This is a genomic window from Paenibacillus silvae (genome assembly GCF_014639235.1).
GTDB classification, from domain to species: domain Bacteria; phylum Bacillota; class Bacilli; order Paenibacillales; family Paenibacillaceae; genus Paenibacillus; species Paenibacillus silvae.
Genome location: NZ_BMFU01000002.1, coordinates 461,374 through 519,044 on the forward strand (window position 1 = coordinate 461,374; position 57,671 = coordinate 519,044).

Annotated in this window: 58 protein-coding genes and 1 pseudogene (2 of these 59 only partly in view); 13 read left to right on the top strand and 46 right to left on the bottom strand. The window is 44.4% G+C overall.

Annotated elements, in window-relative coordinates; all coding sequences use genetic code 11:
• From IEW26_RS08065 to IEW26_RS08075, 3 genes are all read right to left on the bottom strand, one after another.
• Window positions 1–648, bottom strand: the 5' portion of a protein-coding gene (locus tag IEW26_RS08065; protein ID WP_188592000.1) for a GNAT family N-acetyltransferase. Its footprint begins 174 nt before the window's first position; only the first 648 of its 822 coding nucleotides appear in the window; its start codon is at window positions 646–648; its stop codon lies off the left edge, out of view.
• A gap of 265 nt (window positions 649–913) precedes the next feature.
• The gene (locus tag IEW26_RS08070) at window positions 914–1,543 is read right to left on the bottom strand and encodes a histidine phosphatase family protein (RefSeq protein ID WP_188592001.1); all 630 of its coding nucleotides are present in this window, start codon (window positions 1,541–1,543) and stop codon (window positions 914–916) included.
• Window positions 1,544–1,610: 67 nt separating this feature from the next.
• Window positions 1,611–2,261 (bottom strand): GntR family transcriptional regulator, encoded by a 651-nt coding sequence (locus IEW26_RS08075; protein WP_188592002.1) that lies wholly within the window; start codon window positions 2,259–2,261, stop codon window positions 1,611–1,613.
• A gap of 214 nt (window positions 2,262–2,475) precedes the next feature.
• Between IEW26_RS08075 and garR the strand changes: the two genes are divergently transcribed.
• The 3 genes from garR (at window position 2,476) to IEW26_RS08090 (ending at window position 6,253) form a co-directional block, all read left to right on the top strand.
• On the top strand, window positions 2,476–3,384 hold the full coding sequence (garR, locus tag IEW26_RS08080) for a 2-hydroxy-3-oxopropionate reductase (protein ID WP_111270940.1): 909 nt from the start codon (window positions 2,476–2,478) through the stop codon (window positions 3,382–3,384).
• Window positions 3,371–4,807: a four-carbon acid sugar kinase family protein gene (locus IEW26_RS08085; protein WP_188592003.1), complete on the top strand. Its 1,437-nt coding sequence runs from the start codon at window positions 3,371–3,373 to the stop codon at window positions 4,805–4,807. Before garR ends, IEW26_RS08085 begins: the two co-directional genes overlap by 14 nt.
• A 126-nt stretch (window positions 4,808–4,933) precedes the next feature.
• Window positions 4,934–6,253: a gluconate:H+ symporter gene (locus tag IEW26_RS08090; RefSeq protein ID WP_111270942.1), complete on the top strand. Its 1,320-nt coding sequence runs from the start codon at window positions 4,934–4,936 to the stop codon at window positions 6,251–6,253.
• A 111-nt stretch (window positions 6,254–6,364) separates the two neighbouring features.
• Here the strand turns inward: IEW26_RS08090 and IEW26_RS08095 are convergent, their stop codons facing one another.
• The 4 genes from IEW26_RS08095 to IEW26_RS08110 form a co-directional block, all read right to left on the bottom strand.
• On the bottom strand, window positions 6,365–7,456 hold the full coding sequence (locus IEW26_RS08095; protein ID WP_188592004.1) for a nucleotidyltransferase domain-containing protein: 1,092 nt from the start codon (window positions 7,454–7,456) through the stop codon (window positions 6,365–6,367).
• Between the two features lie 158 nt (window positions 7,457–7,614).
• On the bottom strand, window positions 7,615–7,881 hold the full coding sequence (locus IEW26_RS08100) for a CD3324 family protein (protein ID WP_188592005.1): 267 nt from the start codon (window positions 7,879–7,881) through the stop codon (window positions 7,615–7,617).
• A 753-nt stretch (window positions 7,882–8,634) separates the two neighbouring features.
• Window positions 8,635–8,796 carry a hypothetical protein gene (locus IEW26_RS08105; RefSeq protein WP_167433811.1) on the bottom strand — a complete coding sequence of 54 codons (162 nt, stop codon included), beginning with the start codon at window positions 8,794–8,796 and terminating at the stop codon, window positions 8,635–8,637.
• A 234-nt stretch (window positions 8,797–9,030) separates the two neighbouring features.
• On the bottom strand, window positions 9,031–9,927 hold the full coding sequence (locus tag IEW26_RS08110) for a LysR family transcriptional regulator (RefSeq protein ID WP_110898801.1): 897 nt from the start codon (window positions 9,925–9,927) through the stop codon (window positions 9,031–9,033).
• Window positions 9,928–10,107: 180 nt separating this feature from the next.
• On the opposite strand from IEW26_RS08110, the gene IEW26_RS08115 reads away from it, so the two are divergent.
• On the top strand, window positions 10,108–11,163 hold the full coding sequence (locus IEW26_RS08115) for a YeiH family protein (protein WP_188592006.1): 1,056 nt from the start codon (window positions 10,108–10,110) through the stop codon (window positions 11,161–11,163).
• Between the two features lie 98 nt (window positions 11,164–11,261).
• Here IEW26_RS08115 and IEW26_RS08120 read toward each other — a convergent pair whose 3' ends face one another.
• The 9 genes from IEW26_RS08120 to IEW26_RS08160 all read right to left on the bottom strand — a co-directional run bounded on the left by IEW26_RS08120 (window position 11,262) and on the right by IEW26_RS08160 (window position 17,957).
• The gene (locus tag IEW26_RS08120) at window positions 11,262–12,872 is read right to left on the bottom strand and encodes a hypothetical protein (RefSeq protein ID WP_188592007.1); all 1,611 of its coding nucleotides are present in this window, start codon (window positions 12,870–12,872) and stop codon (window positions 11,262–11,264) included.
• Complete coding sequence (locus tag IEW26_RS08125) at window positions 12,856–13,602, bottom strand: ABC transporter ATP-binding protein (protein ID WP_188592008.1); 747 nt, start codon at window positions 13,600–13,602, stop codon at window positions 12,856–12,858. Before IEW26_RS08125 ends, IEW26_RS08120 begins: the two co-directional genes overlap by 17 nt.
• 322 nt (window positions 13,603–13,924) lie before the next feature.
• On the bottom strand, window positions 13,925–14,464 hold the full coding sequence (locus IEW26_RS08130; RefSeq protein ID WP_188592009.1) for a GNAT family N-acetyltransferase: 540 nt from the start codon (window positions 14,462–14,464) through the stop codon (window positions 13,925–13,927).
• Between the two features lie 18 nt (window positions 14,465–14,482).
• Window positions 14,483–14,710 (bottom strand): hypothetical protein, encoded by a 228-nt coding sequence (locus IEW26_RS30315; RefSeq protein ID WP_229729735.1) that lies wholly within the window; start codon window positions 14,708–14,710, stop codon window positions 14,483–14,485.
• Between the two features lie 391 nt (window positions 14,711–15,101).
• Window positions 15,102–15,527 (bottom strand): MarR family winged helix-turn-helix transcriptional regulator, encoded by a 426-nt coding sequence (locus IEW26_RS08140; RefSeq protein ID WP_110898796.1) that lies wholly within the window; start codon window positions 15,525–15,527, stop codon window positions 15,102–15,104.
• Between the two features lie 102 nt (window positions 15,528–15,629).
• Window positions 15,630–15,980, bottom strand: a complete 351-nt coding sequence (locus IEW26_RS08145; RefSeq protein ID WP_229729790.1) for a DoxX family protein — start codon at window positions 15,978–15,980, stop codon at window positions 15,630–15,632.
• A gap of 217 nt (window positions 15,981–16,197) precedes the next feature.
• On the bottom strand, window positions 16,198–16,680 hold the full coding sequence (locus IEW26_RS08150; protein WP_188592010.1) for a phosphotransferase: 483 nt from the start codon (window positions 16,678–16,680) through the stop codon (window positions 16,198–16,200).
• Window positions 16,681–16,684: 4 nt separating this feature from the next.
• Window positions 16,685–17,155 carry a hypothetical protein gene (locus IEW26_RS08155; RefSeq protein ID WP_188592011.1) on the bottom strand — a complete coding sequence of 157 codons (471 nt, stop codon included), beginning with the start codon at window positions 17,153–17,155 and terminating at the stop codon, window positions 16,685–16,687.
• Between the two features lie 64 nt (window positions 17,156–17,219).
• The gene (locus tag IEW26_RS08160; protein ID WP_308423448.1) at window positions 17,220–17,957 is read right to left on the bottom strand and encodes a DUF421 domain-containing protein; all 738 of its coding nucleotides are present in this window, start codon (window positions 17,955–17,957) and stop codon (window positions 17,220–17,222) included.
• A gap of 325 nt (window positions 17,958–18,282) precedes the next feature.
• Here IEW26_RS08160 and IEW26_RS08165 point away from each other — a divergent pair.
• Window positions 18,283–18,903 (top strand): annotated as a pseudogene (locus IEW26_RS08165) (MFS transporter); the annotation flags it as partial.
• A 258-nt stretch (window positions 18,904–19,161) separates the two neighbouring features.
• On the top strand, window positions 19,162–19,974 hold the full coding sequence (locus tag IEW26_RS08170) for a DsbA family protein (RefSeq protein ID WP_308423449.1): 813 nt from the start codon (window positions 19,162–19,164) through the stop codon (window positions 19,972–19,974).
• Between the two features lie 72 nt (window positions 19,975–20,046).
• On the opposite strand, the gene IEW26_RS08175 is transcribed toward IEW26_RS08170, so the two are convergent.
• From IEW26_RS08175 to IEW26_RS08255, 17 genes are all read right to left on the bottom strand, one after another.
• The gene (locus tag IEW26_RS08175) at window positions 20,047–21,027 is read right to left on the bottom strand and encodes a patatin-like phospholipase family protein (RefSeq protein WP_188592012.1); all 981 of its coding nucleotides are present in this window, start codon (window positions 21,025–21,027) and stop codon (window positions 20,047–20,049) included.
• A 228-nt stretch (window positions 21,028–21,255) separates the two neighbouring features.
• Window positions 21,256–22,149 (bottom strand): alpha/beta fold hydrolase, encoded by an 894-nt coding sequence (locus IEW26_RS08180; RefSeq protein ID WP_188592013.1) that lies wholly within the window; start codon window positions 22,147–22,149, stop codon window positions 21,256–21,258.
• 16 nt (window positions 22,150–22,165) lie between these two features.
• The gene (locus IEW26_RS08185) at window positions 22,166–22,600 is read right to left on the bottom strand and encodes a DUF1330 domain-containing protein (RefSeq protein WP_229729736.1); all 435 of its coding nucleotides are present in this window, start codon (window positions 22,598–22,600) and stop codon (window positions 22,166–22,168) included.
• A 61-nt stretch (window positions 22,601–22,661) separates the two neighbouring features.
• Window positions 22,662–23,285 carry a DUF2239 family protein gene (locus IEW26_RS08190; RefSeq protein ID WP_188592014.1) on the bottom strand — a complete coding sequence of 208 codons (624 nt, stop codon included), beginning with the start codon at window positions 23,283–23,285 and terminating at the stop codon, window positions 22,662–22,664.
• A 276-nt stretch (window positions 23,286–23,561) separates the two neighbouring features.
• Window positions 23,562–23,960, bottom strand: a complete 399-nt coding sequence (locus IEW26_RS08195) for a rhodanese-like domain-containing protein (protein ID WP_145402200.1) — start codon at window positions 23,958–23,960, stop codon at window positions 23,562–23,564.
• A gap of 50 nt (window positions 23,961–24,010) precedes the next feature.
• Window positions 24,011–24,331 (bottom strand): rhodanese-like domain-containing protein, encoded by a 321-nt coding sequence (locus IEW26_RS08200; RefSeq protein WP_111272879.1) that lies wholly within the window; start codon window positions 24,329–24,331, stop codon window positions 24,011–24,013.
• A gap of 123 nt (window positions 24,332–24,454) precedes the next feature.
• The gene (locus IEW26_RS08205; RefSeq protein ID WP_111272880.1) at window positions 24,455–24,724 is read right to left on the bottom strand and encodes a metal-sensitive transcriptional regulator; all 270 of its coding nucleotides are present in this window, start codon (window positions 24,722–24,724) and stop codon (window positions 24,455–24,457) included.
• Between the two features lie 118 nt (window positions 24,725–24,842).
• Entirely contained in the window at window positions 24,843–26,510 is a 1,668-nt protein-coding gene (locus IEW26_RS08210) for a glycoside hydrolase family 13 protein (RefSeq protein ID WP_188592015.1), read from the bottom strand.
• 46 nt (window positions 26,511–26,556) lie between these two features.
• Window positions 26,557–28,185: a glycoside hydrolase family 13 protein gene (locus IEW26_RS08215; RefSeq protein WP_188592392.1), complete on the bottom strand. Its 1,629-nt coding sequence runs from the start codon at window positions 28,183–28,185 to the stop codon at window positions 26,557–26,559.
• A gap of 116 nt (window positions 28,186–28,301) precedes the next feature.
• On the bottom strand, window positions 28,302–29,195 hold the full coding sequence (locus tag IEW26_RS08220; RefSeq protein ID WP_188592016.1) for a carbohydrate ABC transporter permease: 894 nt from the start codon (window positions 29,193–29,195) through the stop codon (window positions 28,302–28,304).
• Between the two features lie 13 nt (window positions 29,196–29,208).
• The gene (locus IEW26_RS08225) at window positions 29,209–30,075 is read right to left on the bottom strand and encodes an ABC transporter permease (protein ID WP_110898807.1); all 867 of its coding nucleotides are present in this window, start codon (window positions 30,073–30,075) and stop codon (window positions 29,209–29,211) included.
• A gap of 125 nt (window positions 30,076–30,200) precedes the next feature.
• Window positions 30,201–31,937, bottom strand: a complete 1,737-nt coding sequence (locus IEW26_RS08230; protein WP_188592017.1) for a type 2 periplasmic-binding domain-containing protein — start codon at window positions 31,935–31,937, stop codon at window positions 30,201–30,203.
• 215 nt (window positions 31,938–32,152) lie between these two features.
• The gene (locus IEW26_RS08235) at window positions 32,153–33,547 is read right to left on the bottom strand and encodes a response regulator transcription factor (RefSeq protein ID WP_188592018.1); all 1,395 of its coding nucleotides are present in this window, start codon (window positions 33,545–33,547) and stop codon (window positions 32,153–32,155) included.
• Window positions 33,525–35,258 carry a sensor histidine kinase gene (locus tag IEW26_RS08240; protein ID WP_188592019.1) on the bottom strand — a complete coding sequence of 578 codons (1,734 nt, stop codon included), beginning with the start codon at window positions 35,256–35,258 and terminating at the stop codon, window positions 33,525–33,527. The genes IEW26_RS08235 and IEW26_RS08240 overlap by 23 nt, the downstream gene beginning before the upstream one ends.
• 105 nt (window positions 35,259–35,363) lie before the next feature.
• Entirely contained in the window at window positions 35,364–36,380 is a 1,017-nt protein-coding gene (locus tag IEW26_RS08245) for a phosphotransferase enzyme family protein (protein ID WP_229729737.1), read from the bottom strand.
• A gap of 340 nt (window positions 36,381–36,720) precedes the next feature.
• A complete protein-coding gene (locus IEW26_RS08250) occupies window positions 36,721–37,572 on the bottom strand; it encodes a DegV family protein (RefSeq protein WP_188592021.1) in 852 nt (283 codons plus the stop codon).
• Window positions 37,573–37,725: 153 nt separating this feature from the next.
• Window positions 37,726–38,640: a LysR family transcriptional regulator gene (locus IEW26_RS08255; protein ID WP_188592022.1), complete on the bottom strand. Its 915-nt coding sequence runs from the start codon at window positions 38,638–38,640 to the stop codon at window positions 37,726–37,728.
• 102 nt (window positions 38,641–38,742) lie between these two features.
• On the opposite strand from IEW26_RS08255, the gene IEW26_RS08260 reads away from it, so the two are divergent.
• Window positions 38,743–39,624 (top strand): alpha/beta hydrolase fold domain-containing protein, encoded by an 882-nt coding sequence (locus IEW26_RS08260; RefSeq protein WP_188592023.1) that lies wholly within the window; start codon window positions 38,743–38,745, stop codon window positions 39,622–39,624.
• 78 nt (window positions 39,625–39,702) lie between these two features.
• Here the strand turns inward: IEW26_RS08260 and IEW26_RS08265 are convergent, their stop codons facing one another.
• From IEW26_RS08265 to IEW26_RS08295, 7 genes are all read right to left on the bottom strand, one after another.
• Complete coding sequence (locus IEW26_RS08265) at window positions 39,703–40,149, bottom strand: DoxX family protein (RefSeq protein WP_188592024.1); 447 nt, start codon at window positions 40,147–40,149, stop codon at window positions 39,703–39,705.
• A gap of 36 nt (window positions 40,150–40,185) precedes the next feature.
• Complete coding sequence (locus tag IEW26_RS08270) at window positions 40,186–40,791, bottom strand: TetR/AcrR family transcriptional regulator (protein ID WP_188592025.1); 606 nt, start codon at window positions 40,789–40,791, stop codon at window positions 40,186–40,188.
• Window positions 40,792–40,949: 158 nt separating this feature from the next.
• Complete coding sequence (locus IEW26_RS08275) at window positions 40,950–41,210, bottom strand: hypothetical protein (protein ID WP_188592026.1); 261 nt, start codon at window positions 41,208–41,210, stop codon at window positions 40,950–40,952.
• A 6-nt stretch (window positions 41,211–41,216) separates the two neighbouring features.
• Window positions 41,217–42,821: a xylulokinase gene (locus IEW26_RS08280; RefSeq protein ID WP_188592027.1), complete on the bottom strand. Its 1,605-nt coding sequence runs from the start codon at window positions 42,819–42,821 to the stop codon at window positions 41,217–41,219.
• 229 nt (window positions 42,822–43,050) lie between these two features.
• Complete coding sequence (locus tag IEW26_RS08285; RefSeq protein ID WP_145402213.1) at window positions 43,051–43,419, bottom strand: DUF4180 domain-containing protein; 369 nt, start codon at window positions 43,417–43,419, stop codon at window positions 43,051–43,053.
• Window positions 43,420–43,429: 10 nt separating this feature from the next.
• Window positions 43,430–43,852: a GNAT family N-acetyltransferase gene (locus IEW26_RS08290; RefSeq protein ID WP_188592028.1), complete on the bottom strand. Its 423-nt coding sequence runs from the start codon at window positions 43,850–43,852 to the stop codon at window positions 43,430–43,432.
• A gap of 4 nt (window positions 43,853–43,856) precedes the next feature.
• Window positions 43,857–44,471 carry a TetR/AcrR family transcriptional regulator gene (locus tag IEW26_RS08295; protein ID WP_188592029.1) on the bottom strand — a complete coding sequence of 205 codons (615 nt, stop codon included), beginning with the start codon at window positions 44,469–44,471 and terminating at the stop codon, window positions 43,857–43,859.
• 197 nt (window positions 44,472–44,668) lie between these two features.
• Between IEW26_RS08295 and lpdA the strand changes: the two genes are divergently transcribed.
• The 3 genes from lpdA to IEW26_RS08310 are packed head-to-tail and all read left to right on the top strand — an operon-like array spanning window position 44,669 to window position 47,630.
• Window positions 44,669–46,054: a dihydrolipoyl dehydrogenase gene (gene lpdA, locus IEW26_RS08300; protein ID WP_188592030.1), complete on the top strand. Its 1,386-nt coding sequence runs from the start codon at window positions 44,669–44,671 to the stop codon at window positions 46,052–46,054.
• Between the two features lie 18 nt (window positions 46,055–46,072).
• The gene (locus tag IEW26_RS08305) at window positions 46,073–46,495 is read left to right on the top strand and encodes an HlyD family secretion protein (RefSeq protein WP_188592031.1); all 423 of its coding nucleotides are present in this window, start codon (window positions 46,073–46,075) and stop codon (window positions 46,493–46,495) included.
• The gene (locus IEW26_RS08310; RefSeq protein ID WP_188592032.1) at window positions 46,479–47,630 is read left to right on the top strand and encodes an ABC transporter permease; all 1,152 of its coding nucleotides are present in this window, start codon (window positions 46,479–46,481) and stop codon (window positions 47,628–47,630) included. The genes IEW26_RS08305 and IEW26_RS08310 overlap by 17 nt, the downstream gene beginning before the upstream one ends.
• 135 nt (window positions 47,631–47,765) lie before the next feature.
• Here the strand turns inward: IEW26_RS08310 and IEW26_RS08315 are convergent, their stop codons facing one another.
• Window positions 47,766–48,929, bottom strand: coding sequence for an MFS transporter (locus IEW26_RS08315; RefSeq protein ID WP_188592033.1), 1,164 nt, complete (start codon window positions 48,927–48,929; stop codon window positions 47,766–47,768).
• A gap of 123 nt (window positions 48,930–49,052) precedes the next feature.
• On the opposite strand from IEW26_RS08315, the gene IEW26_RS08320 reads away from it, so the two are divergent.
• Together IEW26_RS08320 and IEW26_RS08325 are read left to right on the top strand one after the other, a co-directional pair.
• Entirely contained in the window at window positions 49,053–49,943 is an 891-nt protein-coding gene (locus tag IEW26_RS08320) for a LysR family transcriptional regulator (RefSeq protein ID WP_188592393.1), read from the top strand.
• A gap of 70 nt (window positions 49,944–50,013) precedes the next feature.
• Window positions 50,014–50,574, top strand: coding sequence for a GNAT family N-acetyltransferase (locus tag IEW26_RS08325; protein ID WP_188592034.1), 561 nt, complete (start codon window positions 50,014–50,016; stop codon window positions 50,572–50,574).
• Window positions 50,575–50,577: 3 nt separating this feature from the next.
• On the opposite strand, the gene IEW26_RS08330 is transcribed toward IEW26_RS08325, so the two are convergent.
• Both IEW26_RS08330 and IEW26_RS08335 read right to left on the bottom strand, forming a co-directional pair.
• Complete coding sequence (locus IEW26_RS08330) at window positions 50,578–50,931, bottom strand: SH3 domain-containing protein (protein WP_188592035.1); 354 nt, start codon at window positions 50,929–50,931, stop codon at window positions 50,578–50,580.
• Window positions 50,932–50,949: 18 nt separating this feature from the next.
• Window positions 50,950–51,585 (bottom strand): TetR/AcrR family transcriptional regulator, encoded by a 636-nt coding sequence (locus tag IEW26_RS08335; protein ID WP_111272906.1) that lies wholly within the window; start codon window positions 51,583–51,585, stop codon window positions 50,950–50,952.
• Between the two features lie 119 nt (window positions 51,586–51,704).
• On the opposite strand from IEW26_RS08335, the gene IEW26_RS08340 reads away from it, so the two are divergent.
• Window positions 51,705–53,297, top strand: a complete 1,593-nt coding sequence (locus tag IEW26_RS08340) for an FAD-dependent monooxygenase (protein ID WP_188592036.1) — start codon at window positions 51,705–51,707, stop codon at window positions 53,295–53,297.
• Between the two features lie 114 nt (window positions 53,298–53,411).
• Here IEW26_RS08340 and IEW26_RS08345 read toward each other — a convergent pair whose 3' ends face one another.
• The 3 genes from IEW26_RS08345 to gucD all read right to left on the bottom strand — a co-directional run.
• Window positions 53,412–55,001 (bottom strand): glycoside hydrolase family 43 protein, encoded by a 1,590-nt coding sequence (locus IEW26_RS08345; RefSeq protein ID WP_188592037.1) that lies wholly within the window; start codon window positions 54,999–55,001, stop codon window positions 53,412–53,414.
• A gap of 99 nt (window positions 55,002–55,100) precedes the next feature.
• Window positions 55,101–57,044, bottom strand: a complete 1,944-nt coding sequence (locus IEW26_RS08350) for a YjhG/YagF family D-xylonate dehydratase (protein WP_188592394.1) — start codon at window positions 57,042–57,044, stop codon at window positions 55,101–55,103.
• A 134-nt stretch (window positions 57,045–57,178) separates the two neighbouring features.
• Window positions 57,179–57,671, bottom strand: partial view of an alpha-ketoglutaric semialdehyde dehydrogenase GucD gene (gene gucD, locus IEW26_RS08355; protein ID WP_188592038.1) — the 3' portion only. Its footprint extends 971 nt past the window's final position; 493 of the gene's 1,464 nt are visible here — the last part of the coding sequence; the start codon falls outside the window, past its right edge; its stop codon occupies window positions 57,179–57,181.

A 57,671-nucleotide genomic window follows, 5' to 3' on the forward strand; every position in this document is an offset into this window, starting at 1 on the left:
ATACTCAGGAGCGGTTGCGGCTAAAGTGAGAGAGGCAATATTGCTGCCGCTGCCAATATGCATCACAGCAACAGCAGCTGGTACGTTATCCCATGAAGCTAAAAATAATTTCCAACCGGGGCGATGAAGCAAACCGATATTGTTATTTACAAAATGATGTTTATGTATGATATCCATCCCGGACCCGACACAATGTATGCCTGCAAAGAGATCAAAATCCGCCTTATCTTCAATTGCACGAATGGTTATATTGGAAGCCAGGTTCGGTAATTCACCTCTTGGCAGACCATACAGAACAGAATGAAAGCTGTCTTGATATAGTCCTTTTTCCGTTAATCCTCTAAACATTGCAGGATTAGTACCCGCAGGATTGACATCTAGCTGAAATGCTCTATTTCTTTGATCATAGAATTCAATGATTTCTTCCAGCTTGTCAATGTCGTCCTGCGTGAAGCCCTTTACTGAATTGAATAAACCCCAAGGCATCGATTCGATATAAAAAGCAGTCGTATCTCCGAGCTGCTTAATCTCCACTCCTTCCGGATTGCCGCTTCGTTCGCCAATGGATCTGATCCTTGAGGTCAAGTAATCGGTTTCACAATTCACAATACGTTTTGCGAGTTGTTCGTTAATTATTGGCAATTTCACTATCAGCCCACATCCTCTTCATCTTTTAATTTCAGCATAAAATGATTAGCACTATGCTCAATAGGCATTTTGGCTATCTCTACCAATGTCATATTACTATTAAAGTGAAACGACTGTCCAAATATTCTTCATGGTGTTCCGATGATTGGGAAGCATATGTTCATATTGAAGTCAAAAAGAGGCAGCTTTTGTAATAAAGCTGCCTCTCCTTTTCATCCATTCAACATATATCAAGTGTTCTCCTGAATGTAGAAACTCTATAGGACTACCGCATTCCGGCGAGCTGCAAAACATCCTCTAGCTTCAATGTTCCAACAACTTGATATCCTTTATGATCTCCCAGTGGTTTAATAATGACTGTCTCCATACTCGCAAGTTCTCCTAAACCTACGCCTGATGGAAAAGAGTGAGCTACAATCAACCGGTTAGAACCCGCTGGGGGTGTTTGTTCAACTTCATTTGCAAATGCTTGAAGTGTACTGTTTACACTTTCAGTGTTTTGCGTCTGACTGAGTTTATATATATTTAACCAGAGTGTATTTACCTTTACGTTTTGTGTGCCAAAAGCAGTCTGGGCAGTTTGGATCGTTCTACACAGAGGGCTTGCCTCTACGGGAAAAAGGACGGAGATATTCAGTTTTCGAATAGCATTACCATACTTCTCTGCCTGTTCCCTTCCAAGTGCACTTAAATTCCGTTGTGTGGAGCAATCTGCCAGACTGAAATTTTGCTGATCTTCCCCTACGGTTGCATCCCCATGTCGAACATAAAGGATATAACCACCTTTTTGTAGATCATTTATGAGAGAAGCTCCGGAAATTTCGGAGGCATCGGCTTTATAAGATGATCCAACGATCAGAAAAAGACTTATGAACAAAACGCATAAACGGTACATGGAATTCCACCTTTTTTCTTCCTACGTTCCCTGTTATTATCCATTTTTATTCCAACATTCCGATTCCTTATTGATTGCTCATCACGTGCAAATAAAAGTTCAGATCGTTTTCTAAATGTTTTTTCATCAATACTTCTGCTTTCTCTCCATCTCTGGACTTTATTGCACTATAAATTTCCTCGTGTTCATCAATAAGATGAGGACGATTATAAATGACAACTGTTTTACGGAATAGATAAATAATAGCCTGCATCCGATCTATAATATCAATCATGAGTGGATTATTACTCGCTTTTACAATATCGTTATGGAAACTTTCGTTGGCAGACATGATCTCGTCCTTAGTCCCCGATCTTCCGATTTCCACATACTTGTACAGTTCCTCAATCTCATTGTCTTTCAGGAAATTCGCCGCGCATTTGGCTGAGTAACCTTCTAACAGGATACGAACATTAAATAAATTACGTAAATCCTTCTCGGTAGGCTTGACTACTTTCTTCTGAACAATTAAGCCCTCGTTCTCAAGCTTACGTATCGAATCCCTGATGGGTGTTCTACTCACTCCGAGCTCGGCAGCCAGTTTCTCTTCAACGATCTTCGTACCGCTAGGAAGATCACCATTCAAAATCTTGTCTCGAAGAATTTCGTAACACTGGTGATACGCCGGTCGCGAACTATTATTTTCATGCACTAACTTCACCTCAGTTTCATTTCTCATATCAACATAGTACCAAATTATGTTCATAAAAGCATTCCAATATACGAGACTCCGCATTAAAAATATACGAAAATTCAAAATTTGTATACAAAATAAGATTTTAATGTATACAATTTTAAATTTTTAGTATACAATGAAAACGCAAACAGCGATGTAAGCGGTTGCTGACAAGGTTTCAGGCTCTAGTTTAGAAAAGGTTTAGGAGGACAACATTATGGCTAAAAAAGTAGGTTTTATCGGACTGGGGATCATGGGCAAACCAATGGCTCTGAATCTTAGAAAAAAAGGACATGAATTAACCGTCAACGATCTTAATCAGGAAGCGGTTCAGATATTAATAGACTCCGGTGCTGCTGCAGCTTCCTCGCCAAGAGAAGTCGCTGAGAACTGTGAAATTATTATTACGATGCTGCCTGCTTCTCAGCATGTGCAGGCTGTTGTTTTGGGTGAACATGGCATTTTATCGGGAGCAAAAGAAGGCTCTATTATTATCGACATGAGCTCCATCACTCCTGCTGTATCCATCGCTCTGGCAGAAGAAGCGGCCAAAAAAGGAGTTGGCTTTCTGGATGCTCCAGTTAGCGGCGGGGAACCTAAAGCTATTGATGGAACTTTGGCAATTATGGTGGGCGGTAAAGAAAGCGTATTCGAGCAAGCCAAGTCAGTATTGTTTGATATGGGGACGGCAGTCACTCTCGTTGGGGATAGCGGATGCGGAGTTACAGCGAAGCTCGCAAACCAGATCATCGTTAACTTGAACATTGCTGCCATGTCCGAAGCGCTCGTCCTTGCAGCGAAAGCGGGTATAGATATCGAGAAAATGTACCAGGCCATCCGAGGCGGTTTAGCAGGCAGTGCAGTTCTGGATGCCAAAGTTCCGCTGATTCTGGAAAGAAACTTTGCTCCAGGGGGTACGATCGCGATTAACATGAAGGATATCACTAATGTGATGGAGACAGCACACGAGATTGGTGTACCTCTCCCCCTATCCAGCCATCTGTTAGAGATGTTCCATGCACTGAAGGTTGACGGGAAATTGATGCATGACCACGGCGGGATCGTGCAGTATTATGAAAAATTAGCGAATGTTGAAGTAAGGGGTCTTGATCATGCAAACCAATAATCGATCTGTTGAGGAAGTGTTCAATAACATACCTTCTGTAGATACCTCCCTTGTTCAGCAAATGATTGAAAAGGAACTTCAACGATTCGATCACAAAATTATCGTGCTTGATGATGATCCAACGGGTGTGCAAACGGTGCATGGTGTATCGGTCTATACGGATTGGTCACTGGAAAGCATCGACAGAGGTTTTAAGGAAGATCATCCCATGTTCTTCATTCTTACCAACTCACGCGGATTTACAGCTGCCGAGACAACAAAGGCACACCAGGAGATTGGTGCAAATATCGTTGAAGCTGCAATGAGAAATAATCGCAAGTTTACGATTATTAGTCGTGGAGATTCCACATTAAGAGGTCACTACCCGTTAGAGACGGAAGTGCTGAAGGATACAGTTGAAGCCAAGTCAGATATGCAATTTGACGGTGAGATCATTCTTCCCTTTTTCAAAGAAGGCGGACGCTTCACCATTGATAATGTTCATTATGTTCAATATGGTACGGAATTGGTGCCTGCTGGAGAAACCGAGTTTGCTAAAGATCGCACCTTTGGTTACTCCCGATCACACTTAGGCGAATGGGCTGAAGAAAAGTCGAATGGCCAGTATTCAGCAAAACATATGACTTACATCTCTCTCGAAAGTCTGCGCAGCATGAACATTGACATGATCGAAAATCAGTTGTTGAGTGTTGAGAATTTTAATAAGGTCATTGTCAATGCGGTTGATTATATCGACGTACAGCTCTTTACCATCGCTTTGATTCGAGCGATCCATAAAGGTAAACATTTTATGTTTAGAAGTGCTGCTGCACTGACCAAGGTCATTGGAGGCATTAGTGACCGAAGTCTGCTAACGCGTGCAGAGATGATGAGTGATGGCACTGATCATGGCGGATTAGTTATTATTGGGTCACACGTCCAAAAAACAACAGAACAGTTCGAAGAGCTGAAGAAGTCGAATGCAGTTGAGTTTGTTGAGTTTAACGTACATCTTGTTCTGGAGCCTGATCAATTTGAGAACGAACTGAACAGAGTTGTTGAAACGACGAATAAATGGATTCTTGAGGGTAAAAATGTCGCTGTTTACACCAAACGGGAGCGATTGGATCTTGGAGAGGACAGAAAAGAAGATGAATTAAAGCTGTCCGTTCAAATTTCCGATGCCGTTACGAGTATTGTGAAACGTTTGGAAGTTCGACCAGCCTACATCATTGCTAAAGGCGGCATTACTTCAAGCGATATTGGAACCAACGGTCTTGAAGTCAAAAGAGCTACCGTTGCAGGGCAAATTCGTCCAGGGATTCCCGTGTGGACCACAGGTAATGAAAGCAAGTTCCCGGGCATCTCCTATGTCATCTTCCCTGGTAACGTGGGTACCAAAACGGATTTAAGAGAAGTTGTTGAAATGTTAAGTGCCAAATGATTCAAGACAGGTTTTAATATGACCCTTATGTATGGAGCAGCACTGGACTGTCTATTAATAATGGAAACAGTGCCCTCCCTGCATGCGGTCTTTTGGATCAAGACCAATCAGAAAAGAGGAAAACATATGCCAATTATCTCCGTTACCATTGGAGTTGTTCTACTGCTCATTTTAATGATGGCCTTTAAGTTAAACGCTTTCATATCATTGATTATTGTCTCTCTGGCTGTTGGAGTGCTGGAAGGAATGACACCGATTCAGGCGGTTGAGTCCATCGAATCCGGTTTAGGTGGAACACTTGGTCATTTAACGATGATTATCATCTTTGGAGGTATTCTCGGTAAATTAATGACCGATTCCGGCGGCGCACAGCGAATTGCAACAACGATGATCAGCGCTTTTGGTCAGAAGCGAACGCAGCTGGCAGCCGTTATTACAGCAGCTATTGTTGGAATCGCTTTATTTTTCGAAACTGGAGTGGTGGTATTGATCCCGTTGGTATTTACCATCGCCAGAGCTGCACGTGTGCCTGTTCTGTATCTTGGAATGCCTGTCATTGCAGCCCTTATAACGATGCACGGATTTGTGCCTCCACACCCTGGTCCAACAGCTGTTGCTAATGTTTTTGGAGCCAATATCGGATTAACGATGATCCTGGGTATCCTGATTGCAATCCCTGCATTTATCCTTGCAGGTCCTGTGTATACCAAGTTGTTTAAAAAAGAAGCCTTGCAGATTGACATCCCCAAAGGATTATTTGATCCAAAGGAATTCAAGGAAGAAGAGCTGCCTAAATTCGGAATCAGCCTTTTCACGGCACTTCTGCCCGTCATTTTGATTGCGCTGCAAACGATTGTGCATATTTTTGCACCTGGATCGGTAATCTCACCCGTGACTGATTTTATCGGTAATGCAAATGTGGCTTTGTTGATCTCCGTCATTTTTGCCATCTTCACGTTTGGATTGAATCTGGGCAAAAAAATGCCGGAAATCATGAAATCGCTGAGTGAGTCCGTAAGCGGCATCGGTATGATTCTTCTCATCATTGCCGGTGGCGGTGCGTTTAAGCAAGTGTTGATTGACAGTCATATTGACCAATATATTTCTGATCTTATGGCAGGCTCTACTCTTTCTCCCCTCGTACTGACATGGTTGATTGCAGCCATCTTGAGAATTGCTGTTGGTTCTGCAACGGTAGCTGGTATGACAGCAGCTGGTATTGCCGCACCGCTAGTTGCCGCAACCGGGGTCAGTCCGGAACTGATGGTTCTGGCGGCTGGTGCAGGTAGTGTGACGTTCTCCCATGTAAATGATGCAGGCTTCTGGATTTACAAAGAATATTTTAATCTGAGTATAGGCAAAACGATAAAAACCTGGTCCGTCATGGTAACGATTATATCCTTGGTAGGACTTGCGGGTGTTCTGATTTTGGACATGTTTATGTGAGGTATTAGCTTAACTAGAAGTGCAGAAAGAGTCGAAGCAGCAGGTCAGCTCGCTTCGGCTCTTTCGTGTTTTCGGTCATGCCCGCTCGTATTTTCGCTTGTCAGGAGCAGGTTACTCTTCATGGCCCTTCATATAATCGTCATATAACTCCTCAAAGGTTGCAAAACCTTTGACTTTTCTGCCGACCTTATGATACTCATCCAGATATTGATCCATTACTTCAAGGAATCGCTCTTTCATGACAGGAAGATTACTTGCATTAAAGTATTGCATCAGATCAAATTCCTTCGTGCCTTTTGTCATAGCCATTTCATCGAGATACTCTTGTGCTCCAAAAGCAGAGAAAAAGACATAAGCGGCATCGTTTGTAGCAACACTATTCTCGATTTTATGGCGATAGTTGCACCATAATTCCTCGTACGTTCCTCCCAGATTATCAAAGCTTGGAGCGGGTTTTACGATAAACATATCACACAGCGTACGATGTAACATCTCAACGCTTTTCAACATATTAAAGGATGCCTTGCGGATCTCTTCAATAGTGTGAGCTTCGATAATTGACATGTATAAGGATTCAAGATCATTCGGTACATAACGAAGCGATTGGATTTCCTCCAGATACCGCTTGATACCTCGTTGGATGCATGTATTATTCATGTTAACCAGGGCATGAACCAGATTGTACAGAACATTGGCAGATGCCTGTCGCACTGAACCGATATTTTCGCCCAGCATGGTGTCGCTGTATGCTTGCTTGGCCTGATCGATCCATTCCTTTGCCCGGTTAAGACATGCTTCTCCAATCGGGGCCGCAAGTGCATCAAGAGCTTTTTGCCGGAAATCGTTCAATCTCTCCAAATCCTCCGGCGCTGCATAATAGAGAATTTTTAAGTTGGTCAAGCTCGATACCGCGGGACTTTCCAAGGTGGATTGCGCTCGTATTCTTGTATCCCATGGCGTGCAATAGATGTCATATCCAACGTCCTCCAGGATGAAGCAATCGGATATTCCCCAACCCCGATCTGTATGATTAATAATAATCAGATCAAGATCACTCTTCTCATGAAAATCCCCTGTGCTAAATGAACCGGTAAGCCCAATAATGGCGATATCATCGGGGAAATCTCTTTTTGCGCGTTCAATAACCATGTTAATCAGCTGTTCATTTTTGTTCTGCAGCTTCTTCTTAATCATTTCGTTCATTCGTTACACCCCTTTTGTAAAAGCAGTCCGTTTCTCTTCCCGGCCACCTTACCTTGAGTCTAACGATGCAGCAGTGCGGTGACTATGTATAAGTTGATTTAATCCATCTTTGCACAAAAAACCGCTAAACCGTCGATACGACCATTTAGCGGATGACATTAGTTCTTTTTATAAACAATTTTCTTAATGCTTTCGTAGGACAAAAAATACTGACTCGCCAATTCTTCTATGCTGAGCCCACTGCGAAATAACGATTGAATCTCCGCATTTCGAGCAGATACCCTGCTCTTGCTATGTGTTTTCTCGCCCCATTTCAGATGGGCCTCCTTGGGTTTCGGGATATAAATAAGTTCGCCTTGAACGTATTCTTGAATAGTTCTCAGCAGTTCTTCAGGAAGAATAGATTCGGCATTGGAATATTTCATGGGCCTCACTCCTTATTTAATGGATCAATAAGGTGCAAAGCCAGTTATTTGAATACTAGGATTCAACGTTGGCAATTTGGGTACTTACTCAGCTCTACACAAAGCATTGCCATATCGTTCACTGGCTTTGCATAGAGCCAAGCATGTAAGAACCCCACTCCGATTTTTTTCAACAGATTCACCTCCCAGATTAATGAAAACTTCTTGCTATATAAGTTGAACTAAAAATTTTACACCATCCACTCCAATTTGCTCATCAATCCAGACACATTAGTCAGATATCGTCTATCGCTCACGGCAAGTGGCAAGTGCAAGTCTGCCACCCTCTGCTGCGAGCGCTAACGATCAGGAGAAGCCTTATTTCGGCATATTTGGGCTTTGGAAAATTTTAACGATCCCCAGAGACGCTATTGTGCTGAAACCAGCTTGATCAGGCTCATTTTTCAGGATTTCGAATGAGATAAGCTTCCTGGAGATCGTTAGAATTCAAATGTCCCCGATTCAGGGAAAATAAGCTCTATGGGGATCGTTAGCCTTCCCTCTTCGACTTAAACAGCCTGCCAAGGCTGGTATTCTTACCCCAGTACAACGCTCTTTGACGATCATGAACCGTTAATAGGTATAATGTCGTTTCTTTAGTTCAACTTATATAGCAAAATGAAAAACCTCAGCTTGGTTAACCCAGCTGAGGTAGTTAGATAACCTTCTTCAGCACTGCAACTGAGGTAGCGTTCTGATTTCGTGAATAACGCATCAGGCGCTTTGAATACCTTTAATCACTTCAACCTTTTTATCCCCTGCTGATTTCGCTACCTCTAATGTTGGATTATCCTGGATAAACACGATCGCACCAGCAGTCAGCATGGATACGGCTAAGACTGCGCTGAGGGCTTTGGACATTTTCTTTTTGACCATAACGATTACCTCCAATGTAGATAGGATTTTCATTTTCCGGTTCAATAACATGAATCCGCAAGCAAGTTTCTTACACTAAATAACAGCATTTCTCTTTTATTGTTGGATAATGCACTTGTTTACTGCATTATATCGTAATACCAATGATTGTAAAAGTATTTTTATTCCTGCGGGATCAATTGAGAACAAGCCATGCATTGCAGTGTGTATTTCCATTAAATCTTACTTGAGAATTCACCATATAAAGTGGTTGTCCAGCTTCAGTAGTTTTTCAGAAAAAACTTCGTTGGCTCGGGTAGGTATTTGATCCTTTCGTCGAACGAGAGAAAAATTTCTCTCCATCAGAATACCCGGAATAGAAATTTCCTTGAGCACTCCTGCGGACAGCTCCCTTTTTACAACCCAGCGAGACAACATCGCGATGCCTAGACCAGAGAACACGGCTTCCTTCACGCTCTGACTGCTGTTAAACACATATGAACGGCTTATGCGGAGCCCCGTCTGAGCTAGAAATCGATCACTAACAGATCGGGTTCCTGAGCCAGTCTCGCGAAGCACCCATATTTGATGCTGTAGCTGCTCCAGATCTATATTCATAGAAAGGCTTAGCGGATGCCCTTCCGCAGCCACAATAATCAATTCATCCCGCATAAAGGTTGTCACATTCAAGTCAGGAGCCTCAATGTCTTCCTCAACCAAACCAAAATCGATATCACTACGTCGAACAGCTTCAATAACCTGAGACGAATTTCGGATGAATACTTCCATGGACACGTCGGGGTACTGCTTGGCAAAGGATGAGAACAAGCGAGGAAGCACATATTCTCCAATCGTAAAGCTTGCTCCAATCTGTAGTGACCCACTTACGTTATCTTGTAATCTGGCTATATCCAATTTCACCGATTCATACAGATTCAGCATTTCCTTGGCACGCACATAGAGCAGCTCCCCTGCTTCCGTCAATTTGACCCACTTGGGCGAACGATGCATTAATTTCACATTAAATTCCTTCTCCAAATTCCGGATTTGCGAACTAACACCAGGCTGTGACATGTGCAATATTTCTGCTGCTTTTGAAAAATTTCGCTGTTCGACCACAGTGACGTATAACTTCAAGCTTTCAACAATCATGGTGAAGGTCTCCTTTTCCCGTTTAGCGAGCTCTATTTCATTTTTATTTCTTACGGCTTCAATTCATTTTAATAATTAGTTTTAATTATGATATGCATTTCATTCCTGTATTTCTCTTCTGAATCATAACTAATTATAGTTATATATGAGCACGAAATAAAGGAATCGGATGTGATCTGCATGAGTCAAATTTACGTTTTACAGCAGGAGAACCACAAGGAAAAACGAGGCTTCCTGTCAGGCCTTGCCTTAACACTCATCCTGGCGCTGACTGCCAAATATGCAGCCAGCTTCCCATTGCTAAACATGATGGGTCAGCTCGTGCTTGCGATCCTGCTTGGCATGATCTGGCGGGCCATTCGCAATGTGCCTGAGCATATGGCCAGCGGCATTTCTTTTTCATCCAAAAAGCTTCTACGATATGGAATTATTCTACTTGGCATGCGATTGAACTTACGTGATATCCTCCATACAGGTCCTAAGGTTGCTGTAATCTCCATTCTAAATGTTGCGATAACAATATTTGTTGTGTACGGCATTGCAAGATGGTTCAAGGTTGAAAAAAAACTGGGGCTGTTAACGGCGTGTGGAACAGGCATCTGCGGCGCGGCAGCCGTTGTTGCCATTGCCCCGCAAATTAAAGCCAAGGATGAAGAAGCAGTAATCGGTGCGGCTACCGTAGCCATTCTCGGAACGATTTTTACAATCGCCTATACGCTTCTATATCCCTTTCTGCACTTGTCTTCATCAGGATATGGCATGTTTGCAGGAGCAACGCTGCACGAAATCGCTCATGTCATTGCAGCAGCGGAACCTGTGAATAAAGAGGCTGTGGATCTGGCAGTCATGGTAAAATTAACACGGGTTGCCCTTCTGGTTCCGGTTGCAATGTTGTTGGGATTCTGGTCCAATCGTCAGTTTCATTCTAACGATCCGGGTAACAGCAGGTTGAATACGAGAAGAAGTTGGAAAGCTCTGCCGATCCCTTGGTTTATATTGGGTTTCCTCATAATGAGTGCAGTCAATACGTTGCATATTATCCCACATGATCTAACCAATCTCATCATTGTTAGTGCTTATTTGCTTATTGCCATGGCGATGGCGGGTCTGGGTCTTACTGTAGATACGGCCTCATTTCGACAGAAGGGTTTAAAGGCTTTTGCGGCAGGTTTTATCGGCTCAGTGATTCTTTCCCTTACGGGATATGCATTGATCCGAATGTTTGGGCTCGGCTGATATGGCGAATAAGCTCTCTCATTTTTAATCCCTCAATGCTAATAAACCGATGATCCCAAAGGGATCATCGGTTTTAACACAACGAATTGCTTCTCCATCTATTTTAATCTAAAACGGTTATGCGCATATTTTTTCACGAGAAGAATAGCGCTAAACGGATAGGCCGCAGTCAGGACCGTCAAAACAACGGTTAATGCCCATAGTGGAGGTGCCAAATACATCGTCACAATAAAACCCAAAGTAATGAAGCCGTTTGCCAATGAGAATAAAGGACTGTTAGTCTCTAACTCCAATGTATAAGGTTGAAACACATAATATAACAAAAGATGGTGTACTGAGAAAAATGCAGCAAGTGCAGCGGTTATAACCCAAATGGGAAGTAGTGCACTTATGGTTGCCCCGTCAGGTAGTATGAGTATAGGTATACTTAGCACAGCTGCTAAACATAAACCTAATTTTAGATTTAACTTTAATAAACTTCTCAATCTTAACAGAAAATGCTGCTGCGCATGCTCACGGTAAAATGGATAACGCATCAAGGTTCTATCACAATGGTAGAAGAAAGCCCTGCAAATCTGGCTTCCTACAGTAAGATGCAGCATAACTACAATGAGTAAAGGAGAAAATCTTGCAATGATTTCAACAGAAATATGATCTCTGAAGATCAGTGCCAGGAAAGATAATATGAAACCAATGACCATAATTGCGATTAAACGTCTGCGGAACGGTGCCCGAAAGAGATTAGCGTGCCTATTAACAAAGAGTACATGCATCTGCTCGTATCCCTTGTTGCTTAGGGTGCTCTGTTCACCGGCATGAAGGTTGGCCAGATCATTGTCTTTGGACTGAACCATTCTTTGCTGAAGATCGGCTATCATAATTTCTGTGTTCAACAATGGATCAGCATAATTGGTTACTGCGCGGACTGCTGATGCATAATCCGTATGTTTTAACAGCATATACCCAGCGACAGCCCCTGACAGCGATATCAATATAACAAGCCATTGTTGATCAAATACTACAGATCCAAATGAAGGAATGCTCCATTGCGTTAAGGGAAGATAAGCAGCAGTCAGTGTAAGTAACATGGTCAAACTCATAAGCCATGTTTTCCGAACAAGAACGATGCCGTTCCATTGAAACAGCTTCAAATGAAAAAATTCACACAGCACCCGCCAAAATGTCATGATTCCTACGGCTATCCATGCGTGAATGATTGAAAAGTTAAAAATTACCGAAGCAAGGGTAAATGCAATGCCTTGATACAAGAAAAATGTTGTATACCTGTTAAGAAGCACAGCCCGTATAAACCGGTTTGGATTCATTCGCATAAGCCGGACAGCAGTATACTTCATCTTGTTGGATTCCAACACTTTTGCACCAGTTACCCCACCCATTATGCCACTGATGCATAAATACATATGAATAAGAAGTGTAAACCGCTGCGTATCTGGTCCTTCCGTCCATAACAGTATGGGCCATACCAGTAATACCCCGAAGTAGAGTATACTTTCGAACAAACCAGCACCCAGTCTTAAAATTACGGCGATTGCACCTAATATACGTTTCGTGCGAAAAGCAGCATACGATTGATCACGGATTAACGAGCCTATAACCGGTAAGCTTTGCATGAAATATATTAAACGGTTGACTAGCGAAATCACCTGCAGCTGCCACATGCGAGAAATCGTACTAAAGATTCCCTGCATCGGCATTCTCCTTCTGGGCATCCTGCCCGTTGTCATCTCGCAATAACTCAATAATTTGTTCTTCAAAGTCGGGTTGCGTAAGGATTTCAGGTGAAATTGGAGTCAAACTGCCATGATTTAAAATAATTAATTCATCACACAGATCCGTTGCTAATTGTAAGATGTGCGTGGAGAAGATGAGAATATGATCCTTTTTCATATCACGCAGCAATTGTTTCATCTCGCTTGCAACGATGACATCGAAGGAAGTCAAAGGTTCGTCCAACAGAATCACCGTAGGTTTTATGAGTAAAAATAACAACATTTGAACTTTATTTTTCATTCCGTGCGAGTAATGCTTAATGAGCTTGTGCCGGTCATCCTCCGCAATGTGCATCATATCGAACAAGGCATCTAGATCCGTTCCCCGCTCTTCGATGACATCAACATTAACCTCAATAAAAAAACGTACAAACTCATATCCAGTTAGAAATTCTGGCAGCATAGGCAGAGAATACACGTAACCTACGTCATGCATCTCTAAATTACGGGTTGTCGCTTCATGAACAAGTTTCATCGTACCGTTATCTGTTGGAAGCTCACCACTTAAACAATTAAACAATGTTGTTTTTCCAGTGCCATTTCGTCCGAGCAGACCATAAATCTTACCCTTTTCAAATTGAAAATTTACATCGGATAATACCTTTTTTTCACCAAAACTCTTCCTTACATGCTGTAATACCAATTTCATTTATTTGTTCCTCGCTTTCAAAGCATTTCATTTTTATATTCATATTTAATAATTGTTTAGTTTTCATACAGATCCATCCCTTCGATTTTTTTCATAAAAGGACAACCATGAACATCCTTTTATAATTGAATCATCTTACTTAACCCATTTGATCATTATTGGAAAATAAGACAATCACTCTTATTTGTATTCTATTTCGAACGATGTAATTCCTTGTATTCAAATAAAAGAAAATATTCGACATAGCAAAAAAAGTCGCTACAATAGCGACTTCAATGAGGTTTTTGCGTGTGTTCTTTGATACGTATGATCGGATTCCAGTTTAATACAAATACCCTAATAAATCTAAAGTTCCTTTATTCCACTCTTTATTTCCAACGTTTTTTACCATTAGTTCGTTCAGTGATTCGCAGCCTATTTCTTTAGTGGTCTGAGATTCATGATCAATTTTCATCCATGTACACTGGTTTTCAACCGTTGTATATCCGTTTTTCTCATATAAAGCCATGTGATCTGCAAATAATAAAATAAAATCGATATTCCTCTCTACTGAGAATTTATCAACCTTTAACAATAAAGAGGTGCCTATTCCCGCAGAGCGAGCTTGATGTGAAACACATAGATCAATGATGCCTAATATTCTCACGGGTTCACCACCGAGATTCATCACTCTGTAGTCTAAACCAACCTGCCCCACAAGCTGATTGTTGTGATTAAACGCAAGAAATCTAGAATGAGGCAGCTGTTTAAAATAAATTCGATCTGAAGGATAGATTTGGGGAAAACAGCTGCTTAATAAATTTTGAAGCTTTGTTTCTAATGCTTCGTCAATATCATATTCAAATACCTGTTCTATTTTCAAATGCTCACTCCTTGCAATTTACAGCTTTTGTACAACATAGATGAGATTCATGCCTGCATCAAGAGTGCCCGGTAATTTGGTGAATTCAATTTCCTTTTCAACAATCAGCTTCCAAAATTCCGGATCGTTGCGCGCGTGATTCAGGGCAGAATCTCCAGCTTGCGTGTATAGTCCGGCAGAGCTTTTCTCCTGAACCCTAACTGAAAACGAAGCAAATAGTGCATCCAATTCGGTGCTTCTCATCATATGAATGAAATGCTATCTCTAACACTCTATCTGCAGGCTTAACATAACGCTTCAAAATATCAAAATGTACCTGATACAAAAGCTCGCCATGTCCATCTTTTTCAAGACGTGTCCATTCACGGTCACCATAGTTATCATATCGGTTTCTTGGAATTTCGGGGTTGTAACTCATGAAAGCATCTCCCTTTACTATTTAGTTTTAAAATCGGAGCAATATCACTAATATCGCTTTCACTCATACAACCACCTCCTCCAAATCCGCTTGCACCTATTACACTGCGATCTGACCTGATTAACATCCTGAAATTCCCAAGACATACTCGAATAGAATTCAGTTTTTTACATGCTATAGCATGTTTTGATCGAATGCATTACCCGTTATAAATTCTAATTAATCTTCTCTCACATTTCGGTACAACTTATCTAATGTCACTTTTAATTGATCTAATTCATCAGGCTCTAGACCACGTGTAACATGATCATGTGCTTCCTTAACCGTCAGCAGCAATCGTTCTTTCACTTCCTGGCCTTTGGAAGATAAATATAAATGATGTGAGCGCTTGTCTTGATCATTCATCATACGTCGAACCATGCCCTTGCGCTCTAAGGAATGAATCATTCTTACGACCGTTGTCTGATCACGATCAATGGCCTCGGCGAGCTCTTTTTGAGTCATAGCCTTGTCTGGATCAAGATAAGAGATAATGCTCCACTGCTCTGGTGTAACCTCATAAGGTTTTAATTGTTTTGTAAAATAGTTCGTAAGCTTGACATCCGTCCGATGGATCAAGAAGCCGGTAATATGATATAAGTCCATTGCAGTACCCTCATTCATCATTTTGTTACACCAATTATAGGTGATCTGATTAAAGGTTACAAATGACATACATCCAATACATTAAGGGCCGTTAATCCTGATTTAGAAGAAATGATATACGGACACAATCAAACTGAGTACAAACAAAACCAGTGCAGGAATCGCTTTTTGTATCGGATCTTTAGCCAGAACAATCAAGGTGAACGCTCCGGCAAGCATGGTTCCGCCTAACAGTACACCAGCCAATATCGCTGTGACGGGCATCCATATGCCCACGATCATGCCAACGGCCCCTACAATCTCGAACGAACCAGTCATAACGTTAAAAAATGATGGCAGTCCAAAACGTTTAAATTCATCCGCCATTTTACCTGAAATGATTTTGCTTCCTGTGAAAAGGAAAAAGATACCCAATAAAACTTGTAGAACTGTGATAAAAATGCTCATCGTTATCCTTCTTTCATCAGTTGTACATATACAAGTTAAATATGCTGTAGCATCTATAGTAATCAACAATCATATTTAACAATTATATGCCATAGCATGTATTTTGTTATATTTCGTTCTTAAAGTCAAGACACGCCCTAGTAAAATGACGTAAAAAAAGCCGCTATCATAGCGACTTCAGAGACAAATGTTTTAAAATGTTTCTCCAGCATTTCCGAATCCATTAGCGACCCGCCACCATATCCAAATACCCTCTCAGCTGATCTTTGGCATTCGACTGAGTAGTCCAAGCTCCCAGATTCCAGGTCATATATCGAAGCCCCAGGTAACGGGAAGCGATGGTGTACAATTGATTCCAATGATGATCTGTAAATTCTATGCTCTTAGCAGATAGTAAATCCCTATAGTCATTCATCTGTTCAGGAGTTCTACAGCGCATAGCAATGTCGAGGAACAATGAGCCGTATTTAGCCTCCTCCCAATCAATAAAGATGACCTCCGTATTTTGGCGAACCAGAACGTTGCCTGGGTTAAGATCGTTATGAATCAAGGTTTGACTGCTCTGATCGTTTAATACATGCTGTATGTCCTTTAAAATGGCATCTGCTGCTGATTCTACAATGGGTATATAGTCGCCAAAAAGCGCAAGAAAATGTTCATATTGTTTAGCTGCTTGCCACTGCGGCTTCCAATACTTGCAAATCATTTTTTCAATATAGCGAGTGTCTATCTCGGGCAGCCAGGATAGTGCTTTTTTTTTGACCAAAATTTAAGATATGAATGTGTGATAAGGCTTTTATCTCACGTTTTTGAAGCAATCCGATGTCTAAGTTTGTATAGTCTGTTTGGTAATCCACATCCTCTATACAGAGAAGAGATCGTTCCTCTGCTTCCAAGTGATCAGAAACAGACCAAGATGACAAAGAAAAAGGTACATTTGCTTTTTGTGAGTAAAGCCATGTCAGCACCCGCTGTTCGATCCGGGCAGCTTGTTTTGAAACAAGAGATATACTTGATATTTGATCGGGTACCTTGAATTGTACATGATGACGCATCAAATGCACGGCCTGTGTACCCAAATGTATAGGCGTGGTTTTGATGTCTAGAATTTCTGCTGCAGGATGTATATATTCCTTTATCGTGCGCTGCAAAAGATTTTGAAGCTCATGATTCATTTCCATCTATTGCCCTCATCCATTCATAAAGTCAACTCATTAGAAATATACCTGTTTCAGGAAAATATATCTACTCTACGTCAACCGGGTGCTTTAATTGATCTTTATAGTAGTCGATATAAAGCTTACCGTTACTCCCGATAACTGCATAGAAAACATCACTGATCTGTTTCTGATGTGACTTGAGCTGCTTCGTTAACTGGTCTTGGGAAACCTGACTTAAGCTCATATTATCTTTCAGTAACTGTCCGTCCATAATGATTTCGATGGGCATTTGTTCCTTTGTTTTGTCTTTTTTGTGGATATCCTGCATCGTCACTGTCCTGAATTGCTTTTTCTTCATGACTGAAATTTGGCCGTTAACTTCTAATAAGGCGTATTCGACCTCGTTAATATTAAAAACCTCTTTTTGCCTGAGTGCCTGGTTAAGGGAATCCATTGTCATTTTGTTTTTGGACAGATTATGCTCCAATATCTTTCCGCCTTCAATTAACACTGTAGGAGATCCTTCTGCTAACAAACGGATTTTTCGGCTTCGGAGGTTTAATTTAGACAGTAAATACGATGTCCCGGTAAAAACAACAAGGGAAATGATGAGATGGATCACCTCCATTTTTTCATTAAATGCCAGATTAGCTGCAATGGCCCCCATAATCACTGCGGTAACGAAGTCATGAAAATTCATATTGGATAATGTTTGTTTGCCAAGTATTCGTGCGATGACTAATAAGAGCAGAAATGCAGAAATACTTCGGATCAAAATAATGAAATGATCGTACAAAAGGATCACCCTTTCCTTGAAACTCAACTTCGGATTTTCCTAAAAGTATGTACATACCAGATTCAAAATATAATGTGCACACATGATTCTCAATTAAACTCAATAATCAGTACACCCTAGCTTTGCTGAAAATCATTTTTAAATGTGCTTGACACCATACACGGGTGGCATCTGACGATGCTGCTTTTTTTGCCTTTAAAATCATGAATTTTCTATAAAAATAAAAGCAAGTTCCTCTTTTTTCGCTGTATTTGCCTTTATTCATCTATGTAGCTCTGTGTTTGATTTATATATGCTGATATTGAGGCTGAATTTTCTATAGCGGCCAAAATAAATAAAGGAGAATTTTTTCGTGAACTCAAACATTGCTCTTGTAAGGAAGGATAACGCTGAGTTGTCGTCTTCCAAACGTTTTCCATGGATTGAGCTGCTGGCCTTGGCCATGGCCGTATTCATCTGCATTCTTACAGAAATCCTGCCTGCTGGATTACTGCCGCAAATCGCAAAAGATCTCGGAGTCACAGAAGCACTCGCTGGACAATGGATTACGCTCTATGCGGTTGGATCACTTCTGGCAGCCATTCCTTTAACAACAGCTACCCGAGGCTGGAGACGTCGCCCGCTTCTGCTGCTGTGTATCGTTGGCTTTCTTGTATTTAATACGATCACCGCACTATCTTCCGTTTATATGCTTACACTCGTGGCGCGTTTCTTTGCAGGTGTCTCGGCAGGAGTTCTGTGGGGAATGACAGCTGGTTATGCACGGCGCATGGTGCCTGATGCTCAGAAGGGTAAAGCGATGGCTGTAGCGATGATGGGCACCCCGTTGGCGTTGGCGCTGGGCGTTCCCTTAGGCACTTTTTTAGGTGCTTATACAGGATGGCGTCTTATATTTGGAGCATTATCGTTGTTAACGGTAGTCCTTATTGGCTGGTTACTCTGGAAGGTACCGGATTTTAAAGGAGAAACTGCATGAGCTTAGTGTTGTAGCATTTACCAATACAGCGCTTGAGGGCATGTCAGGCAGGTTTACCACGGAGCTGTGTGAATCTGTGTACAAAGCTTTGTTTTAAATGTTTACTTAGACGCATAAAGAGGTCGTTACACCAGTCACAGTCCGAGACTTTATTTTTTCGAGTCTAGGACTTTGGCTTTTTTTGCAATGGTTCTTCCCTCCCCCCATACCCCCAGTTTATAGAATCCAGGCTTAATATTACGAGATATTGTCAAAGTGAATATACAAATTAAGATTGAAAACAAACATAAATATAACTATTATAGTTACATATTGTGTGATCTGAGAAATTTCATATATGTTTTTTTTGCAATTCAAAAAATGGATGAGAAAGGTGTTATTATGATTTCTGAAAAAGAGCTTATCTATGTATGGGACGCTTATTGTGGCTGGTGTTACGGGTTTTCAAGTACAATTCGCAGTTTGCACGAAAATCATCCCGAATGGCCACTTACTATTTTGAGCGGCGGCCTGTTTGTTGGTGATCGCAGTCATTCAATCGCAGCATTCCCTCATATTCCCGAAGCCAATAAACGCATTAGTCAAATTACGGGAGCAAAATTTGGCCTTGCATATCAGGAGCTTCTAAACGAAGGAAGTTTTGTTCTGGATTCTGAGTCCGCAGCTATCGGATTTTATGCTTTGCGTTCACTGGCACCTGATCGTGCAATGGATCTTGCCTCTGCGATGCAAAAAGCTTTCTATTATGATGGCTTGAGTCTTAGCGCCCCACAAACTTATTATAAAATTGCCGTGGATCATCATATGGATGCAGACACAGTGATGAAGCTTTTAAACAATCAAGAGACGGTTGCTGAGGTACACAAGGAATTTGACAAGGTTCAACGTCTTGGCGTAAACAGCTATCCAACCCTGCTTCTTCGTGATGGTGCTAACTTTGTTTCGTTAGGTGCAACGATGGATATCGATGAACTTGAAAAGCGTCTTGCGAGTACGATTGTTGCACAGCCAACTAAAGAGGATCAATGTGAAGTGGATAATAAAACAGGCAGGATATATGACTGTTAAGTCTTCATGACCACCCGTTCACCGAGTGGTCATGTTTGTTCCTTAATGTCTATATATCATGGGAAGACAGAGTTAGTGGTAAATTCGGGATGTCTCTTGCTGTTCCTCGAAATACATTCCCATCGGATTGGTTGCCTGATTTTCTCTGAACTTCTTCTTGTACATCTCGAAATCCCAATGTTCCAGAAATTTCTCTGCTGCAGCATGCCCCGATGAGAGTAAGAAATGCTGATCCTCTTCCGTCAAATCAAACTTCGTCGTTGTTACTTTTCCAGTGGGAATAAACACGGTTCGTTCTTCCGTATGTTCATCTGCATGTCTTTGGTCATGGGCCTGCAGCATGGTTTTGAATATTCCTTTGAGCAAAGAAACCGGACCGTTGATATCCATAGATTGCGCATACGTACGCTTTTCTGATAACCGGAAGCCAAAGGTTGGCCACCGTGGAATCCCATCCACATCAAAGAGCCAGATAGGAAAATTACTGAGCATGCCTCCGTCCAACATATAATACGGTTTCTTCTGTAATGGCGTATGCCACAGATAAGGTTTAAAAAAGAAAGGCAATGTTGTGCTCATTCGCACAGCTGTAGCAATTGGAAACTCGGAAGCCTTCAGTCCGTAATGAGGCAAATCATTGGGGAAAACGACGATCTTACCATTACTTATATTCGAGGCGATAATTGAGAGCTTTCCTTCTGGAAGATCGCCAAACGTTACAATGTTCTTTCGTTTCAGCCAATCGTGCATCACTTGCTCTAAAATGTGATTGCTATAGATTCCAGAATCAAATATTAATGGAAGGGTCTTGTTAAACAGAGGCAATTTGTTCATCCCTGTCCGTCCAAGCAGCTTCGTATAATCAAGCGAACTCATCAAATCGCGAATCTCAGCACTATTGTAGCCGGAGGCTAATAATGCTGCAACAATTGCTCCAGCCGATGTCCCTGCAAGTTTGTTCCAAGTATACCCTTTGGCCTCCATTACCTCTAAGGCACCCACAAAAGCAATTCCTTTGACGCCCCCACCTTCAAAGACCGCATCTGCCTTCATTTTTTTCCTCCTCACAAAATGAAATTTTTAATTTTTGTATTATTGGTTTTGTAAACTAAATTATTCACTTTAAGAAATGGTTTTCTTTGCACAACTAAAAAACAGCAGCCTAAGAGGCGCTGCTGTTAGAATTACAATTAAATGTTTATCTCAAGGCACATGTCAACTAAGGAGTGTGGCCTGTAATTTGTCCATATGCCTGTCTAGTTGCTTGGCCAGTTCAACCTGTTAAATTTTGCTCCGAGCTGTTCGCACAATTCCGTCAATGACCTTCTCAAACAGCTGTTCCGGCAAATCATGCCCCATGCCTTCAAGCAACATAAACTCAGCACCCGAGATGGCTTTCGCCGTGTCTTCACCACATGCTGGCACAAACATAGGATCTTCCGCTCCATGGATGACAAGCGTAGGCGCAACTACTTTTGCGAGTTGTGGACGACGGTCGCCGGATACGGCAATAGCTGCAATTTGCCTTCCGATACTACCCGGATCATAAGCGCGCTGCAATTCCTCACGAATCATCGAGTGATACTCGTTTTCGTTAAACGGATAGCCTGTACCTGCAATTCGTCTGGCAAAAGCTGTGCTTTGAGCCAGGTACCCTGCTTCATCTTCTCTCGGGTTTGGAGCTGGACGAGTCATTAAAGCCATCACTTCTGGCGAGGTTGGCGGAAGTTCGGGATTACCTGTGGTTGACATGATTGAAGTCAGCGAGAGCACACGCTCAGGATAACGAATAGCAGTAAGCTGGGCAATCATGCCGCCCATGGAACGTCCAACGATATGTGCTTTCGCGATGCCCAGTGCATCTAACAATCCAATCGTATCATTGGACATATCCTCAAGCGTGTAAGGAATATTCGGTCGTTGTCCTGACATCAGCGTTCTGGCAAGTGCTTCAAAGTCCAGTGTATCGTGATCACTAAAATGGGTAGATAACCCGGTGTCCCGATTATCAAAACGAATCACCCTGTATCCTTTCACCGCCAACAATTCACAAAATGGAACAGTCCATCGGATCATTTGTGTTCCCAGTCCGGCAATCAAAAGAATGGCTTCATTCTTTTCATCACCATAACTGTCATAGGCAAGATCAATACCATTAACGTTTAAAATAGTCATTGTTATGTTCCCCTTCTCATTCATATCTTGGTAACTCTGTAATAGGCAAAAGCCGTGAATCTTCGATGGCGGCAGTTCGATGTCCGATCCCTTCCAGGTAAGATGCATGATCCGAAAAGGCCACGAATGACTCTATGCTGCTCTGACGGATCAACATGACGAAATCCCATTGTTCAGCCTCGGGTCCAATCAGAAACTCTCCGCCTTTGCCCATAAAAACAATCTCGCCTCCGCTTTCTTCTAAAAACGGAAGTGTGTGCTGAATGTAACGCTGAAATGCTTCCTCTCCGCTAATCGGCTGCTCAGGGGTTAGATCAGGATGAGAGGAATAGTCAGCGATTTCACGAAAATGCAACAGATTCAACATGAATATACTTCCCTTAATATTTCGTCGCATCAGTTTCATGCCGCTATTTTGAGTCGGTTCAATGTAACGAGTTGCTTCAGTCAAGTTTCTCTCCTCACTTTCCTTCTTTATCTGTTTTGCTTTTGTACACAGGATTAGTGCTGCATTAATTGTCTTTCTGCATGAACGCAGCCTTGGCTAAATACTTGACATAGTCTCGGATATCTGGTATCCAATCATCAATTAATTCGTAAAAGAGAGCTTCATTTCCAGCATACAGCGCTCTCAGAGCCTCTTCATATTGATTAAGATCCCCTGCCATTGCAGTCATAAAATGATACGCTGCTTCTTGAGCTGCGCGAACTTTACTTTCGCTCTCTCCCACACGGCGGGCCTCGTCAATCAGCTTTCGCAGTGTTACAGAAGCGCCCCCGGGTTGAGCCTTGAGCCAATCCCATTGTCTGGGGAGCAGCGTAACTTCACCCGATACGACACCCAGCTTGGGACGACCAACCTTGCGAGCGGGCAGCTCATTTTCTTTTTCTTTTGCATTCGAATTATGCCCTCCCCCGCTCTCACTACTTAATCGATCAAGAACTTCATCTGTGCTCCCGCGAAAATCAACGTCAATTGGCTTCCCTGTCCCATCATTGAAAATAAGGATTTGTGCAAGTTTGCTGTCCTCCAGAGAATCCTTCACGGTGGTCACCACATGCTGTAATGAGCCTTTGGCGAAGCATGCCCGATCTACAAAAGCAGTGCAGCTGATTGGATTTGATGAAGCTTGCATAGAATGCCTCCTTTTTTGATGTTGCACTAATATTACCCGGATAAAAACAAAAAGTCAATATTACCCGGGTATAATTATTTTTAACTAAAAGAAAACAGCAGCCCGAGGGATGGACCGCTGTTATCAATCATAGTCAAGTTTGTAGTTCGTACTTTTTTAGTCTATACGCTGAGCTTTCGAACAGGACTTCCCTCAAGAAATGCTGCGATATCTTCCAATGCATGTTGATAATAGGTTTGGTTTCATTACGTCGCCTTGAAGATTAGTATGCCGATATTAATAACAGCATTTGCGTTCACAGGAATCTTCCTTTTCATTCCTAGCAAAATAACAGCTCTTGACGGCATACAAACGTTTGAAGCCACGGCGTGCCAGAATGCGTGCAGCTTTTTGACGGGAAAGCCAATTCCGTGAGAAGATCATGACTTCCTCATCCGGTGACAGTTCCTTCATCCAGACTGCGGACAATCGGCCAATGGATATATTGATTGAACCCGGGACATGACTTTCCCAAAACTCGCTTGAGTCCCTGACATCCAGCATTCTGACGTCAGACCACCGTTTGTGTGACGGGTCCCACTCCTCGCTGTTCACATAGGTTAGTGAGGAGACTGGCCACAGCTGAATAATAAGCCATATGATACCGATTGCGACTGCGATAAATACCAGTGTCATTCATGACATCCTTTCTTCACACGTGCTTGGGTTACAACAGTTCACAATCTTCATCGAACCAATTGATCGTAGTCCGTCCAGCTGCCAAGACCACCTGTCATATTCACAATCTGTAGACCTTTCTCATGCAAAAGCTCACAGGCAAGACCACTGCGGTTGCCGCTTCGACACATCACGATGATCTCCCCGGAGTCAGGCAGCTCTTCTACCCGTTCCATTAACTGTCCTAACGGAATATGTTTTGCCCCCTGCACATGTCCTTCAATCCACTCCGCATCCTCCCGAACATCCAGCAGAAATAGCTGTTTTCCTTGTTTTAACTGTGCTGCTACCTCTTGCGGTGTAATTGCCTTTGGAATCTGAAACGCCATCTCAATCTGTCTCCAATCTGTTTTGGTTTGAAACGCAGCTAATCACGCAACAAACATATACCCCTATGGGTATTATAACGTGAGATTAGAGCCTTCTCAAGCTCTGAATGGAAATGTGTTCAGCTATCTGCATTTCACAAGCAGTTCAATTGCTTCTTTCACCAGCTTGTCTGTATCCTTGTTGCCTGCTTCCTGCTCTGCCATGATACACTGCTGGAGATTCTCGGCAACCATCTGAGCCAGTGCTTTGTCAGATGCATTACGCACCGCAGACAGCTGAGCCACGACTTCTTTACATGGTTTTCCTTCATCCATTAAACGCAAAACGCCCCGAACCTGACCTTCAATTCTCCGTAAACGTGTTTTCAAGCTATCTGTATAGTTATATTCCATCTGTGATCCGCTCCTTATGCATACCTGTATGGGTATATTATAAATGAAAATTCGCCATTGTACCATTTTACACACAAAGCGCTGGTTCATATTCGAACCAGCGCTTCCTTCGTTCATTTTACATTTCATCATCACATAGACCAATACGGGCTTCATACGGCTGCAATCGACCAGAAACCGGTTTCTCGTAGTTGTTCAGCCACATTTCTGATAACCGAATACCAAGCGCATCCTCCCCGATCTCCACGGTGTGTCCACTCAGGTTGATCAGCACCAGCACCTGTTTACTTTCTAATGTACGTGTGTATGCGAAAACTTCAGGATGTTCAGGCAATAAAAGCTCATACGTGCCGTAGATTAACGTGTCATGCTGTTTCCGCAGCCGGATCATCTGTTTATAGAATTGCAGGACAGAGTGAGGCTCCTTCAGCTGCTTTTCCACGTTAATATCGAGATAATTATCATTCACCCTTAACCAGGGAATACCTGTCGTGAACCCACCCTGGTTACCTGCCAACCACTGCATCGGTGTTCTTGAATTATCCCGGCTGGACGCCCAGATCATATTCATAATCTGCTCGTGTGACATGCCTTCTTCCCGTTTGATCCGATACAGGTTGTGGTCAGCGATGTCGTTGTAATCCTCAATCGAAGGATAAGACACATTGGTCATTCCAATTTCCTGTCCCTGATAGATGAATGGCGTGCCCTGCATGAAAAAGTACATGGCACCAAGCGCTGTAGCACTTTCATACCAATATTGCGTATCGTTTCCCCAGGAGGAAACCTTGCGCGGCTGGTCGTGGTTTTCAATAAACAGCGCATTCCAGCCGATACCTTCCAGTGCTTTTTGCCATTTGGTCATCACATTTTTCAGCTTGGAAACATCCAGCTGCCTGTCTGTGCTGTTGTTCCACAAGTCAAGGTGCTCGAATTGAAATACCATATTAAATTTGCCTCTGACTTCACAGATCCAGTCAAGTAAATCCTCGGAATCCTCTACTTTTACCCCATTTGCTTCGCCAACAGTGACAACGTTATATTTGGACAGCGTTTCTTCCTTCATTTCCTGCAGATAACGTTGAATGCCTTTCACATTCATGTGCTTCTCAAATGAAGAAATGTATCTGACGCCTTCCTTGGCCGGCATATCCAGCAACCCCTCTTCTTTGTGGATATGGCTGATCGCATCCACCCGAAAGCCGTCAATGCCTTTGTCCATCCACCAATTCATCATCTGGTAGATAGATTTACGAACCTCGGCATTGGCCCAGTTGAGGTCCGGTTGTTTTTTGGAGAACAGATGAAGATAATACTGCCCTGTAGTTTCGTCGTATTGCCAGGCCGAGCCGCCAAAGATGCTTTCCCAGTTGTTAGGCTCCTCTTCGTTCCTGCCGTCCCTCCAGATGTACCAGTCCCGTTTCGGATTATCGACGGAAGAACGGGATTCAATGAACCAGGGATGCTCGTCACTGGTGTGGTTAATGACCAGATCCATAATAAGCTTCATACCGCGCCGATGGACTTCCTGTAATAATTGATCAAAATCAGCCATCGTTCCGAATTCATCCATAATAGAGCAGTAATCACTGATGTCATACCCGTTATCATCATTAGGCGACTTATACATCGGACAGATCCATATCAGATCAATACCAAGCTCCTGAATATAGTCCAGTTTGGACAGAATTCCTTGAATGTCGCCGATGCCGTCCCCGTTTGAATCCATAAAGCTCCTTGGATAGATTTGATAAGCGGTTGCCTCTTTCCACCATACTCTTTTCATTCGTACTCTTCCTTCTTTCTTGACTACGGCTGTTATCATTATATTTTTACGTCTCCATAAGGTACATTCTGGCTTCGTATGGACGTAATTCGTTATGAGCCAGATGATCTGAATAATTAGCCAGTAACAGTTTAGCAGATTCTGTCATTTGCTCCTGGAGCGGTAGTTCTACCTTATATCCCCGGAAATTGCAAACCACTATAATTTGTTTATCATGTAACGTTCGTTTGTAAGCAAACACATCGGGATGTTCCGGGAAAATCAATGTATAATCGCCATAAACAATGACTTCATAATCTTTTCTGAGCTGAATGAGCTGACGATAATAATGGAATATTGAATTCGGATTGTTTACATTTTCTGCGGCGTGAATGTCCGTGTAATTCGGATTAACTTTGATCCAAGGTTCGCCCGTAGTAAATCCTGCATGTTTGGAATCATTCCACTGCATAGGCGTTCTCGCATTATCGCGTCCCTTCGCGTAGATCGACTCCATCACATCCTGTTCAGTATACCCCTTTTCGATTCTTTCCCGGTACAAACGAAGCAATTCAATATCCCGATAATCCTCGATTTCATATTGAACATTGGTCATGCCAAGCTCCTCACCCTGATAGATGTAAGGTGTACCTTGCATGCCATGCAACAGGGTCGCAAGCATTTTAGCGGACTCAACTCTGAACTCGCCATCGTTCCCCCAGCGTGAGACGATCCGTGGCAGGTCGTGGTTATTCCAGAACAGACTGTTCCATGCCTCTCCTTTAAGCTCGGTCTGCCACTTGGACAGTACCGTTTTCAGCTCCATCAGATCCAGAGGTTTGAGATCCCACTTACCCTTGCCCACCTGCTCATCCAGGCTGATATGCTCAAACTGAAATACCATGGAAAACTCACTGCCATCCGGGTTGCTGTACAGTTTCGCAATGTCTGGCGTGGCTCCCCATGTTTCGCCCACCGTTAACAGCTCATTTCCTTTTTGGAACGTTTCCCGACTTAATTCTCGAATATATTCATGGAGAAGAGGCCCGTTTCCTGTGATTTTGGCATCCGGCTCTTTACCGATCAGGTCAATGACATCGAGGCGAAACCCACCGACACCCTTCCCGATCCACCAATTGATCATATTGTACATTTCCTGCCGTACTTTCGGATTGGCCCAGTTGAGGTCCGGCTGCTTGACAGAAAATAAATGTAAATAATATTGGCCTATCTCGGGCACCCACTCCCAGGCTGAACCGCCGAAGGTAGAGCCTAAGTCGTTAGGCGGTGTTCCTTCAATCCCGTCTCGCCATACATAATAGTCATAGTATGGATTGTCCTTTCCCTTTTTGGCTTCCTGAAACCAGGGGTGCTCATCGGATGTATGATTGAGAACCAGATCCATGATAATGCGTATGTTTCGTTTGGCAGCTTCATCAATTAAGGCTTCCATATCCTCCAGTGAGCCAAACATCGGATCAATATCCTGATAATCTGAAATATCATAACCGTAATCATCTTGAGGAGATTTGCATACGGGTGATAACCAGATTGCACCGATTCCAAGCTGCTGCAGATAATCCAGACGGGACACAATGCCCTTCAAGTCACCAATCCCATCCCCATTGCTATCCTGAAAACTGCGCGGATAGATCTGATAAACAACCGTCTCTTTCCACCATTGCTTCGGTACCATACGCTGCTCCACCTCTCTGACGCTGCCCAAGTGGCTGCGCCCTCTATCCTATTTTATTCTTGAGTGATTGCCCTTATATATTAAAATACTCACGTTTATGTTCTCATTGCAGCAGGTTATTCCTTGACCGATCCGACAACGATTCCCGTTACAAAGTATTTCTGGAGCAGCGGATAAATCAGCAGTAGCGGAATCACTGCCACTACGATTTTGGCTGCATTCAGATTTTTATTGGATATCTCGGTCAGATTGCTAAGCTCGCTGGAGTTTGTGCCAGCCTGGAGCAGATCTGCAATATTCACGTTAAGTGACTGGATATAAGTCATAAGTGGATAATTGCTCACTTTGGTCATATAGATCAAACCACTGAAGAAATCATTCCATGTACCCACGATACTGAATAAAGCCACCGTTGCCAGTGCAGGAATAGACACAGGAACGTAAACTTTGAATAAAACCTGAAGCGGGCTCGCGCCGTCGATGAATGCAGCTTCTTCCAGCGCTTTAGGAACGGCTGAGAAAAAGTTCATGACCAGGATCACGCTGAATATCGGTACCGCGCCGGGCAGTACAAGCGCCCAGATGGTGTTGAGCATATCCAGATTTTTAATCAGCAGGTAACTCGGGATCATGCCCCCGCTGAACAGCATCGCAAAGATCATAACATTCATATAGATGTTTCTGCCCTTGAATTCCCTTTTGGATTTGGACAATGGATAAGCCATCAAAGTAATCAAAATCATGTTCAGCACAAGGGAAAGCACTACACGCAGCACAGATATGCCGAAAGAACGCCAGAACTGAGCATCATCAATAATTCGGGTATAAGCTGCTGTTGTGAAGTTAACCGGAACAAGTCCAACTGTATTGGCTGATACCGCCTCGCTGCTGCTGAAGGAAATCGCTACAATATTCCATAAAGGCAGAAGGCAGATCAGCGCAAGCAGGATGACAATAGCATAGATGCAGAACCGGCCCAGTCGATCCTTGAAGTTTGCAGAGTATGACACAGACGTTGCCTCCTTAGAATATTTTGCGATCCGTATATTTTTTGGCGAGCTGATTGGCTGATAACAGTAAAACAATACCGATCACGGACTTGAATAAACCCACTGCCGTACCGAAGCTGTACTGTCTTCCAACCAGACCAATGCGATAAACATACGTATCCAGAATGTCTCCTGATTCATAGACGATCGGATTATAAAGGTTATAGATTTGATCAAAGCCCGCACTTAATATATTGGTCAGACTCATGACACCCATGAGCAGAATAATTGGCAGCATGCCTGGCAGCGTAATGTGCCATACTTTTCTCCACCAGCTGGCCCCGTCCATGCCCGCAGCCTCATATAAGCCCGGGTCGATGGAGGTAATGGCAGCCAGATATACGATGGAGCTGTATCCGAATTCTTTCCATACATCTGTCCCGATAATCAGTGGCTGAAACCATGTGTTGCTGCCTAGGAAATTAATATGCTGTACTCCGAAGAAGGCCAGAATTTGATTTACAATGCCATCCAGGCTAAACATATTAACAACGACCGAAGCAAGCACTACCCAGGATAGAAAGTGCGGCAGATATACAATCGTTTGTACCGATTTCTTAATCGTTTTGATGCGAATTTCATTAAGCAGCACCGAAAAAATGATGGCCATCAGCGTACCGAGCAGAATTTTGCCCAGAGCGATGACTAACGTGTTGCTCACCACTTGTGCAATGTCGGGCAATTTGAACATATAGATGAAATGTTTGAGCCCGACAAATTCAGAGCCAAACATGCCTTTGGCCGGGATATAGTCCTGAAAGGCTGTGATTACGCCAACCATCGGAATATAGCTGAATACAAGCAAAAATAAAATGCCCGGGATCATCATCATATGGTACATTGTACCTGAGCTGATGCGGCCATTACTGTTTGATTTTCGTTGTTTCAAGAAGCATTCTCCTTCCCTGATGAAGAAAGGCCGCGCATGGATATACCCGTGCGCAGCCTCGCACATTCTGTAGATGTTTATGGTTGTGACGTGATCTCGGATTCAATCTCCTGAATTACCTGGTCACCACCTTGTTTTCTCCAATTGACCACAAAAGTATCGAAGTAATCTATCGGTTCCGACCCGGTAATAATTTTGATAAACGACTCCTGCTCCAGCTTGCTCAGATTAGCCCACGTTTGTTTCATGCTAGATGTGGTTCCCGAGAAGGCCGGGGTCATCCATACGAATTTTTTCTCCTTGGTCAGCTTGTCAATCAGCCCTACGCCATTAATACGTGAATGATATTTCGACCAGGCTGTTGTATTGTCTGTATCCATGTCGCTTAAATACGTTTTGATGCTGCCAATATTGTTTTTGGATTCGGTCGTACGGACCTCTTCCAGACTGATTTCGCCTTTAATTCCGCGAACGACATCCGAATAATCGTCCAACAGAGATGTCGCTGAATTGACTTCGATGTTGAATGGCCGGGTCGATCCATCGACGCCAGTCTCTTGATATTTGGCTGCTTCCGGCATCGTTGTTGCAACATCCTTGTCATTCGCCAGCTTGTCGTAGAACAGATTGACAATTTTAACCGCCAGCTCGGGGTGCTCATATCCTTTTCTCACAACGATAAACTGGTTGGATGGATTCGCGTGTGCAACATTGACCTTGCCGTTTGCATCCTCTAATGTATAAGCCGAAAATTTGGCGTTTTTGTCCATCTGCTTCACACTGATCAGGCCCCAGTCAGGAATGTGCCAAGGTCCAAAGGCGATGCCGCTCTGTCCATTCGCATAAAGTGCGGTAATATCATCAAATGTACGAGTCCCGAATTGGGGATCAATGATGCCTGCTTTGAACCAATTTGCCATAATACCTAGCATTTGCTTCGTCTCTTCGGTTGTTGAGCCATAGAAGATTTTGCCGTCCTCACCTTTCATCCAATACTGTGGAAATGCATTCTGCGTTGAAGCAACACCCAGCATTGTATAGGCAGAGCCATTATAATCAGTCGTGTTCATGGTGTTTACAAAAGGAATACCGACCGGATTGCCGGATTGCCCCGGATCTTTTTTCAGAAATTGCTGCGCCGTTTGCTCGACCTCCTCCAGCGTGATCGCTCCGTCTCCATCTGCATCAAGCTTAATTCCGAGCAAATCCAGCCAGTCCTGGCGAACCCAAACCATCGTTGGCGCAGAATCCAGTGAAGTTGCCGGCAGTCCCATCAAACGCCCATCTATCGTTGCATTGCCCAAGGCACGACCATCGTAAGAATCGTATATTTTTTTAATCTCATCGGTGGCGTATTGATCATATACAGCCGTCAGGTCTTCAATCAGATCATTGTCTACCAGTTCCTTCAGCTCATCCTTGGAATCAACACGCATCATGTCGGGCAGCTCCCCGGATGCAATCGCAAGCGAGACCTGACGGCTATAGTCTTCACCGTTGGCTTCAAATTGGTCTGTAATTTTGGCATTAAACGTATCCTTGACCAGCCGGGTATATGCATTGTTCTCGTACGTATCTCCCGCCGGAAGTTTCGGATTGGCTGTGGTCACCCTTCCCATAGTGACGCTGATTTCGTCCTTATACGCACTAAAAGGCTCTCCCGGATTGACTTCATATTTGCCTGCATCCTCTGCAGTAGGTGCCTCTGTGCTTCCACCACAGGCAGCCAGAACAGTAACCATCATGGCAGACATGGACAGCACAGCCAAACGTTTCGTGAACAGATTGCTTTTCATGGACCTTTTCGTTGTCATCTTGTTAGATTCCCCTTCAATCTGATTATCATTTTGTGTACGCTTTCATTATAAGTTGATTACTTCCCCTGCCGGGATAGGGATTGCGCGCTCATTTGGTTAGAGAAATGTTCACCGTTTTCGGGTGAGATTCCCCACATGACACAGCAGAAATACATTTATCCTACCTGCTGCCTTCCATTTGTCTACCCTTTGCTGATTCCACTACTCCATGTCTATGCCAGCTGTCGATATTCACTTGGCAGGAGTCCTGTCATCTCGCGAAAAATTCGGCTGAAGTATTTTTCATCTGTATAACCGACTTGCTCTGCAATCCACGCTATGGTGTGATTCGTATTGACCAGATATTCCTTGGCTTTTTCTACTCGAACGAATCGGGTGTAATCGTTAAATGTGCGTCCCATGAGCTCTTTGAAACATTGACTGAAATAACTTCGGCTGATATTGAGCTGCTGGGATAGTCCGGAAGCAGTGTGCGCCTGAGTCAAATCATTTTGAATGATCTTCACGGCTTTTTTGACCGCCCCCATAATCTCAGGTGAATACCCGTGCTGCTTGTCCGCTTGACGAATGCTCGCTGCGGTTTGTTTGATCCATGTCTCTACTTCGTACCAGGAATCAAATGAATGAATCATAGTGAGTTTCCCGAGTGAACTCTCGGCAAACAGGCGATTCCACTCCATGACGATGAAGTACAGCAGCCCCGTTAGCTGCCCTTTCTGCAACTGTAATGCTTTGAACTGGTGGATAAGTTCACGATAATGATGTTCATGATATGTCCATGGTGTTTGAAACCAGGTTTGTTTAAGCTGATCCAGCTTCTCATCCTGCAGTGCGAGTACAAACGGCTTGTCATCATTCATCGAAAGCGTAAGTACCCTAAGATCCGGAGTATATTTGTAGAAAAACTCAGTTTCAGTGTAATGAATAATCCAGCTTTTGATCTGTGACCACGTTCGTGCTTGTACATCAGACAGCACAAATAGTGTGGTTTGTGGGGCTTGAAGCTGTAACTCCTTCAGCTGCTCAAAGAGCTGCTGCTCCTGTTCTCTGCGCGCTGCCCACATACAGCAGTTTCGTTCAATCTCCCAACGCATCTCATAGTCAGTCACGTTCATCTGTGAAACCCAGGACTGTTCAGAGTTGCGATCCTGAGACACAAGCACATATACAGTTGAATAACGAACATTGTTTTCTTCGAGTGAAGGCACTAAGCGGGTTGGTTGAACTGACTCGTTAATACGTGTATAGATGCGCTGAAGAACATGCTCGAACTGCTCTTTCTCCAGCTGAACTTTGGCGATATAGTCAATGGCTCCCAGCCGAAGTGCTTCTTGAATATAGTCAAAATCCTGATGCAGGGTCAATACGACAATATGTAACCCCGGATAGAGCTGCTTCGCCGCTCTCATCAGCTCAATGCCGGACATGACCGGCATCGCCAGATCGGTCAGCATCAGATCGACAGGATGGCTTTGCAAAAATTCCAATGCTTTCTGCCCGTTGCCGGCTTCTCCAACTACCTCCATATCAAAATCCTTCCAGGGCATTGCAGAGCTAATGCCCTTGCGTACCAGCTTGTCGTCATCAACTATTAACACTTTTATCATGATGAGCGTCTTCTCCTTTTATAGGCAGTATCAACAGGATGTTTGTTCCCTTACCGGGTTCACTTTCGATGCGCAGCTGAGCCTGATTCCCGTATTGGGCCTTCAGCATGCGATGAACATAATTCAGACCGATGCCCATCCCGACTTTATCCTGCTCGGCTACCCGATTGTTCAGCAACTTCTGAATGGTCTCCTCGCTCATGCCTGCCCCGTTATCCTGGATCATAATGTTCAATGTAGAAGTGCAGGTGACCTCGATCTGAATAAAACCTTCATCGCTTAGTCCGTGATACAGCGAATTTTCAACCAGCGGCTGCAGGATAAAGCGAGGTACAGGAATCTGAAGCACCTGCTCATCCGCTGTGATGCGAACATCAAATTCAAAATCATATCGAATCTGCTGCAAAATCAAATATTGTCCCAACGCATTCAATTCTTCCTGCATGGTTGAGATTTGTCCCAGCTTGCCCAGGTTATAATAAAGCAGCTTGTTCAGAGCCTGTACTAGCTTGTCGATCTCTCCCTGCCCGTTCATCACGGCGAGCCAGTGCACCGTATCCAGCGTGTTCATCAGAAAATGTGGATTGATCTGATATAACAGCTTCTCCACCTCCAGGTCGGCGCGAATTTTTTCCTTCTGCTGCACCTCCGTAAACAAATCGCTGATCTGATGCTGCATGTTGGAGAATTCACTGAGCAGAAAATCGAATTCGGGAATAGCTGTGCGAGCCTGCTGGCGATCTGCGGTTTGCGGATTTTTCGACATCCCATTAATCTCGGAATGAAACAGACCGAGTGGTTTATATACCATCTTCCACAGCAGCCAAGCGAGGAAAACAGTAAACCCGAGGAAAAATAAAGCAACCAGCATTATTCGAACCAGCCATTGATTTTTCTCCTGCTGGTATTGATCCTGGGAAATGACGGACACGACACTCCATTTCTGCGGAGAATCGGTCTTGAACCAGTGATAACCGCGAGATGTGCCGTCTTTGCCGGATGCGCTCGTTAAGCTGTTGAAGTTTTCTCCGACTCGGATCGTATCGGGTATTTCACTGTAGACCGTATTGCCTTCGGCATCCAGAATAAGATGAGATACGGTGCTGCTCGATTGATTGGAACCCAGAATATCCTCGGTCAGACGAAAGCCGGATTCAACATAAATATACACATCATCTCTGCCAGAGAGCTTCACTTTACGCATTGCGGACAGAACCAACTCGTCATTGAAACGGTTCATGCTGACATGCGGGCTATAATAGCTGATGCCATAGGATTGAAAGAGGATTGGCAAAGCTTCAGGAGAAAACCGATCTTTGATCGGAAAATTGCCGAATTGCGTGGTCCCTTCTTTTTGAAAATAATACAAGGTCAATCCGATATTCGGATTGGTAAATGTCACAACGCTTAACTCGCTCTTTAATTCGTCTCTAGCTTCAATTTTTTCAAATATACCAGAGGCAGGGTCCAGAAATTGCTGCAGCCTTTTGCCTGCCGTACCACTGTAGGACAATTGCTGGGTTACGTGATTCAGGTTGGTGATGGAGTTCTCCAATGACGAGGTCACCTGCTGCAGATTACTTCGAATTCCATCGTCAATCTTATTAGCAAAGATGGAGTCGATCGTGTAATACGAGATGGCAAATATACTGATAAAGGGGACAAACGCACTGAGGAAAAACAACAAAAAGATTCTTTTCTTTAGTGTCATGTTGATATTCTCCTTGCTAAATAAATGAAACAGCAAGCCTCCTGCTGTGGAAGCTTGCCTTTGCTTTCATAATTATAGAAGGTTATTCGAATAAGTCAAACGCTTTCATCTGGAATCCCGACTAATAATATCAATGGCATTAAACAGAAATGGTTTTCCGTCTAAATAATGTTGAAGGATCGCTTGAGCGTATGGCTGCTCCGCTTGAAGACTCTCGGTTTCCCGAGGATTGGGGGCATGATGGCTGGTATTTTCAATCAGGACCATTACGAAAAATGCCTCTAATGCGGTGTACCAATCTTGATCCAACGTTCTGATGCTTTCGTAGCCTTGAATGACTAATTTTCTTTGTGCGGGATACAGTCCCAGAATCACATGGGCCATATCGTAAGTAAAGAATCCGTAGCCACATCTTCCAAAATCAATGGCGCGAGGCTGCCCGTCATGAAAAACGATATTGCCCTGATGGAGGTCACCATGAATCAAGCCGTAGCTGTTCTTTTCAACCGAAAGTGTGGCAAGCCATGAGGAAACCCGGTCGGCGGCTTCACGATAAAGCTGGAATTCTGCTTCACGCAGAAAGTTGCTGTAATACTTCGTTAATCGAGCCCAGGCTTGCTGAAATGTCTGCTGACCCCATGCAGGACGTTTGAAATTGGAGTTTTGGGCGAGCGTCAAACCCTCGGTGGCTTGATGCAGTTTAGCCAAAAGCACACCTTCCTGATACACCTGATCATCCGTAAGCGCCCCTTGCGAATGCTCACCCTCAACCCAACTTAGTAATGTGGCATGATATTCGACATCACCATCTCGTTCGAGTGTAATTACTCTGGAGCCGGCAGCACTTACAAGCCCTCGAGGTATGATCAGATCACTGTTTGCATGAAGAGATTCAAGGAATAATAATTCAGATTCAATCTCCTGTATATCCATTCCTGAATGAATTCGAAGCAATAGCTTTTGCTTCTCCTGTGTTTCCAAGACAAAGGTACATGTGCCCGAGAGCTGGTTGAATCGAATCTGCTCCCAGTCCAGCTGATAATAGGATAGTGCCTGTAAAGCGGCCTGTTTACATTGCAGCAGCGTCTGCTGAAGTTCTTTCTCTGATTCAAAATGAAACATGATGAGCATCCCCTTTTCCTGATGTTTAGTGTCATATGAACATGTATTAAAACAAAATATTCATATCTGTAGTGTACAGGGAAGCTGATCTTCAATTATAGGCAGAGTCTGTTTATATTCATTCCTTACATAACATTCCTGAAGATGATGGGAGCGCCTAGATCATCAATTTCTTGAGCTCGTTGGAAAGACCGGATGTTTGCGCGGCATGATTCAGTGTAATTACCAGCCTTTCTAATTCAAGTTTGAATTGAATTCAGGGTTTACTTAATTCAACAATTTCCTGTTTTTTCACAAAAAAACCTCCAATTATACTTGGAGGAGATGGATGGATCTATATTTACAAATCAATATAACTGACAGCAATTGAACCAGGACCCGTATGAGAGCCGATTACACAACCGCCTTCAATCAGAATAATGTCTTTGAAATGATTTGTCTGTATAAGCGAGGCATGTAATCTTTCCGTTAGTTTCTCTGCAAAAGTTTGAGCAATAATAAGTACGTTTGGACAAATTTCATTTTTACGCGTAACGATTTTCTGTAGTACTCCGTCCAGCGCCTTTTCCATTTTCCCGCGATACTTTTGAATAGAGCGTACTTCTCCCTGAATAATATTAAGCACAGGACGTACTTTAAGAACATTGCCAATTAAATGCTGTAAACTGCTCACTCGACCACCCTTATATAGATAATCCAGTCGGTCCACTAATACATCAATATTAACCTTCTCTCGTACATTCTCAATATCCTTGATGACCTGCTCCAGCGAGTGTCCTGCTTCGAGTGCCCGGGCTGCCCTTACTACCAGTATGGCATAACTTGCAGACAAATGCATTGAATCGACGATATGAATCTGCCCATCCGGCAGCTCGGAGGCTGCAATGTGCGCATTCTGATTAGTAGAAGACACCTTGGATGACATGCTGATATATAAGATCTGTTTGCCTTCTTCAAGCTCCTGTTCGAAGAAACGAATGAAATCAGCCGGTGATGGCGCGGCAGTTTTGGGAATGATGCCCTCCTCATCAGAGCGGTGGTACAGCTCTCCAGTTGTAATATCTATATTGTCCTTGTACGATTGAGCACCCATAACGACATATAACGGCACAACGCTGATATCGTAACGGTCAAGTAGTTCCTTTGATAAATCTGAGGTGCTGTCCACCATTAATTTAATGTTCGAGGTCATTGCCATAGCTGCATCCATCCATTCTCATAGGATTTGATAAATGTATAAGTTAAAATATCATTTGATACAAAATTATATCATTTTTGGATGCGAGTCAACTTTTCTATAAGAACGATAGAAAGTTGACACTCATATTTACTCCAGGTATGACATTTAATCCATCTGGAGACTAATATGATGAACCCGATCTGTAAGTCTGGTTGTAAATTCTTCAACCATTTTAGGAACCGGTTCATCCACTTTTGTAATTCTGCCCAATATAGCTTTGTTATCGGAACTGAGCTGTTCAATTGGAACTGTGACGAGCTGTTCCTTATAGGTGGAGGACAACGTATTCACGATAAAATCGGGTGCAATGGTAATTGCATTCCCCTTAACGACCATCTGAACCAATGCGTCCGTGTTATTTGTAATCAGGGATATACGATTGCCAGCACTGGCAGACATCAGATAATGAGCAATATTCTCGATATGTTCGTCTTTATATAGAACAAACTCCTCATTTTCTAAGGCTTCTGGAGATATCGTTTTGAAATAACGTAGTGGTGAACTGATATTCATAACGATTACGGCATTACCTTCTACGATCGGCACCCATTCAAGCGAAGAGTTCTGTTGACTTTTACTGTAGGATAATAAACCCATGTTTGCATAACCGTCCTGAACGTGCTTTATGACAGTTTGAGTGTCACCTTCGATCATCTGCACCTTGAGTGTGGGATAACTTTGCATGAGCTCTAACGTAGCCTGAACAACTTGCGGAACAAAACCGGGAATGGTTGCTATTGTAATGCTCTCCATATGATCTTCTTTCAGTATAAGCAATTCATGCTGCATGCTGTCTATATTTTTCAGAATAGCTGCGGCATGCTTCAGAACCAACTCCCCTTCGACTGTGGGAGCAACGCCCTTTTTGGTGCGGTGAAAAATAATTGTGTCCATCTCTTCTTCAAGCTGCCTGATGGATTGGCTGATTGTCGGTACGGTCAGATGATGCACACTTGCTGCCTTGGTAAATGAACCGAATTGTGCAGCAGATATCAGATACTGCAACTGAGTAATGTTCATCTCATTCTCCCTACCCTTAAATAAAAATTTATGATACTAAATTATATTTAAATATATTTTATAATGCTAATCAAGTATGATTTGTCTAAGGAGGTCGGTATTATGCGTAGTATTCGAAGTTTTCTTGTAGAATTGTTGCTCAGAATGACAAAAAGAAAAATGAATGTAGATGAATTTATGGAAGAACGTAGAAAAATAAATAGTGTGCCCTATGAAGTTCCCGCAAAACTAAAACATAAATACAGTATAACCAAGGATCAGAGCCTCCCCGTAGATACTTATATGATGAAATCGAAATCTCGATCGGATGAGCGGATCGTTCTATATTTGCCTGGTGGAGGATATGTTGACCAGCCACTGACATGGCACTGGCATTTCCTGAATCATCTCACGGAGCAATTAAATTGTACGGTATATGCAGCGGTGTATCCAAAGGCTCCTAATTATCAATGCATCGATGCGATTGCTAGTGTACTGATCGTCTATCAGCATATCTTGAAAACAACTAAACCAGAAAACATCACCATTATGGGTGATTCTGCGGGTGGTGGCCTTTCTCTCGCCTTCGCGCAATATTTGCAAGAACAAGGATTGCCGCAGCCAAAAGACATTATTCTCTTGTCACCATGGCTCGACATAACTTTGAGTAGTCCGGAGGTTATGGCAATGATTGATAAGGAGCCTATGCTGAATTGGGACATGCTGGTTGCATCTGGTAAATCATATGCAGGTGAACTGCCACGTTCTCACTACCTGGTCAGTCCGATTCATGGAGAGATCAAAAATCTGGGTAAAATCTCGGTGTTTATCGGGACCCATGAATTTTTCCTTCCGGATGCACGTAAATTCAAAGAAAAGGCTGCCCGGCAGTCTGTTGCTATCAATTATTTTGAGTATCCCAAAATGAATCATGTTTTCCCCGTGTTTCCGATCCCTGAAGCCAAAAAGGCACTCAAGCAAATTGTCGATATCATCAAAAGCTAAATGCTGAAATGTGATCTGCTCGGCTCCTAACATCAAAAAGCCCAACAATCGTCTGAGCTGAGTGTTGGGCCAGTTTCTTTATTTGAACCATGGTGAGGCCAGGACAACGGCCGTGATAAAAAATAATTGCAGCAGCAAGCGGGGAAACACGGGCAGTACCTGCTTCCCATTGATGGTTATTTTATGGCGTGCGGCATGAATGTTGGCAGGAAACATGAGAATTAACATAAGCAGAAGTCCGATAGACGCAATCCAGTCAATACCAGGAATCAGAAGGCCTGCAGCGCCTGCAATTTCGAGTACGCCTGTCCAGGTTACTGCCCGCTCTTTGTTCGTGATGCCCGGCGGGACCATATTCAACAGATCTGTTCTTCGTTTGCCCCAGTGAGCCGATGCGGTCATCAGGAACATAAGCGCTACTGCAAGCTGGAGAGCGGGATGCCAATGATCCAGCATTGGAACACCAAGCCAGCCGATTCCACGGAACAGGAGAAACGTTGTACATAATACGATAAATGGTGCCATGGTACATCCCCTTTTCATCATTCGTCAGTGAATGTGTTATTGTGTAGCAGTTCTTAATATCTCTGCCATAAATGAAGCAATTTCCTTTGGTTTAAGTCCGTCCTGGTCGTTCGTTTTCATAAAGCTTCGCACACGTAATCCCATAGAAAGCAGTACAAAGAGCTCTCCCATACTATTAGCGTCAACAGAACGGTTAATGACCTGATGCTGCTGCCCAAGTTCAATCCAGTGAACAGAATGTTTAACCGAGGTATCGTAGAACTGCTGCAAAGCTTCGGATACTTCAGGATCATCTTCTTTCCCCAGCAAATACGCTAGAACCTTATTCGTAATCAGCTCCCGATCCTCCATCCCCGATAGATTGGCTGCAATAATCTGCATCGGTCCCTCGAACGTTTTGATCTCGGCTTCAGCAACGTTATTTAATACAGCTTCATGAATCATGTCGAGATGTTCAAGAAGAATCCAGATAAAAATTTCGTCTTTGGTTTTAACGTAATGAAAAATGGCCCCTTTGGACAAGCCAGATCGCTCCATAATTTCTTTCAAGGTAATGGAATGGCAGCCCTTGTCACGGAGAAGTTCCTTTGTTGCTTTTAACAGCTGCTCAGTTGTCTGTTTACGTCGATCTTCATTTTTCATCAGAAGTCCTCCCAAATATGTTACCTTCATTATATAAACCGACCAGCGGTTTGTAAATAGACGTGCGATGACATTCCACATTCTTAAGAACGTCAACGTATGAAAAAAACGATTCAATACTGCTGCATTACATTATTAAGTTGTGTAACAGCCTCGTTTCAATCGCAGTCTTCATCTTTAAAATGAAAATGTTCATGATTGACTGCATCCATGCCCACCAATTTACCGTTCTTTTTGTGATAATATGCAAAATTACGATTCAATGGCAGCTGCAGTAGTTGATAATTGTGATCTCGTGGGAGAGAATGGATTTCTTTCATGGCTGACTCTTTTGTGCTGTATATGCCTATGGGATAGAAATTGGGGAAATTGGCCGAAACATCCGTGACGAATATTCCCCAGACGAATTCATCTGTCAATCGTTCTCAATCCTTTTCTATAAAATGATCTACTGCGGCTTGCTCAATGGCAAGCCCTTTCTTGTAACGTTCCATGAACCGGGCAAATCCGTTCACGTCAACACGGTCTGGCTCCATCTTGCTCGCTTCTATACCATTAAACACTTGAAGTGTTAGAAAATCCACCAAGCTCTCGTTTTTCTTCTTCTGAATCATATAGGAAGCTAATACAGCTATTCCCCATGACCCGCCTTCACCAGCTGTTGACATCACGGATACGGGAACATCTAGTGCAGCTGCACATATTTTTTGACCGACAAGCGGCGTTTTGAATAATCCTCCATGTGCCACAATATGTTTGACAGCTACATTCTCCTTTTGCGTCAAAATATCCATTCCGAGTCTTAATGCGCCAAATGCACTGAACAGATGTGTTCTCATAAAATTAGTCAGATTAAATCGACTGTCCGGGGAACGGACAAATAGCGGGCGCCCCTTGCTTATTCCAGTAATGTTCTCACCGGAATAGTAACCATAACTCAACAAACCGCCTCCGTCGGGGTCTGCCTCCATCGCTTTATTAAACAGAACATGAAATAAATGATTGTGGTCAATGGCTAATCCCATGGCCTCACAACATTCATGGAACAGTCTGATCCATGCGTTGATATCACTGGTGCAATTGTTAGCCAGAACCATGGCAACCGGGTTTCCATCGGGTGTAGCGACAATATCAATCTCGGGATATACCCCGATATCTTTGTCCAGAACGAACATTGCAAAAATGGATGTACCAGCCGATATATTGCCGCTGCGTGTTTGAATACTATTCGTAGCCACCATGCCCGTTCCGGCATCACCTTCCGGGGGGCAGAACGGAATGCCAGCTTGCAGATCGCCAGATGGGTCGATAAGTCGTGCTCCGGTCTCGTGAAGATAACCAGCATGTTCACCAGCTGTAAGTACAGAAGGTAAAATGTCTTTAAGATGCCAAGGGTAAGCTTTATCGCGAATGAGCTCGTTAAACTGTGCAAGCATCTTCTTATTGTATCCGCATGTTGTCCTGTCAATCGGGAACATGCCCGAAGCATCCCCTGCCCCGATAGCCTTACTTCCTGTTAGAAGAAAGTGCATGTAACCTGACAACGTTGTTATATATTTAATGTGCTTGACATGTTCCTCATTGTTTAAGATGGCTTGATACAGATGTGCAATGCTCCATCGCTCAGGAATTTTAAATTGAAATTGTCGGGTCAAGCAAGTTGCTGCTGTACTCGTTGTGGCATTACGCCATGTACGAAATGGAACTAATAGTTCTCCTGATTCATCCAGAACAATATACCCCTGCATCATTCCAGAGCATCCGATGGCACCTATTTTTTGCAGCTTTACTCCATAGTTCGTCATAACCTGTTGCTTGAGTTGACCATATACATCTTGTAACCCATGAACCATCTCATGTTGATGATAGGTCCAATAATGACCGATTAGCTGATTTTCCCATTCATAACTGCTGGAAGCGATAATTTCAAACTGCTTATTGATCAGGGCAGCTTTGATCCGTGTAGAACCAAATTCAATACCAAGTGAGCTTTCTCCGCTGACAATCGCTTCTTTAAAATGTTGATCCATTGGGTTCGATGCACCACCTTATAGGTTGATGAATGCGCTTTAGATTTTATTTCTGATGAGATGATAACATGTTCAAGGCACTTTGTATATTGGATAAACTAAGTTTGTTAATAAAATGTAAAAAGACATCTCTTATTCTCTATTTGCGTTTGATAGAAGGTTGACCAGCCGTCTACGCAAATGAGAACAAAACATGTCTCTCATCAGTATTGTCTATATAGCGCCCTACTCACTTTAAGCTACTCAGCTTTTCAACAGCCTGCTGTTCATCTGGCAGGAAGAATATATCATTACCATTATTGCTCTCATAAATAAAGTCTTTGAGGCTTTTACTGGTGTAACTCGAGAAGTCGCCAACGATTGCAATTTTGGTCTGATAGTTGATGAACTTTTGAAGCACTTCCCCTGCCAAACGTGTTTTCAGATCAAAGAACTCTTCACATACATCAGCTTTATTAACAATAATGCGGTGACTATCGACTTCATATCTAACTGTTGCCATGAGATCGATCGCAGACTGAACATCTGTAATTAATTGTTCACTGCCAGTAACGTAAGCAATAGTTACGCCATTTTCGTTGATTTTTTTAATGTTCATTTTTATTCACTCATTTCTCAAATTTCATGACCCAATATCTTGCTCCAGGTTCGCCTTCTTCTACAACAGGCTGCCAGCCTTGCTTCTTATAGAAACCAAGTGCTTTATGATTGTCAGACACACATTTCAACGTAACGGGTGTTCCCAGTTCTTCGACAGATTGCTGAAGCAGCAGTTTACCCGCGCCTTTGCCCGCAGCAGTCGGATGCACAAATAAATTATGGATAAAGCGGTCTGGTACATACAGCGAAGCAAATCCTAGCACTTGACCATCTTCCTCTGCCAGCAGAATTTGTTCTTCTGATGTATCCCGGTCAAAATCGTCAAGAGACATCTCATCGGAATTGGCCCAATGGAAGCTCTCCCGACGGGAATCCAGATATATTTTTCTTAATTGTGGGATGTCTTCCATATTCGCTTCTCTTATGATCATTCGATCAATCCCCCTGTCCTTTAGTTGGTGTTGTGGTTTGATGGGTGGCCGTTTCTATAATTCGTTTGGCCTGCATCCGTCCAGCCTGCAACAAGTCATCGCTGAGCTTTGCATCGCTGACCGCACGTGCCAGAGCAACTGAACCGACCATACTGCTTACCAACGCATACCCGGCAGACGTATCGATCTCTGCCATGTTTGTGACAAATTCGATAAAGTGCTGTAACTCCTGGGTGTAGGCTTCGCGAATCTGCTTCGATAATTGAGGTATTTCTCCCGACAAAGCGGGCAGAATACAGCCAATCTCTGACTGATCCCGATGAAGTGGGCTTAAATAAAATTCAATCACGGCCTCAATCGGCAGCAGATCTTCATCTTTGTTTTTGTCAGCCACGCGCTGTAACGTTTCAATGGTATCACCAATGGCAAACTGACATGTCTCCATCACAAGCTGATCCTTGTTCTGAAAATGAGAGTAGAACCCTCCATGGGTCAGTCCCGCCCCCTTCATAATGTAGGGAAGGCTGATGTTTTGAACCCCATGGGTTCGGAAAGCTTTTGCCGCGCTGGTGATAATATGCTGTCGCACTTTGAGCTTATGCCCTTCGGGATAAGGCATGTGACCTCCACTCCTTAATATAACTCTAAAATATGACAATTCATATAATTCTAAAAATTTTTATTAATATAGCTCTAAAATATTATAACCATCATATTGTATAGGTGTCAATTCTGAAATATCATATTGACTCCTTTAAAATATGATGACTATAATATATTACGTTCATCATATTTTAAACCCGGAGGTGCTCCACAATGAAACAGTTAGAACTCGTAGATACTTTAGTCATTGGCTCAGGACCAGGAGGTTATGTTGCCGCATTGCGCTCGTCACAGCTTGGTATGAAGACCGCCATTGTAGAGCGTGAGCAGGTTGGTGGTGTGTGTACACATGTGGGATGTATTCCTTCCAAAGCGCTGATTGCAGAAGCAGAGCGTTTTCATATACGCAAGCAGTTGGGGGCAGTTCACGAAGCTGATGCTTATCCGCAAGCTCAAGCTTTCAAGCAGGCAGTGGTTAACAAGCAGTCTGGAGGAGTTCAGTTTTTGCTAAAAACGGCGGGTGTTACCCTTCTGGAAGGCGAAGCTCGCTTGATCGATGCTCATACGGCCCGGATACATCATGCTGAAAACGGTGAGCAGCAGATCGGCTTTAAACATCTCATTTTGGCAACGGGGTCTCGCCCTATTGAGATCCCTTCTCTTCCCTTTGGCGGTCGTATTCTGTCCTCCACTGAAGCACTGTCCCTGCCTCATATTCCGAAGAGTCTGGTTGTCGTTGGTGGTGGTTATATCGGAGTAGAGCTGGGTCAGATGTTTGCCAGATTCGGCGCTAACGTAACCATTGTGGAGGGCGGTGAGCAAGTGCTGCCCGGATTCGAAAGTGAAATTGTGTCCCCTGTCATTCGCCAGCTGCAGAAGAATGGCATTACGATGATTACAGGGGCTAAGGTTTCAGGCGCCGAGCAGCATAGCAGCAATATTGATCTGTATTATACACGTCAGAATGAACAGTATGTTATACAGGCTGAATATGCACTGGTAACCGTAGGTCGAAAACCCAATACGGACGGAGCTCTCGGGCTCGAACATATCGGGTTGACCTCTGATTCAAGAGGTTTGATCGAGATCGACGAGCAGTGCAGAACGGCTATCCAGCATATTTATGCGATTGGCGATATCGTTCAAGGCCCTGCTCTCGCTCATAAAGCTTCGTATGAAGCGAAGATTGCAGCAGAAGCGATCGCAGGCCAACCGTCCGCGATTGACTACAAGGCACTTCCGCTGGTTGTGTTCTCACATCCAGAAGTAACAAGTGTAGGGTTAAGCGAGACGTCGTGCAAGCAACAATCCATCCCGGTTATCGTTGGGAAATCCGTTTTCTCTATTAATGGTCGTGCTCTGGCTCTCAAGGAAACCGAAGGTTTTGTCAAAATCGTTGCCCATGCCACAACCGGTCTTGTATTAGGTGCACAGATTGTTGGTGCTGAGGCTTCTACCCTCATATCCGAGCTGTCGCTTGCCATTGAGATGGGAGCAACGGTCGAGGATTTGGCGATGACCATTCATCCCCACCCGACGTTGGGGGAGATCATCATGGAGGCAGCTGAACATGCCTGCCGGAAAATCGAAAAAAATTAAATATAGGGAGAGATCGTTGTGAAGTTTAAATGGGTAACTTATATGGTCATAGCTGTAATTATTATTTTGGCAGGCGGTTTGTTAGTTGCTGCAGGTACAGATGCTGTAAGTCAGGCTGAGAATACAAAGCAAGCTATCTTGAATACAGAGCCCGAAACAGAAGCGTTTTATGTAGACCTGTACATCCCGGAATCACAAATTAAGCAGTTTCGTACTCAGCAAAAGATAGATGTTCATTTTCCTTATTTGGAAGAACCTCTTGTAAAGCAAGGTGTGATTACTTCGGTATCTGCCTCTCCCCAGTTCGCCAACCTGCGCATGACTCGGGATAAGGGGCAGTCAGATTTGAGTATGTTCCTGATTCGAGTATCCATTCCATCCAGTAAAGAGCTGCTTCCCGGGATGACAGCGGAGGTGCGGGTTGATGAAATCACTGGCTGATGAGTGGAAACACATACGCGGGAGTAAATGGATTATTGTTATTTTCGTTGCTCCTCTGATTGCTGCTGTATTTTTCGGGCTTATGTTCTCCCGAAATCAGTTAAGCGAAACACCTGTTGTCGTGGTGGATGAAGACCATTCCTCCTATTCGAGACAACTTATTGAGAAAATCAATGCATCTCAATATATGGATGTCACCAATGTGTTTGCCAATCGACTCTCTCCCGATATACTGCTGGCTAATGAGCAGACTGTGGCTGTTATATACATCCCGGAAGGCTTGCAGCAGCGTAAAGACAAGGGGTTGTCTTCAAGTATCGGAATCTGGATGGACAATACGATGCCTTCCAGCCTGAGCGGGATTCGGCCTGCCATTCAGGAGATTATAACGACCGAAAATATGACGCTTTCTCTAACCCATCTTGCTGAAAGCGGTATGGACATGGAATCAGCCAGAAATCTGTTGTCCCCACTATCTATGGCACAACGCATGTTATATAATCCAACCTCCAGTTATGTTGGTACAATGGTGATTGGCTTTGTAAACATTATTATACTGATGCTTACGACAGGTGCGGCCGGTGCGATTGCTCCCCGCCTTCGGCAGGAAGGAAAACTGATGTCGGCTGGAGATTCGCCCTTCCATCTCTGGATTAGAGCTGTACCTTATGCATTATTGTGTACCTGCTCTTCCCTGCTCAGTTACGGGATGTTAAAGCAGGTAGGACATATGCGATTTGAAGCAGCACCTTATATTTTTGTTGTGCCTCTACTGCTGTATTCGATGGCATTATGTTTGCTGGCAGTGCTGCTCGGATACTCTGTTCGAAATGTATCCAAGGTTGGTGCACGAATGAGTATTATTCTGTACCCTTCATTTCTGGTAACCGGTATTCAATTAACACCGCTTGCGTTCCCGACATTCTTTCAGGTAACTGCATGGGCTCTGCCGATGAACTGGCTCAATCGTATGATCCGGGGGATGGCCTTCCGGCACGGTGAATTGGGTTTTTACAGCCTGGAGCTGGGAGCTTGTATTCTCATCATAGGTTTGGCCTCGCTAGGGATTGGAATATTCCTGCGGCGAGAGCTGCGGAAACAGTCCTCCCAAGCCTACGCTGAAGCTGCTCTATAACATGAAAATCGCCGCCAGCCTGTTATTGTTATCACGACAGGCTGCGGCGATTATTGTATATAAGGTGAAGTACGCTGGAGTCTACACGTCACACAGTGGCGTACCTTCAGTTTTGTAGTGCTTATAGCTCATGGTTTATGGTTTATGAGGTGTTTCTACCGTTTTGCTCCCCATCGACATGGAAAGCTGTACACTGATCATCAGCACTACAATGACCAGCATAGCAGTGATCGAGGCGTTGAAATGTCCGCTAAGATCAAAAATTCCTCCGATAACCAGCGGGCCGAAAGCTCCCATAGTATAACCACCCATCTGTGACATGGCAGACCAGGTTCCCGCTTCCTCTGCCGTACGCGTTTCTACAATAGGCAGCATTAAGGCCAAAGGGAATAATCCACCGGCACCTATGCCCAGAAAAATTACGGCAGGAAGCATGGGAACTGGTGATAAGAGTAATGCTAGACCGATGAGTTCCGAAATGCTGCACAAGACCAGCCACAGCTTGAGCTTGCCTGAGCGATTCACCAGATTTGGAATGAGCAGCGCAGCGGGCACTTGAATCAATGTAAACAAGGTAAGCAGGATCGTTGCATCTTGTGTGCTGTATCCAAAGCTGAGAGCAATCGGTGATATCCAGGCTGTCAGGCTGTAGAACATGCTGGCCATAAAGCCGAAGAACAAGGTGAACCGAATCGCTTTTTTGTTGCCCAGCGGAAGCCGAAGACGCTGCATTCTGCTGCTGGAAGATTGTTTTTTGCGAATAAGTGGCAGCCAGAAAATCAAAGCTAGTATTCCCAGCACAGTCCAGCAGGACAAAGCGAGTGTTAAGTTATTTTGGGCCTGATGATAGATCGGAATGGTCAACCCTGATGCCAGCGCCGCTCCAATCGTCATGGAGACGGAGTAGATACTGACAACGCCGGGGCTGCCGGGGAAATACTTTTTGATATAGCTGGATAACAGAGGGCCAGCGAAGCTGATCCCGATTCCTCCCGACAAAGCGGTAACCAGAAGCATCGTGACGGACTGATCTGCACCGCGCAGTGCAGTCGCTAATGTAATCAGCAGCAGTGATATAAAAAGCGTTCGCTCCAGACCTAGCCGCTGACTAAGCGCCGTGGCAGCAGGGGCAAACAGTCCCATACACAGCACAGGCAACGTTGTTAGCAGACTTGCCGTTAATGCACTTATACCAAGCTCGGACTGAATCATGCCCATCATTGAAGCTACAGAAGTAATGATAGGACGCAGGTTCAATGCCGCGATCGATAGCGCCAATAATAAGAATGTTTTTTTCATCGTGTTCTTCCTCCTGAGTCTTGTTGAAGTCACTTTGAGTATAAGCTCGCCTGTTCCATTGATCAATCCAATAATTCGTATTATTATGATAGTAAAATACTATTATTCATTGGGGTGAAGTGTATCGATACTCGAAATATTACGTATTTTATGGCCGTATTTGAGCATCTTCATTTTACAAAGGCCGCAGAAGAATTGGGCATTTCCCAGCCTACGCTGAGTCAGCAGATTCGTCTGCTGGAAGCGGAATTGGGTACACCTCTCTTTGACCGGATTGGCAAAAAAGTCATTGCAACCGAGGCAGGCAAGCTTCTCCATCAATACGGAATGAAAATGCTTCAGGCGGAGATGGATGCGAAGAATGCGATTAAAGAGCTGTTATCCGAGAAACGTGGAACCGTACGTCTGGCTGTATTACCCTCTGACCTTGATTTTCAGCTCGTTCCGCTTTTTGTCGAGTTCAAAACCCGCTATCCTGATACTAAACTGCAGGCCTTCTCCACCATTTACGTTCGGGATGAAGTGCTGGCACATCAAGTCGATCTCGGGGTTGGTCTGCGTGCTCCTGTGGATAAAAGGCTGGTACAGATTCCGCTAGGCAGTGAGCAGTATGAAGTGTTTGTTCATACCTCAAGCGAGCTGGCGAATAGACATGAGATTGCTCTTGAAGAACTGACGGAACACGCTCTTGTAATGTATCCTAAGGGGTATTTGGGCAGAGATTTGGTGGATGATGTTTGCCGGGAACAAGGCCTGGAATTAAGTACGGTTATGGAGGTTGGTTCTGCGTCTTCCCTGCTGCAGCTGGTTGCGGCAGGCATCGGTGCCACAATTCAGCCAAGAGAGCTACTGAAACAGCATTCCGGCTGGTCTGATATCGTTTCCATCCCGATTGCTGGACCTGTGCCTGTCAGGCATATGGAGCTGACTTATTATGCGGACCGTTTTATTAGCAAGGCTCAGCAGCAGTTAATGGAATGGCTGATTGACTTTTTTAAATCCAGAGTAGACTGAGCTTCAGTAGAACTGCTTGAATATTACGAATAACAGCGAAGACTATTAAAAGTTAAAGGATGATTTGTAGATGGAGAAAACAAACGAAGCGTATGCGGTGTCGGAGAGACTTATTATTCGATCATTTAACATGCAGGATATACAGGCTTTTTATCAATACAGGGCTAATCCAGAGGTTGCTCGTTTTCAATCCTGGGAAAATTATACCCTTCAGGATGCTGAGACCTTTGTCAGTAAACAAATGGCACAATCTCCCGATCAAGCCGGGACGTGGTTTCAATACGCCATTGCCTTGTCCGCTAATAATCAATTGATCGGGGATTGTGCAATCCATACCCTTGGAGCTGAACCTCGTAATGTTGAGCTTGGCTTCACGCTGGCCCCCGAGTACCAAGGTATGGGATATATGCATGAAGCACTTTGCGCCCTGCTTGACTATGTATTTGGCTCACTGAACAAACATAAAGTGATTGCTTTTGCTGATGTGCGTAACGCCAAATCCATTCGAGTGCTTGAACGATTAGGAATGAGGCGGGAGGGACATTTGCTCGAAAATTACATGTCCAAGGGTCAGTGGATAGATGAGTATCAATATGCAGTTTTAAGATCAGAATGGATGGACAAGCCGTAACGTCTATAATTTCAGTGGGGTGATTACTTTATTCGGTACCCACCCCTTCTCCCCATCAGCAGTGAATACGAGACTCCACTCATTCAACTCTGATTCCTTCTCCACAATCATGCCCGGGGCAACATTCAATTCATGTGCAGAATAGTTTTGTTGAACACTTGCCATCAGTTTATCATCAGGTGCACTCAGGATTTGCTTTGGCACCCAGCCTTTCTTCCTGGAGTGCAATGCTTCACAGAAAATCCAGTTCGGGAATTCGGTATCTTCTTTTCCGTACAGAACCACATCTCCCTTGGACAACACAATCGGATCTGGATAATTCGAATGATGCGTGTGAACGACTATATACTTCTTCATATGTATTCCCTCCATCTTTCAAGGCTGTATTCTACCATAAGCGCAAAGAAAGACACGTACTCCTTCAGTAAGGATACGTTTGGTCTGGTCTTTCTCCAAAGCCCCATTTTTTTTAGGTTGATTAAATACCATTAAAAACGTTAATGCGGCAAAGTGTTTTGCTGCCATCTCAGGATCAGATACATGGAGCAATCCGGTTTGTGCAAACTCGGTAAACCTTCTGATAAGCCCCTCTTCCGTTGCATAATCCAGATTCTCCAGAAATGAGGTTGGCAGATTATCAGCTTCTACCGTAACCAGACGGATCAAAGCACTGTAGTCAGACGAACCATTGGCCGAAGCCACGAATTGTTCGCAGAATGTGACAAGCGCCTGCTCCAAATCCTCGAATTCGAAGAGATGGTCTGCAATCCCTTGTTCGATCAGCTCGAGAACCGCCCCGCTCGTTTCTTCCACAACGGCAAGCAGCAAGCTCTGTTTGTCACCATAATAATCATAGACGGTCCGTTTGGAAACTCCTGCTTTTGCTGCCACTGCATCGACGCTGGAACGATCAAATCCATCTAAAAGAAACAGGTCTCTAGCTGCCCCAATAATTTTAGCTCGTTTGTCTAAAGAGCCTTTGCGAACTTTTTTGTTTTCCGTATTCTCCATCCGTAAGTTCCCCCTTATAGATATACTATCAAAAATAAGTTCCACTTTACAAACTACACTGCACGGTGTAGTTTAATATGTGTGACATAATAAAATATGAATCAAGGAGGATTTTACCCATGAAAGCCATGCAATCTTTTGTTGATGTCCTTATTGTCGGTGCAGGACCAACAGGACTTACACTTGCTTGCGACCTTGCCCGTCGAAACGTTAATCATCGTATTATTGAACGAGGCACCTCGTATAACACAGCCTCTCGCGCCAAAGGAATCCAACCTCGCTCACTTGAAGTCATTGATGATTTGGAGGCTGTTCAGTACATTATCAACACAGGTGTCGTGGATTTGCCTGTTCGTTATTACACTGAGGATGGCGGGTTTGCAGATAAGCCGCCAATTACAGTTGCAGCCAGCGCTGAACTTGAGACACCCTATCGTGATCCACTTTGGATTGCTCAATTCGATGTGGAAAAAGCATTGCGTAACCGATATTCGGTGCTTGGCGGCCAAATTGAGTTGGGAAAGGAAGCTGTCAAGCTCGTTCAGAATTTGCATAGTGTAGTGGTGACTGTGAACACGCCACAAGGAGAAGAACACATTCACGCTCGCTATGTAATTGGTGCTGACGGGGGAAAAAGTAATGTACGGAAGTTTATTCATTTGCCGCTGGTTGGTAATACACACGATCATGAGCGATGGTATCTTGGTGACGTGCGATTGGAAGGGCTGGATCGTAATCATATTCATATCTGGACATCTCCGGAGGGTATGGTTGGGGTGACACCGTTACCTAAATCCGACATTTGGCAATTGCAGGCCACAATTCCGGCTGAAATCAAGGAACCGGAGGAGCCGACGTTAGAAGTGTACCAAGCTATGTTTGACCGACGAGCGAGCGGCAAGGGAGTTCGGCTTATGGATGCCTCCTGGTTGTCCATCTACCGCATTAATGTCCGCATGGTTGAAAGTTACCGTAACGGACGGGTATTTCTTGCGGGTGATGCTGCTCATGTTCATTCGCCAGCCGGCGGTCAGGGCATGAATACGGGGATTCAGGACGCATATAACCTGGGATGGAAGCTGGATGCCGTCCTGCGAGGAGCGGACGCAGCTTTGCTTGACACGTACGATGAGGAGCGCCGACCTGTGGCTCAAGCGGTGCTTGAGGATAGTACCAAAAAGATGGGAGGAGTCATCAGAACGGCTAGTGAGCGCGGAGCATTATCCCAATCATTAAGTACGGTTTCCGACGATCTGACGAGCGGGTTACTTATTTCCTATCGGTCGAGTTCTCTTGCCTATCCATCGCATCAAACGAATATTTCTCGTTTGATGCCCGGCGATCGTGCTCCTAATGCGGAGGGATTGCAGGGTGCGGGGTTTACGGGAAGTCTTTTTGACTTGTTTCGCGGTCCCCACTGGACTCTTCTGGCTTTTGTGAACTCTGCAGATATCCTTCCTCTCGAGAACTTCACATACGACGCAATTCATCTACATGTCATTCTGCCATCTCATGCCGAGGGTGTGGAAAATATAATCGACAAAGCAGGAAATGCCTATCGAATTTACGATGTGGTCAGCGATGAACTTATATTAATTCGTCCCGATGGTTACATCGCACTCCGCACCTCCATCCAGGACAGTCCAGAGATCTTTGAATATTTCAAATCCAGACTATCACTCGAACTCATTGAACATGGCTCTCATTCCTAAAACAACCATTATTCGAGTCTTGCTTGAGATGAGTAGATTATAGAATAAAAGCTCCTGATATCTAAAAAAGGCTCCCAGATAACGGCCAGATAACGGGAGCCTTCTTCTTAGTCTTTATGATGTGATATACCGAAAATAATCAAAATCAGCATGCTTGCGTGTTCCGCCAAGATCCTGCACACAAAGCCCAATGTAGGTTCCGGTGAAGCGAATGTACTCCGGAGATTCATCACATAAATGCGTAATATCCGTCCACTTACCAGCCTGAACCCATGAGGAATGCTCGTCTAAGCTGTAGTAAAAACAGGCACGATCATGATCAATCACCGTTTTCAGACGAATTCGATTCCCCTGCGTCAGAGGAATATCTTCCTCCATAAGCTCATCATACACTCCATATCTGGATTGAATGATCCCAAGGCACAGCCCCTTCTCTTCATGATGTGTCACTCGCAGATAGAGATAATCCTTAGTATCGTAATACAGGATCAGTCCAGCCATCTGCTGTGCATGATCCGGTGCGAACTCAAGGCAGGTCTCCGCTTCACCTTCAAAGGTTTGCAGTCTGCGGGCAACCATACTTTGTCGATGCGTAGAGCTCATCGACTCCATACCATACAGACGCAAGTACCCGGGGCGCTCCGTCAAACTAAGCCACGACGGGTCAGGCGGGATGCGAAGTGTATTCCAGTCGTTTCGAAGCACGGTCTGATCAAAGTGATCCTTATCGGGCAGCGGTTCAAAAGGATGCGGTGTTACGTTAGGTGCAGCGACCTGAAGCTCTGGATAACGATCTCCAGTAGCAAGTCTCAACCATCCTTCTTCGCTCCAGATACAGCGCTGCAGAGCCGTCTCTCGACCAAGAATGCAGTGCTTATCCTGGACGGGTCTTCCAACGAGATGTGCCATGTACCATTCACCAGTGTGTGTTTCCACGAGACTGCCATGACCTGCTTTTTGCAGGGGTAAATCCGTTCTGCCATTGGATGTGAGTATCGGGTTTGCCGGGTCAACCTCGTAAGGGCCTTGTAGCGTAAGTGAACGGGCAACGGTAACGGCATGCTCATAGCCTGTTCCACCTTCTGCGGTGACCAAGTAATAATATCCGTTATGCTTATACAGATGCGGTGCTTCTGTCAGTCCCAGCTCTGTCCCTTTGAAAATATTAACTGCGGGTCCGATCAGCCTCTGTTCCTGAACGGAATACTCCTGCAGCACGATGCCTGCGAAGTGATTTTTGCCTTTACGGTGATCCCAGATCATATTAACCAGCCATTTGCGCCCGTCTTCATCATGGAATAAGGATGGATCAAAACCGCTGCTGTTCAGATAGATCGGGTCAGACCATGGTCCTTCAATATCCGATGCGGTGACAAGGTAATTATGTGTATCTTTAAAAGCACCCACCCGGCTCTTCACATCGGTATATATTAGATAAAACATCCCGTTATCATAACTGAGGCAGGGCGCCCATACGCCGCCTGAATTAATGTTACCCTCCATGTTGAGCTGCGCCTTGCGAGTTAGCGGATACGGCATTGCGCGCCAATGAACGAGATCCTTGGAATGGTGAATGCGTACACCCGGGAACCACTCGAACGTAGATGTAGCGATATAATAATCTTCTCCCGCCCTGCAGATAGAGGGATCGGGATGAAACCCGGGAAGAATCGGATTGGTGATCAAAGGGTTGATCGTATTCATTGAAGAAACCTCCGGTACATAAGTAATATCTGTTCCAAAAATATATACAGGCCAGAGCACCGATGCCAGAGTGACTTTGTTTATCCAGGTCCTGTTGGTTTAGTGCCAACCCAGTGCTTTTTTCCCCGCTTCGAGTGCGGTGATAATTCGATCGACATCATACACATTGCCTCTCCAGGTTCCCCCGCTGACCGCTTGAAGTGCGGCCCACAGGCGTGTATCATCTGGCAGCGCTTCATCTGCACGCATATTTGGATGAAACGATCTCTGTGCCAGAATAAAGGCTCCTTCCTCGGGAGTTACCTCCATGCCCACTGTTCCGACAAAATTAATACTTCCGTCCAGTGTGCTTCGATTCACTACAATGTCAATCAGATCACCATCCCGCAGCTTGCCAATTGGCCCGCCCGCCAGAGCTTCAGGACCAACATGACCAATACATGCACCTGTGGAGACACCCGAGAACCTTGCATCCGTAATCAGGGAGACGTATTTGCCAAAAGACAGATGTTTGAGTGCAGACGTTAGCTGATAGGTCTCCTCCATGCCCGTGCCTGAGGGGCCGCGTCCAAGCAGTACGATGATGTCTCCTGCCTGAATTCCGCCTGTTTTGATGGCACGAATGGCTGCACGTTCGGTGGTAAACACCTTTGCAGTGCCCCGGTGACGATATACCCCATGCTCATCCAGAACATCCGGGTCGATGGAGGTCGATTTAATAACCGAGCCTTCGGGAGCGATATTGCCGGTTGGAAAGGTCACCGTTGAGGAAATCCCGAGATGCTTCGAAAGTTCTGCACTCATAATGACGGTGTCCGGATCAATGCCATCTCTCTCCTGCAGCTGCTTGCGCATGACATGACGACGTTCTGACGATTCCCACCAATCCAGTACATGATCCAAAGGCATGCCAGTTACGGTCGGTACAGAGACATCCAACAGGCCCAGGCGTCTGAGATGAAGCATGACCTCGGGAACACCGCCGGCCTGAAATACCCGAATGGTCGGGTAAAAGACAGGACCGTTCGGCAGCGCGCTTACCAGTCTGGGCACCTGTTTATTGACCTGAATCCAGTCCTGTACACCCGGCAGTGTTAGACCTGCCGCATGAGCAATCGCTGGAATATGAAGCAGCAGATTCGTAGACCCGCCGAAGGCAGCATGTACAACCATGGCATTGCGAATGGAAGCATCGGTAATAATGTCAGACATCGTCATACCCTGCTTCTCCATATGCATGAGCGCGCGTGCGGATTGACGCGCCATCTCGGTCCAGATCGGCTGTCCTGAAGGGGCCAAGGCGGCGTGAGGTACCGTCATGCCCAAAGCCTCCGCGACAACCTGCGCAGTTGCAGCTGTTCCTAGAAACTGACATCCCCCGCCAGGTGTAGCACAAGCCCGGCATCCCAGCTCTGATGCCATCTCCAGTGAAAGCTCTCCATTCGAATACCTTGCACCAATAGTCTGGATTTTGCCAGCGTCCTCTCCATCCGTAGGCGGAAGGGTAACACCGCCCGGAACGATCACTCCTGGCAGCTGCGGCATACCTGCAAGCGCAAGCATCATGGCGGGCAGTCCCTTGTCACAGGTGGCAACCCCAAGCACACCTTTTCGCGTGGGCAGAGATCGAATCAATCGGCGGAAAACCATTGCCGCATCGTTCCGATACGGAAGCGAGTCGAACATACCGGTCGTTCCTTGTGATCTGCCGTCGCAAGGGTCACTGACATAACCGGCAAAGGGGATGCCGCCATGGCTGGACAGTTCTTCGGCAGCCGCCTTCATCAGCAGCCCAACCTCCCAGTGACCCGTATGATAACCAAGAGCTGCAGGGCTGCCATCTTCATTTCGAATACCGCCCTGTGTGCTTAAGATAAGGAACTGTTTGCCGTTTAATTCTCCTGGCTTCCAGCCCATGCCAACATTCTGGGACATGCCGAACAAGTCACCGCTTGGAGCATTACGCAGCAAATTATCGGTCAACGGCAGATGACCTGTGGGCCCAGGAGCATGAGCTGTAATCTCGTAGCGGTCTGACGCCATATTATCTCGGTCAGACGCCGTTCCTTTCAGTTCGGTCACTGCTCCATCCTGTTCAGCTGCTTTTCCCTCCAGAACAGCTGCTTTTCCCTCCATAATTGATAGGATCTGTTCGTACATGATATCCTCCCCGCAGGTTATGATTTCACGAAGACTGTTTTGATCGCGGTGAAAAATTCAATAGCCGCTTGTCCCTGCTCTCTGGAATGCGAGCTGGACATTTTCATCCCGCCAAACGGTGCCTGCAGCTCTACCCCTGCGGTTTCTGCATTAATTCTGACAAGTCCGGCATCCATATCCCGAATAAACGAGAGCATCGAACCAACGTTCTGCGTATAGATTGAAGCACTTAAACCATAATCGCTGTCATTGGCGAGTGTTATCGCTTCCTCGATAGAGTCAACGGGCATCAAGGCCAGCACTGGGCCAAAAATTTCTTCCCTGGCAATAGTCATATGGGATTCGACACCTTCAAATACGGTTGGTTCTACATAAAAGCCCTCTGCAAGCTCGGGATTATCTGGCCTTTTTCCCCCGGCAAGCAGAACTGCGCCTTCATCCTGTCCTTTCTGAATGTAGCTCAGCACGGTGTTCAGCTGCCCTTCACTTGCACACGGCCCCATCCAGCTG

Coding starts and splice junctions, on each gene's coding strand:
- IEW26_RS08070 (WP_188592001.1), bottom strand. CDS start 1,543: ATGTACCGTTTATGCGTTTTGTTCATAAGTCTTTTTCTGATCGTTGGA.
- IEW26_RS08075 (WP_188592002.1), bottom strand. CDS start 2,261: ATGAGAAATGAAACTGAGGTGAAGTTAGTGCATGAAAATAATAGTTCG.
- garR (WP_111270940.1), top strand. CDS start 2,476: ATGGCTAAAAAAGTAGGTTTTATCGGACTGGGGATCATGGGCAAACCA.
- IEW26_RS08085 (WP_188592003.1), top strand. CDS start 3,371: ATGCAAACCAATAATCGATCTGTTGAGGAAGTGTTCAATAACATACCT.
- IEW26_RS08090 (WP_111270942.1), top strand. CDS start 4,934: ATGCCAATTATCTCCGTTACCATTGGAGTTGTTCTACTGCTCATTTTA.
- IEW26_RS08095 (WP_188592004.1), bottom strand. CDS start 7,456: ATGAACGAAATGATTAAGAAGAAGCTGCAGAACAAAAATGAACAGCTG.
- IEW26_RS08100 (WP_188592005.1), bottom strand. CDS start 7,881: ATGAAATATTCCAATGCCGAATCTATTCTTCCTGAAGAACTGCTGAGA.
- IEW26_RS08105 (WP_167433811.1), bottom strand. CDS start 8,796: ATGGTCAAAAAGAAAATGTCCAAAGCCCTCAGCGCAGTCTTAGCCGTA.
- IEW26_RS08110 (WP_110898801.1), bottom strand. CDS start 9,927: ATGATTGTTGAAAGCTTGAAGTTATACGTCACTGTGGTCGAACAGCGA.
- IEW26_RS08115 (WP_188592006.1), top strand. CDS start 10,108: ATGAGTCAAATTTACGTTTTACAGCAGGAGAACCACAAGGAAAAACGA.
- IEW26_RS08120 (WP_188592007.1), bottom strand. CDS start 12,872: ATGCAGGGAATCTTTAGTACGATTTCTCGCATGTGGCAGCTGCAGGTG.
- IEW26_RS08125 (WP_188592008.1), bottom strand. CDS start 13,602: ATGAAATTGGTATTACAGCATGTAAGGAAGAGTTTTGGTGAAAAAAAG.
- IEW26_RS30315 (WP_229729735.1), bottom strand. CDS start 14,710: ATGATGAGAAGCACCGAATTGGATGCACTATTTGCTTCGTTTTCAGTT.
- IEW26_RS08140 (WP_110898796.1), bottom strand. CDS start 15,527: ATGGACTTATATCATATTACCGGCTTCTTGATCCATCGGACGGATGTC.
- IEW26_RS08150 (WP_188592010.1), bottom strand. CDS start 16,680: ATGATTTGCAAGTATTGGAAGCCGCAGTGGCAAGCAGCTAAACAATAT.
- IEW26_RS08155 (WP_188592011.1), bottom strand. CDS start 17,155: ATGGAAATGAATCATGAGCTTCAAAATCTTTTGCAGCGCACGATAAAG.
- IEW26_RS08175 (WP_188592012.1), bottom strand. CDS start 21,027: ATGAAGGCAGATGCGGTCTTTGAAGGTGGGGGCGTCAAAGGAATTGCT.
- IEW26_RS08180 (WP_188592013.1), bottom strand. CDS start 22,149: ATGACTATTTTAAACGTTAATGGTATTGATCTTGCCTATGACAGTTAT.
- IEW26_RS08190 (WP_188592014.1), bottom strand. CDS start 23,285: ATGCAAGCTTCATCAAATCCAATCAGCTGCACTGCTTTTGTAGATCGG.
- IEW26_RS08195 (WP_145402200.1), bottom strand. CDS start 23,960: ATGACACTGGTATTTATCGCAGTCGCAATCGGTATCATATGGCTTATT.
- IEW26_RS08200 (WP_111272879.1), bottom strand. CDS start 24,331: ATGGCGTTTCAGATTCCAAAGGCAATTACACCGCAAGAGGTAGCAGCA.
- IEW26_RS08205 (WP_111272880.1), bottom strand. CDS start 24,724: ATGGAATATAACTATACAGATAGCTTGAAAACACGTTTACGGAGAATT.
- IEW26_RS08210 (WP_188592015.1), bottom strand. CDS start 26,510: ATGAAAAGAGTATGGTGGAAAGAGGCAACCGCTTATCAAATCTATCCA.
- IEW26_RS08215 (WP_188592392.1), bottom strand. CDS start 28,185: ATGGTACCGAAGCAATGGTGGAAAGAGACGGTTGTTTATCAGATCTAT.
- IEW26_RS08225 (WP_110898807.1), bottom strand. CDS start 30,075: ATGTACCATATGATGATGATCCCGGGCATTTTATTTTTGCTTGTATTC.
- IEW26_RS08230 (WP_188592017.1), bottom strand. CDS start 31,937: ATGACAACGAAAAGGTCCATGAAAAGCAATCTGTTCACGAAACGTTTG.
- IEW26_RS08235 (WP_188592018.1), bottom strand. CDS start 33,547: ATGATAAAAGTGTTAATAGTTGATGACGACAAGCTGGTACGCAAGGGC.
- IEW26_RS08240 (WP_188592019.1), bottom strand. CDS start 35,258: ATGACACTAAAGAAAAGAATCTTTTTGTTGTTTTTCCTCAGTGCGTTT.
- IEW26_RS08245 (WP_229729737.1), bottom strand. CDS start 36,380: ATGTTTCATTTTGAATCAGAGAAAGAACTTCAGCAGACGCTGCTGCAA.
- IEW26_RS08250 (WP_188592021.1), bottom strand. CDS start 37,572: ATGACCTCGAACATTAAATTAATGGTGGACAGCACCTCAGATTTATCA.
- IEW26_RS08255 (WP_188592022.1), bottom strand. CDS start 38,640: ATGAACATTACTCAGTTGCAGTATCTGATATCTGCTGCACAATTCGGT.
- IEW26_RS08260 (WP_188592023.1), top strand. CDS start 38,743: ATGCGTAGTATTCGAAGTTTTCTTGTAGAATTGTTGCTCAGAATGACA.
- IEW26_RS08265 (WP_188592024.1), bottom strand. CDS start 40,149: ATGGCACCATTTATCGTATTATGTACAACGTTTCTCCTGTTCCGTGGA.
- IEW26_RS08270 (WP_188592025.1), bottom strand. CDS start 40,791: ATGAAAAATGAAGATCGACGTAAACAGACAACTGAGCAGCTGTTAAAA.
- IEW26_RS08280 (WP_188592027.1), bottom strand. CDS start 42,821: ATGGATCAACATTTTAAAGAAGCGATTGTCAGCGGAGAAAGCTCACTT.
- IEW26_RS08285 (WP_145402213.1), bottom strand. CDS start 43,419: ATGAACATTAAAAAAATCAACGAAAATGGCGTAACTATTGCTTACGTT.
- IEW26_RS08290 (WP_188592028.1), bottom strand. CDS start 43,852: ATGATCATAAGAGAAGCGAATATGGAAGACATCCCACAATTAAGAAAA.
- IEW26_RS08295 (WP_188592029.1), bottom strand. CDS start 44,471: ATGCCTTATCCCGAAGGGCATAAGCTCAAAGTGCGACAGCATATTATC.
- lpdA (WP_188592030.1), top strand. CDS start 44,669: ATGAAACAGTTAGAACTCGTAGATACTTTAGTCATTGGCTCAGGACCA.
- IEW26_RS08310 (WP_188592032.1), top strand. CDS start 46,479: ATGAAATCACTGGCTGATGAGTGGAAACACATACGCGGGAGTAAATGG.
- IEW26_RS08315 (WP_188592033.1), bottom strand. CDS start 48,929: ATGAAAAAAACATTCTTATTATTGGCGCTATCGATCGCGGCATTGAAC.
- IEW26_RS08325 (WP_188592034.1), top strand. CDS start 50,014: ATGGAGAAAACAAACGAAGCGTATGCGGTGTCGGAGAGACTTATTATT.
- IEW26_RS08330 (WP_188592035.1), bottom strand. CDS start 50,931: ATGAAGAAGTATATAGTCGTTCACACGCATCATTCGAATTATCCAGAT.
- IEW26_RS08335 (WP_111272906.1), bottom strand. CDS start 51,585: ATGGAGAATACGGAAAACAAAAAAGTTCGCAAAGGCTCTTTAGACAAA.
- IEW26_RS08340 (WP_188592036.1), top strand. CDS start 51,705: ATGAAAGCCATGCAATCTTTTGTTGATGTCCTTATTGTCGGTGCAGGA.
- IEW26_RS08345 (WP_188592037.1), bottom strand. CDS start 55,001: ATGAATACGATCAACCCTTTGATCACCAATCCGATTCTTCCCGGGTTT.
- IEW26_RS08350 (WP_188592394.1), bottom strand. CDS start 57,044: ATGGCGTCAGACCGCTACGAGATTACAGCTCATGCTCCTGGGCCCACA.